This is a genomic window from Bacteroidota bacterium (assembly GCA_036522515.1).
In the GTDB taxonomy this organism is placed as follows: Bacteria; Bacteroidota; Ignavibacteria; order UBA10030; family SZUA-254; genus VBOC01.
On the sequence record DATDFQ010000053.1, the window covers coordinates 1 to 57,671 of the forward strand.

49 protein-coding genes and 1 tRNA gene (1 of these 50 running past the window's edge) are annotated in these 57,671 nt (G+C 59.9%); 19 read left to right on the forward strand and 31 right to left on the reverse strand.

Annotated elements, in window-relative coordinates:
• The 18 genes from VI215_09705 to VI215_09790 form a co-directional block, all read right to left on the reverse strand.
• A partial coding sequence (locus tag VI215_09705) for a sodium:solute symporter family protein (protein ID HEY6192581.1) occupies window positions 1-1,772 on the reverse strand: 1,772 nt, incomplete at its 3' end.
• A gap of 4 nt (window positions 1,773-1,776) precedes the next feature.
• On the reverse strand, window positions 1,777-3,273 hold the full coding sequence (locus VI215_09710; protein ID HEY6192582.1) for a sodium:solute symporter: 1,497 nt from the start codon (window positions 3,271-3,273) through the stop codon (window positions 1,777-1,779).
• 38 nt (window positions 3,274-3,311) lie between these two features.
• On the reverse strand, window positions 3,312-3,647 hold the full coding sequence (locus VI215_09715) for an STAS domain-containing protein (protein ID HEY6192583.1): 336 nt from the start codon (window positions 3,645-3,647) through the stop codon (window positions 3,312-3,314).
• Between the two features lie 20 nt (window positions 3,648-3,667).
• Entirely contained in the window at window positions 3,668-4,207 is a 540-nt protein-coding gene (locus VI215_09720) for a hypothetical protein (GenBank protein ID HEY6192584.1), read from the reverse strand.
• Between the two features lie 107 nt (window positions 4,208-4,314).
• Window positions 4,315-6,333, reverse strand: a complete 2,019-nt coding sequence (ligA, locus tag VI215_09725; protein HEY6192585.1) for an NAD-dependent DNA ligase LigA — start codon at window positions 6,331-6,333, stop codon at window positions 4,315-4,317.
• Window positions 6,334-6,343: 10 nt separating this feature from the next.
• Complete coding sequence (locus VI215_09730) at window positions 6,344-7,183, reverse strand: helix-turn-helix domain-containing protein (protein ID HEY6192586.1); 840 nt, start codon at window positions 7,181-7,183, stop codon at window positions 6,344-6,346.
• 167 nt (window positions 7,184-7,350) lie between these two features.
• Entirely contained in the window at window positions 7,351-9,579 is a 2,229-nt protein-coding gene (locus VI215_09735; GenBank protein ID HEY6192587.1) for a PAS domain S-box protein, read from the reverse strand.
• A gap of 286 nt (window positions 9,580-9,865) precedes the next feature.
• A complete protein-coding gene (locus VI215_09740; GenBank protein ID HEY6192588.1) occupies window positions 9,866-11,566 on the reverse strand; it encodes a M1 family metallopeptidase in 1,701 nt (566 codons plus the stop codon).
• Window positions 11,563-13,803 carry a tetratricopeptide repeat protein gene (locus VI215_09745; protein HEY6192589.1) on the reverse strand — a complete coding sequence of 747 codons (2,241 nt, stop codon included), beginning with the start codon at window positions 13,801-13,803 and terminating at the stop codon, window positions 11,563-11,565. The genes VI215_09740 and VI215_09745 overlap by 4 nt, the downstream gene beginning before the upstream one ends.
• A gap of 76 nt (window positions 13,804-13,879) precedes the next feature.
• Window positions 13,880-13,953 (reverse strand) — tRNA-Pro (locus VI215_09750).
• A gap of 165 nt (window positions 13,954-14,118) precedes the next feature.
• Window positions 14,119-14,529, reverse strand: coding sequence for a MerR family transcriptional regulator (locus VI215_09755; GenBank protein HEY6192590.1), 411 nt, complete (start codon window positions 14,527-14,529; stop codon window positions 14,119-14,121).
• A 73-nt stretch (window positions 14,530-14,602) separates the two neighbouring features.
• Window positions 14,603-14,992: a holo-ACP synthase gene (gene acpS, locus VI215_09760; GenBank protein ID HEY6192591.1), complete on the reverse strand. Its 390-nt coding sequence runs from the start codon at window positions 14,990-14,992 to the stop codon at window positions 14,603-14,605.
• Window positions 14,964-15,665: an HAD-IA family hydrolase gene (locus VI215_09765; GenBank protein HEY6192592.1), complete on the reverse strand. Its 702-nt coding sequence runs from the start codon at window positions 15,663-15,665 to the stop codon at window positions 14,964-14,966. The genes acpS and VI215_09765 overlap by 29 nt, the downstream gene beginning before the upstream one ends.
• Window positions 15,662-15,940 carry a hypothetical protein gene (locus tag VI215_09770; protein ID HEY6192593.1) on the reverse strand — a complete coding sequence of 93 codons (279 nt, stop codon included), beginning with the start codon at window positions 15,938-15,940 and terminating at the stop codon, window positions 15,662-15,664. Before VI215_09770 ends, VI215_09765 begins: the two co-directional genes overlap by 4 nt.
• A gap of 313 nt (window positions 15,941-16,253) precedes the next feature.
• The gene (locus tag VI215_09775) at window positions 16,254-18,743 is read right to left on the reverse strand and encodes a hypothetical protein (protein HEY6192594.1); all 2,490 of its coding nucleotides are present in this window, start codon (window positions 18,741-18,743) and stop codon (window positions 16,254-16,256) included.
• Between the two features lie 5 nt (window positions 18,744-18,748).
• Window positions 18,749-19,300 (reverse strand): hypothetical protein, encoded by a 552-nt coding sequence (locus tag VI215_09780; protein ID HEY6192595.1) that lies wholly within the window; start codon window positions 19,298-19,300, stop codon window positions 18,749-18,751.
• Between the two features lie 256 nt (window positions 19,301-19,556).
• Complete coding sequence (locus tag VI215_09785; protein ID HEY6192596.1) at window positions 19,557-19,985, reverse strand: hypothetical protein; 429 nt, start codon at window positions 19,983-19,985, stop codon at window positions 19,557-19,559.
• Between the two features lie 11 nt (window positions 19,986-19,996).
• The gene (locus VI215_09790) at window positions 19,997-21,484 is read right to left on the reverse strand and encodes a HAMP domain-containing sensor histidine kinase (protein ID HEY6192597.1); all 1,488 of its coding nucleotides are present in this window, start codon (window positions 21,482-21,484) and stop codon (window positions 19,997-19,999) included.
• Window positions 21,485-21,772: 288 nt separating this feature from the next.
• On the opposite strand from VI215_09790, the gene VI215_09795 reads away from it, so the two are divergent.
• The 3 genes from VI215_09795 to VI215_09805 are packed head-to-tail and all read left to right on the forward strand — an operon-like array spanning window position 21,773 to window position 24,754.
• Window positions 21,773-22,747: a chromate resistance protein ChrB domain-containing protein gene (locus tag VI215_09795; GenBank protein HEY6192598.1), complete on the forward strand. Its 975-nt coding sequence runs from the start codon at window positions 21,773-21,775 to the stop codon at window positions 22,745-22,747.
• Entirely contained in the window at window positions 22,744-23,760 is a 1,017-nt protein-coding gene (locus tag VI215_09800) for an ornithine cyclodeaminase family protein (GenBank protein HEY6192599.1), read from the forward strand. Before VI215_09795 ends, VI215_09800 begins: the two co-directional genes overlap by 4 nt.
• Window positions 23,761-23,791: 31 nt before the next feature.
• Window positions 23,792-24,754 carry an aminopeptidase gene (locus tag VI215_09805; GenBank protein HEY6192600.1) on the forward strand — a complete coding sequence of 321 codons (963 nt, stop codon included), beginning with the start codon at window positions 23,792-23,794 and terminating at the stop codon, window positions 24,752-24,754.
• A gap of 8 nt (window positions 24,755-24,762) precedes the next feature.
• Here the strand turns inward: VI215_09805 and VI215_09810 are convergent, their stop codons facing one another.
• A complete protein-coding gene (locus VI215_09810) occupies window positions 24,763-27,570 on the reverse strand; it encodes a carboxypeptidase regulatory-like domain-containing protein (GenBank protein HEY6192601.1) in 2,808 nt (935 codons plus the stop codon).
• A gap of 425 nt (window positions 27,571-27,995) precedes the next feature.
• Between VI215_09810 and VI215_09815 the strand changes: the two genes are divergently transcribed.
• Genes VI215_09815 through VI215_09825 form a run of 3 tightly spaced genes read left to right on the forward strand, consistent with a single transcriptional unit; the run spans window position 27,996 to window position 30,829 of the window.
• Window positions 27,996-29,162, forward strand: a complete 1,167-nt coding sequence (locus VI215_09815) for a hypothetical protein (protein HEY6192602.1) — start codon at window positions 27,996-27,998, stop codon at window positions 29,160-29,162.
• A 28-nt stretch (window positions 29,163-29,190) separates the two neighbouring features.
• Window positions 29,191-29,598, forward strand: a complete 408-nt coding sequence (locus VI215_09820) for a c-type cytochrome domain-containing protein (GenBank protein ID HEY6192603.1) — start codon at window positions 29,191-29,193, stop codon at window positions 29,596-29,598.
• A 28-nt stretch (window positions 29,599-29,626) separates the two neighbouring features.
• Window positions 29,627-30,829 carry a response regulator gene (locus VI215_09825; protein ID HEY6192604.1) on the forward strand — a complete coding sequence of 401 codons (1,203 nt, stop codon included), beginning with the start codon at window positions 29,627-29,629 and terminating at the stop codon, window positions 30,827-30,829.
• Window positions 30,830-31,046: 217 nt separating this feature from the next.
• On the opposite strand, the gene VI215_09830 is transcribed toward VI215_09825, so the two are convergent.
• The gene (locus tag VI215_09830; GenBank protein ID HEY6192605.1) at window positions 31,047-31,568 is read right to left on the reverse strand and encodes a YetF domain-containing protein; all 522 of its coding nucleotides are present in this window, start codon (window positions 31,566-31,568) and stop codon (window positions 31,047-31,049) included.
• 228 nt (window positions 31,569-31,796) lie between these two features.
• On the opposite strand from VI215_09830, the gene VI215_09835 reads away from it, so the two are divergent.
• Window positions 31,797-32,543, forward strand: coding sequence for a hypothetical protein (locus VI215_09835; GenBank protein HEY6192606.1), 747 nt, complete (start codon window positions 31,797-31,799; stop codon window positions 32,541-32,543).
• 12 nt (window positions 32,544-32,555) lie between these two features.
• On the opposite strand, the gene VI215_09840 is transcribed toward VI215_09835, so the two are convergent.
• The 9 genes from VI215_09840 to VI215_09880 all read right to left on the reverse strand — a co-directional run bounded on the left by VI215_09840 (window position 32,556) and on the right by VI215_09880 (window position 44,083).
• Complete coding sequence (locus VI215_09840) at window positions 32,556-33,296, reverse strand: succinate dehydrogenase/fumarate reductase iron-sulfur subunit (GenBank protein ID HEY6192607.1); 741 nt, start codon at window positions 33,294-33,296, stop codon at window positions 32,556-32,558.
• Between the two features lie 26 nt (window positions 33,297-33,322).
• Complete coding sequence (locus tag VI215_09845) at window positions 33,323-35,239, reverse strand: fumarate reductase/succinate dehydrogenase flavoprotein subunit (protein ID HEY6192608.1); 1,917 nt, start codon at window positions 35,237-35,239, stop codon at window positions 33,323-33,325.
• Window positions 35,239-35,901, reverse strand: a complete 663-nt coding sequence (locus VI215_09850) for a succinate dehydrogenase cytochrome b subunit (GenBank protein ID HEY6192609.1) — start codon at window positions 35,899-35,901, stop codon at window positions 35,239-35,241. Before VI215_09850 ends, VI215_09845 begins: the two co-directional genes overlap by 1 nt.
• 311 nt (window positions 35,902-36,212) lie before the next feature.
• Window positions 36,213-37,091 (reverse strand): permease-like cell division protein FtsX, encoded by an 879-nt coding sequence (locus tag VI215_09855; GenBank protein ID HEY6192610.1) that lies wholly within the window; start codon window positions 37,089-37,091, stop codon window positions 36,213-36,215.
• A gap of 6 nt (window positions 37,092-37,097) precedes the next feature.
• The gene (locus VI215_09860; GenBank protein ID HEY6192611.1) at window positions 37,098-37,601 is read right to left on the reverse strand and encodes a hypothetical protein; all 504 of its coding nucleotides are present in this window, start codon (window positions 37,599-37,601) and stop codon (window positions 37,098-37,100) included.
• A gap of 83 nt (window positions 37,602-37,684) precedes the next feature.
• Window positions 37,685-38,269, reverse strand: coding sequence for a hypothetical protein (locus VI215_09865; protein ID HEY6192612.1), 585 nt, complete (start codon window positions 38,267-38,269; stop codon window positions 37,685-37,687).
• Window positions 38,266-38,862 carry a recombination mediator RecR gene (recR, locus tag VI215_09870; GenBank protein ID HEY6192613.1) on the reverse strand — a complete coding sequence of 199 codons (597 nt, stop codon included), beginning with the start codon at window positions 38,860-38,862 and terminating at the stop codon, window positions 38,266-38,268. Before recR ends, VI215_09865 begins: the two co-directional genes overlap by 4 nt.
• A 72-nt stretch (window positions 38,863-38,934) precedes the next feature.
• Complete coding sequence (locus VI215_09875; GenBank protein ID HEY6192614.1) at window positions 38,935-39,264, reverse strand: YbaB/EbfC family nucleoid-associated protein; 330 nt, start codon at window positions 39,262-39,264, stop codon at window positions 38,935-38,937.
• A gap of 160 nt (window positions 39,265-39,424) precedes the next feature.
• Complete coding sequence (locus tag VI215_09880) at window positions 39,425-44,083, reverse strand: S8 family serine peptidase (GenBank protein HEY6192615.1); 4,659 nt, start codon at window positions 44,081-44,083, stop codon at window positions 39,425-39,427.
• 438 nt (window positions 44,084-44,521) lie between these two features.
• On the opposite strand from VI215_09880, the gene VI215_09885 reads away from it, so the two are divergent.
• The 10 genes from VI215_09885 to surE all read left to right on the forward strand — a co-directional run bounded on the left by VI215_09885 (window position 44,522) and on the right by surE (window position 54,758).
• Window positions 44,522-45,382: an isoprenyl transferase gene (locus VI215_09885; protein ID HEY6192616.1), complete on the forward strand. Its 861-nt coding sequence runs from the start codon at window positions 44,522-44,524 to the stop codon at window positions 45,380-45,382.
• Complete coding sequence (locus VI215_09890; protein ID HEY6192617.1) at window positions 45,369-47,855, forward strand: POTRA domain-containing protein; 2,487 nt, start codon at window positions 45,369-45,371, stop codon at window positions 47,853-47,855. Before VI215_09885 ends, VI215_09890 begins: the two co-directional genes overlap by 14 nt.
• A 49-nt stretch (window positions 47,856-47,904) precedes the next feature.
• A complete protein-coding gene (locus tag VI215_09895) occupies window positions 47,905-48,450 on the forward strand; it encodes an OmpH family outer membrane protein (GenBank protein HEY6192618.1) in 546 nt (181 codons plus the stop codon).
• A gap of 25 nt (window positions 48,451-48,475) precedes the next feature.
• Window positions 48,476-49,003, forward strand: coding sequence for an OmpH family outer membrane protein (locus VI215_09900; protein ID HEY6192619.1), 528 nt, complete (start codon window positions 48,476-48,478; stop codon window positions 49,001-49,003).
• Window positions 49,000-50,082 carry a UDP-3-O-(3-hydroxymyristoyl)glucosamine N-acyltransferase gene (gene lpxD, locus VI215_09905; GenBank protein HEY6192620.1) on the forward strand — a complete coding sequence of 361 codons (1,083 nt, stop codon included), beginning with the start codon at window positions 49,000-49,002 and terminating at the stop codon, window positions 50,080-50,082. The genes VI215_09900 and lpxD overlap by 4 nt, the downstream gene beginning before the upstream one ends.
• Before the next feature lie 14 nt (window positions 50,083-50,096).
• Window positions 50,097-51,512 (forward strand): bifunctional UDP-3-O-[3-hydroxymyristoyl] N-acetylglucosamine deacetylase/3-hydroxyacyl-ACP dehydratase, encoded by a 1,416-nt coding sequence (locus tag VI215_09910; protein ID HEY6192621.1) that lies wholly within the window; start codon window positions 50,097-50,099, stop codon window positions 51,510-51,512.
• A gap of 65 nt (window positions 51,513-51,577) precedes the next feature.
• Complete coding sequence (lpxA, locus tag VI215_09915; GenBank protein ID HEY6192622.1) at window positions 51,578-52,363, forward strand: acyl-ACP--UDP-N-acetylglucosamine O-acyltransferase; 786 nt, start codon at window positions 51,578-51,580, stop codon at window positions 52,361-52,363.
• Window positions 52,360-53,118, forward strand: a complete 759-nt coding sequence (locus VI215_09920; protein ID HEY6192623.1) for a lipoate--protein ligase family protein — start codon at window positions 52,360-52,362, stop codon at window positions 53,116-53,118. Before lpxA ends, VI215_09920 begins: the two co-directional genes overlap by 4 nt.
• A 15-nt stretch (window positions 53,119-53,133) precedes the next feature.
• Window positions 53,134-53,961, forward strand: a complete 828-nt coding sequence (gene panB, locus VI215_09925; GenBank protein HEY6192624.1) for a 3-methyl-2-oxobutanoate hydroxymethyltransferase — start codon at window positions 53,134-53,136, stop codon at window positions 53,959-53,961.
• Between the two features lie 17 nt (window positions 53,962-53,978).
• On the forward strand, window positions 53,979-54,758 hold the full coding sequence (gene surE, locus VI215_09930; GenBank protein HEY6192625.1) for a 5'/3'-nucleotidase SurE: 780 nt from the start codon (window positions 53,979-53,981) through the stop codon (window positions 54,756-54,758).
• 190 nt (window positions 54,759-54,948) lie between these two features.
• Here surE and VI215_09935 read toward each other — a convergent pair whose 3' ends face one another.
• The gene (locus tag VI215_09935; GenBank protein HEY6192626.1) at window positions 54,949-56,100 is read right to left on the reverse strand and encodes a heparan-alpha-glucosaminide N-acetyltransferase domain-containing protein; all 1,152 of its coding nucleotides are present in this window, start codon (window positions 56,098-56,100) and stop codon (window positions 54,949-54,951) included.
• A gap of 21 nt (window positions 56,101-56,121) precedes the next feature.
• Entirely contained in the window at window positions 56,122-56,496 is a 375-nt protein-coding gene (locus tag VI215_09940; protein HEY6192627.1) for a response regulator, read from the reverse strand.
• A gap of 344 nt (window positions 56,497-56,840) precedes the next feature.
• Here VI215_09940 and VI215_09945 point away from each other — a divergent pair, with 344 nt between their 5' ends.
• A complete protein-coding gene (locus tag VI215_09945) occupies window positions 56,841-57,155 on the forward strand; it encodes a hypothetical protein (protein HEY6192628.1) in 315 nt (104 codons plus the stop codon).
• Window positions 57,156-57,165: 10 nt separating this feature from the next.
• Window positions 57,166-57,671, forward strand: the 5' portion of a protein-coding gene (locus VI215_09950; GenBank protein HEY6192629.1) for a DNRLRE domain-containing protein. Its footprint extends 487 nt past the window's final position; the window shows 506 of its 993 coding nt (coding positions 1-506); it begins with the start codon at window positions 57,166-57,168; its stop codon lies off the right edge, out of view.

Below are 57,671 nucleotides of genomic sequence, written 5' to 3' on the forward strand. Positions count from 1 at the left end.
AGCGTCTCCCACCCTCTTCGGTTGAGATCGTAATAGATCACGCCGCCGAACACCGCTCCCCCGGCCAGGAATGCCAGCCCCGTGGCGGTATCTCCGAGGATCAGCTGTCCCGAGCCGTAGAGGAATGAATAGACCATGGCGACACCGCTCAGCCAGTCGATCAGGTTGAAGAGCCCGTCCTTCTGCGGGATGATCTCCGGGGCAAGCGCGGCGATCGGCTTCCAGAGGGCCGCGTTCGGCCGGACCCGGCGGTAGAAGGAGAGAAGTTTCTCCTGCGGTTCCGGCTTCGTCAGAAAGGTGACCGTCAGCCATACCGCGCTGGTGATCAGGGTCGTGAAGATCAGAATCCAGGCGAAGTCGGAGGGTATCGACTCGTCGAGGTGAAAGACATACTGCATCGCGCTCGAAGTCACCAGAGCCGCCGCCATCGCGGAGATTTCGCTCCATGCGTTAATCCGCCACCAGAACCACCGGAGGATATACACAAGCCCCGTCCCTGCGCCGATCGCCAGCAGGAACTTCCACGCCCCCTCGATCGACCCCATGTAATAGGTCACCACCGCCGAAAGAACCATCAGGAGAATGGTCGCAACCTGCGCGACGTTCACGTAATGCTTCTCGGCCTTGTCTTTCGCCATGAAACGCCGGTAGACGTCGTTGACCAGGTAGCTCGCGCCCCAGTTGAGCTGCGTTCCGATCGTCGACATGTAGGCTGCCGCGAACGCGGCAAGCATGAGCCCCCGCAACGTGACCGGGAAGTCGCTGATGAGGATCCTGATATATCCTGTTTCGGGGTCGGCGGCGAACGACGGATCGTCCTTGAAGCGGACCACCGCCACGAGCGCCACGAGGATCCAGGGCCAGGGGCGCAGCGCGTAATGCGCGACGTTGAACCAAAGCGTGGCCAGGACCGAATGCTTCTCGTTCTTCGCGGAGAATATTCGCTGGGCGACATACCCCCCTCCCCCCGGCTCCGCCCCGGGGTACCACGACGCCCACCAGTTCACGGCGATATAGACGAAGAACGTGATGAACGGCATCCAGGTCGAATGGAGGTCAGGCAGGAACGACAATACCGAGCCGGTCGAGTGCCGGCTCTGCTCCACCGAGACCAGCCCGGCTTTCAACGAGGACAATCCCCCGCTCGCCTCGACGGCGAAGACCGCGAGCAGAATCACCATGCTCATTTTCAACACGAACTGGAACAGGTCGGTCCAGAGCACTCCCCATAACCCGGAGAGCGTCGAGATCGACGCGGTGATCGCCATGATTCCCAGCGCGATGGCGAGCGCCTCGACTTTCGAAACGCCGAGCACGAGGATCATGATCTTCACGATCGCCAGGTTCACCCAGCCCATGATGATCAGGTTGACCGGGAGCCCGAGGTAGATCGCGCGGAACCCGCGGAGAAATGTCGCCGGTTTCCCGCTGTACCTGATCTCCGCAAACTCGACGTCCGTCAGGACCCCCGCCCGGCGCCAGAGGCGGGCATAGAAGAACACCGTCAGCATCCCGCTGAAGGCCATGCTCCACCAGAGCCAGTTCCCCGCGATGCCGTAGCGCGCGACGAGCCCGGTGACCACAAGCGGCGTGTCCGCCGCGAACGTCGTCGCGACCATCGACGTCCCGACAAGCCACCAGCTCGCATTCCGGCCCGAGAGGAAAAAATCGCTCACGCTCTTCGTGGCGCGCTTCCTGAAGTAGAGCCCGATCAAGAGATTGAACCCGAAATAGAGGGCGATCACGATCCAGTCTGTGCTTGTCAGCTGCATGGCGTTACCCTTGAATGGTGGATGGAAGGACTGCGGGCTTCCGGCCGGTGAACATCCGGCTTGTCAACCCCGCGGCGATTGTCGCGGCGCATCCGATCAGCGTGTGCCAGGTGAAATCGATCTTCGTGTACTGCAGCACCGCGACCATCGTGAGGAGCCCCGTAATGAATCCGACGTACGCGTCGAACTGGCCGGTCCGCTTGAAGAAAAGGCCGAGGAAAAAGGTCCCCAGCAAACCGCCGTAGGTGACGGACACGATCTTCAGCCCGATCTCGACGACAGGGTTGCGGGTGTCGGTGAAGAGCATCGCTCCCCCGATCAGCACGAACCCCCAGAAGAGGGTGAATATGCGGGACCACCGAAGCTCCCCGGGCCCTCCTCCCGCCGTCCCCTTCGACGACATCCGGAAGAGGTCGAGATAGGTCGAAGAGGCGAGGGAACTGATCGCAGAGGAGAGCGTTCCCATCGCGGAGGCGAGCACGCTCGCGATCACCAGCCCCGCGATCCCCGAGGGAAGGCTCTCGACGATGAACTTCGGAAACACTTCATCCGAGGATTTGAGGCCGAGCTGCTGCACCGAAACGCCCCCGTAGTACGCGAAGAGACAGAGTCCGAGAACCAGAAAAAACGCAAACTGGATGACGATAAACGTCGCGTCGAGCATCAGGGCCCTCTGGCTGTCCCATCTCGTCTTGCACCCCAGCAATCGCTGCACCAGGAGCTGGTCCGTTCCGTGCGACGCCATCGTGAGAAACGTTCCGCCGAGGAGCGCTCCCACCAGCGTGTAGGGAGAGGCGAAAAACTCCTTCAGGCTCGAGCCCCACGACCCGTTCACGATTTCGAACTTGTTTCCCCCGCCGGCGGTTGCGAAGCGAACCACGTCGCTCCAGCCTCCCGGGAGATGGTTGAGGATGATGAGAACCGCGGCGGCCGCTCCCGCGAGGTAGATGAAGAGCTGCACGACGTCCATCGCGACGACCGCCTTCAGCCCGCCCAGATAGGTGTAGGCGAGGGTGAAGACCCCGACCACCAGAATGCTCGTCGCATAATCGAAGCCCGTGATCAGGTGGATCGGAATCGCCGTCGCGAAGAGCCGCACGCCCGAGGCGAGCACCCTGGTGACCACGAAGACGGAAGAGGTGAATTTTCTCAGCGACTGCCCGAACCGGTGGCCGAGGAAGTCGTAGGCGGTTTCAAGGTCGCCCTTGTAGTACGCGGGGATGAAGATGACGCTCACGAGGAGCCGGCCCGCGAAATAGCCGAACGCGAGCTGGAGAAAGTGCATGTTGCTTGAGTAGGCGATCCCGGGGACGCTGATGAAGGTGAGGGTGCTTGTTTCGCTGGCGACGATCGAGAAGCCGACCGCCCACCAGGGCATCGCCTTGCCGCCGAGGAAATAGTCTCGCGAGTCTTTCTGTTTGCCGGAGATGAGGACCCCGAGCACCGTTACCCCGAGGAGATAAACCGTTACGATCAGGTAATCGACGGTGGAAAAACCCATCAGGGAGGTTAGGGGAGAGGGAAGGGCACCGGAACCGGTCAGTTCGCGATGGCGTCCGCGATCTTGTCGCTGATCGCGAAGACACGGTCGAGCTGGGAGATTTTCATCAAGTCGATGATTTTCTTGTTCACCCCGACGAGGTGGACCCGCCCCCCGTGCTCGCGCATGGTGCGGTCGGCGATCAGGAGCGCGCTCAGGCCGCTGCTGTCGCAAAAGGTCACCTCCGACATCTCGACGATGAGGACCTGCGTGACCTTGGGTTTGCAGAGCACGAGGAACTCCGCCTTCAATTCCGGGCAGACCGTCGCGTCGAGCTTGCGCCCCCGGAGCTTGAGGACCGTCGCTTTGCCGTTTTTCGTTACTTCAAACTTCATGCGTTCTCCGATAGATCCGATCAAAACATCGCCAGCGCCGCCGCAAAGTTCTCGTACAGTGCCTGGGAGGATCGTTGCGGGTTCAACTTCAACTGCACGTTGTAAAACATGTCGGCGGCCGAGTGAGCGAACCCGACGCGCACTCTTGCTCTCGACACTTTGCAAATATACGCAGTATGCAGGACGAAGTCAAGATTCATGTCGATGGCGACGTCGAACGGGCGCGTCATGATCCGCTTCAGGAGGTGCCGCGTCGGGAGCGAGAACCTGTTGATGTCGGAGGAATCGATCCGCACCACTTCGCTCCGGGGGAATTCGGAAAGCGGCGTCGCCCTCGTGCTGTTGTGCACCACCGTCAGGTGAAGATGCATCAGGCGGTCGCGGTACGCGCGTATCGCCGTGCCCGCGAGAACCGAGTTGTCGTACCCCGTCGGCAGCACGATCAGGACGTTCCGCGCATCTTTGAGGAATTCCGTCATGGGCTGAACCACGTCCAGGTCGGTCCGGAACTGCAGCTTTGCGACCTGGAGCCCCACGAATGCGAACGCTTCTTCGAGCATTGGTTTATTTACGCCTCGTTGAACAACACGTTATGCGCGTCTATCTGAGTCACCGGAAGCCGCAGCCTTTAGGCTGCGACCGGCCACCCGCGACCTGAAGGTCGCGGCTACCGACTCTTAATCTGCGCAAGCAACTTTTTTTCGTCCCACAATTCTATCCCGAGTTCCTTCGCCTTGTCGAGCTTCGAGCCCGCCTCCTCGCCGACGATGACGGCGTCGACTTTCCCGGAGACGCTCCCGGCGACCCGCCCCCCGTTTTCCTCGATCAGCTCTTTCGCCCGTCCCCGGCTCATCGAGGCGAGCGCGCCGGTCAGCACGAATGTCTTGCCCTTCAACGCCCCCCCGTTCCTCCCGGACGGACGCGAGGCGAAATGGAGCCCGGCTTCACGCAGGCGCTCGACCATCCGGAGATTTTCCTTATTTCTGAACCAGGCACGGATGCTTTCGGCGATTTTAGGCCCCACATCCTCCGCCCCTTCGAGCTCCTCCTGCGTCGCTTTCTGGAGGTCACCGATCGAGGGAAAGGCGCCGGCGAGCACCGACGCCACGGTCTCGCCGACGTGCCGGATTCCGAGCGCATAGAGAACGCGCCCGTACGGCTTTTCCTTGCTCCGCTCGATTCCGTCGAGGAGATTCTGAACGCTCTTTTCGCCCCACCGCTCCAGGTCGATCAACTCCTGCCTGCGCGATTCGAGGCCGTAGAGGCCGGCGACATCCCCGATAAACCCGTGACTCACAAGCTGATCGACCACCGCCTCGCCCAGCCTGCTGATATCCATCGCCCCTCGCGACGCCCAGTGCTCGATGCGGCCCCGGACCTGCCGGGGGCAATCCACATTCTCGCAATAGTAGCTCACCTCGCCTTTCGGGCGGGAGATCTTTGACCCGCACTCCGGGCATTTCTTCGGAAACGTGAACGGCTTCGAGTTTTTCGGGCGCTTCGCGAGGATGACGGAAGAGACTTTCGGAATGACGTCCCCTCCCCGCTCCACGACGACGGTATCTCCCTTCCGGATGTCGAGCTCGCGGATGTAGTCCTCATTATAGAGGGAGGCGCGGCTCACCGTCGTTCCTCCGATGAAGACGGGCTTCAGCAAAGCCACGGGAGTGACCGTCCCCAGGCGTCCCACCTGGAGGCGGAGTCCTTCGAGGACCGTCTCGGCCTGCCGTGAGGTGAACTTGCACGCGATCGACCATCTCGGACTCTTCGCGATCGCCCCCAGCCGTTCCTGCTGCGCAAGGGAATCGACCTTGACGACGATCCCGTCGATGTCGAACGGAACGCTGTCCCGCTTCTCCTCCCATTTCTTCCAGTGCGCGATCACCTCGTCCACGCCGTCGTACCGGCGGGCGCCCTCGTCCGTCAGGAATCCGAGTTTGGCGAGGCCCTTCAGGCTGTCGAAATGGCTCTCGAGGCCCCCGCGTTTCGACCGGACGTAGTAGGCGAAGAATTTCAGCGGCCTCGTCGCCACGATCTTCGGGTCCTGGAGCTTGAGCGTCCCGGCGACGGAATTCCGCGGATTGATGAACACTTTCTCCCCGGCGAGCTCGCGCTCCTCGTTCATCTTTTGAAAGTCCTTCCTGAGCATGACCACCTCGCCCCGCACTTCCGAGTCGAGAAGCGCCGGGTCGCGCGTGTCGAGCCGGAGGGGAATAGAGCGTATCGTCCTGGTGTTGTTCGTGATGTCATCCCCCTGCGTCCCGTCTCCGCGGGTGGCGCCCCGGACCAGGACCCCCTTCTCGTAGATCAGGCTGAGCGAAACGCCGTCGAACTTCAGCTCGCACGCATACCGGTATTTTTCCCCGCCGAGAAGGCCCCGCACCCGCCGGTCGAACTCGCGAATCTCCTCCTCCGAATAGGTGTTCTGAAGGCTCAACATCTGGACGCCGTGGCTGACGGTCCGGAACTCCTTCGTGGGCTGGCCGCCGACGCGCTGCGAAGGCGAATCGGGGGTGAGGAGTTCGGGATGCCGGGATTCTAGATCCTGGAGCTCGCGCATGAGCTTGTCGTACTCCTCGTCGCCGATGGTGGGTTGCGCCAGGACGTAGTAACGGTAATCGTGGGCGCGCAATTCCTTCCGCAACTGTTCGATCCTCTGAAGTACCGGGCGTGGGGCGCGTGCCATCAGGTCGCCGTCAATTGTGCTTTGGCTGAAATTTCTCGATGGTGGCCCGGCTCAGGAAGACGTTCTTGACGGGTTTGTCCGGCCGGGAGAGCGAGGACAACCTGATCCCGTTGAGCGTGAACCCGGCCGCGGCCGGATTACTGAGGGTCAGGAGAAACGACTTTTCGGCCCTCCACTGCATCGCGCGCATGGGAGGAAGAAGGAACTGGCGGGGCATCGCGTGATCGATCGCTATCGTGACGAGGACGCTGTCCGAGGCCCTCCCTTCGAGCAGGAGGCTGTCGCCCCGCGCAACCTGAGCCGCGGTATCCTGCGAGTGAGCCACTGAATCCGTCTTCCGCACCTGGGCCGCGTATTTCTCCTCCTGCTCCTTGACTGCATCGTTGAAGGAGAGCTCCTGCACGGGCCCGGTATTCTTATCGCGGCTCATCCAGAAAATGAAAATTCCAAGAATCCCGATGGTGAGCATTCCAAATCCGGCAATGAGAGCGCGCCTATAGCTTCTGGGCGTTTCGGGAGCCCCGGCCTCCGTCGCGAAGGTCCGGCCGGCCGCGGGAAGCTTCCAGCCCGGCGGAATTTTGGATTGAACGGCGGGAGGCTCAGGTTCCGGCATTTCGGGCGGGGGCTGCTCCGGAATCTGATCAAGGTCGAGGCCCACTTTCCGGGCATAGGACTGGAGAATTCCCCGCACGTACGGCTCGGGCACGGCGGGCGGGATTCCCTGCTCGAGCTGTTCGAGGAAGGCGGGGTTCACGTTGATCCCGGAGGCGATCTCCTCGATCGAATATCCCCGCCGGAGGCGTTCCTCGCGAAGCCTCACCCCAATCGAAACCAGCCGGGACGCTTTCATCGGAGCTTGCTGAGATTCATCTCGTCGTTATCGTGAGAACGGGTCGATCATTCGGGAGGACCTCCGGCTCTGCCGGCAAACATACGAAGAACGGTTTTGATTTGCAACTGACGGTTTCACCGTCATCCTGAGCGAAGCGAAGGATCCCCCTTCGCCGTCCGGCATCCTCACTTCCCCGGGGCGGCTTCGCTCCTGGCCCGCAAGGGCACAGCCGGCGAATCGAGGATCGACCTGATCTTCCGGGCAAAGTCGGAAAGCTCGTATGGTTTTTGGATGAACCCGTCGATCGACTGCGCGAACTCCGCGTCGTCCAGCATCGAGGCGCTGTAGCCGCTGCAGACGAGGACCCTCATCGAAGGGCAAATCGTCTTGATTTGCTTGAACGTCGCCCGGCCCCCCATCCGCGGCATGTTCATGTCGAGGATGGCAAGATCGAACCACTGGCCGGCCGAGAGCCGGTCGACGGCTTCGCGACCGTTTTCCGCCATCTCAATGGCGTATCCGAGCTCCGTCAGGATGTCCGCGCCCACCGTTCCCACCGAAATCTCGTCTTCGATCAGCAGGATCCGCTCGGAACCCCCCACCACATCGCCGGACCCCCTGAGGTCGGCCACCGCCGCCCGGGCGCTCTTCGACCTGGGGAGATAGATCGAAAAAATCGTGCCGCTGTCGACCTCGCTCTCGACGCCGATGTATCCGTTGTGGCTCCGGACGATCCCGTAGGCGACGGAGAGGCCGAGCCCCGTCCCTTTCCCCGGTTCCTTCGTGGTGAACAGCGGCTCGAACACCTTGTGAAGGATCTCCGCGGGAATGCCGAACCCGGAATCGGTCACCTTCAGCATCACGTACTCTCCCGGTTTCCCGTCCGCAAACTGGCTCGCCTGCTCCTCGTCGAGCGACGCGATGCCGCAATCGATCACCAGGACGCCTCCGTTCGGCATGGCGTCCCGCGCGTTGAGACAAAGATTCAGGAGAGCCTGCTGGAGCTGGCCGTCGTCGCCGTCCACCACGACGGGTTCGGGGGAAGGGGTGAACTTGATGTGAATGGTCTTCGGCGTCGTGGCTTCGAACAGCCTGAGGGTCTGGTCGATGATCGTGTTCACGTCCACCGGGGTCGTATGGGGAGTGTCCTTCCGGGCGAACGTGTTGAGCTGTTTCGTCATCGCCGCGCCCCGCCGCGAAGTCGTCTCTATCAGCTCGATGTATTTTTCCAGGCGCGCGTCCGGGGAGAGCTTGCGCTTCATGATGGACGCCGAACCGAGGATCGCCGTGAGGATGTTGTTGAAATTGTGCGCGATGCCGGCGGTCAGATTCCCGATGCTGTCGATCTTCTGCGCCTGGAGGATCTTCTCGTCCATCTTTTTCTTGAGCGTGATGTCGCGGAGCACCATCCTCACCACCGACGGTTTCCCCTCCTGGTCGTACACGAGCGAGGTGTTCACGCTGACGTCGAGGAGCGTCCCGTCTTTTTTCTGAATCTGCTCTTCCACACCCTTCAGCTCCTGTCCGAGCTCGAACATCTTATTCAGGTGCGACCTGATCTGCTGGTGGCCCTCCGGGGGATAGAGATGAAGGACCGGATGGCCGATGATTTCCTCTTTTGCATACCCGAGCACCTGGCTCTCGGTCAGGTTGCAGCTGATCACGACGCCGTGCCGGTTGATGCTGTGGTACATGTCGGGGGAATACTCGAAAAGATCGGCATAGAGCCGTTCCGATTTGCGGAGCTGGTCGAAGAGGAACGCGTTCTGTAAGGCATTGCTGATCTGGTTGCCGAACGCCTGGATCAGCCCGATATTCTTCTCCTCGAACCTCCGCTCATCCGAGCCCGCGATGATCAACACGCCCGCGAACGCCCCCTGGCGGACCAGCGGAATCGAGGCGAGGATATTGAAATCCTGATTGCGGAACTCCTCCGAAGCGGAAGCCATGATGCGAGGATCGCCCGCGTGCAGGACATTCGGTTCCGTAATCCAGCGCAGGAGGCCGTCCCGGCCGAAATCGGTCCAGGCGAAGAATTTGGAAACCGTCCCGGCGCTTTGCTTCAGGATCAGCCCCTCGTTTTCAAGCAGATAGATCCAGCCGCACCCGGCGTACATCAGCTCCATCACCTTGGCGAGGGCGGACTGGAGCACATAATCCAGCTCCACCGAGTGGTTCACCGCCTCGGCGATCGTGTTGAGCTCGAGGAGCTCCCGCCGCTGTTCTTCCAGGATCCTGCCGTACCGGAGCGAGAAGTAGACGCTCACGAATCCGATCACGCCGACCGTAAGGATGCTGATAAAATCGAGCCAGGTAAAGCTGCTCCTGGTGACGAAGTGGACCGTCACGATGGTTCCCATTGCGACGATCACCGCCGTGGACGCCACGACCTGGGACTGTTCAACGAGTCCCATTTTGGACGCCGGTTTTCGGAACGGTTTAGCGGTTTTTTCAGCCATATCTCTCGAAAAAGGTACTAAGATTGGGGGTGAGTATCAACTAGGTGAGTTTCGTTGACTTCTCGATCCGCAACCCGAAGGTCGCGCCTCCCGATGCCTCGGGCTTGGTAGGCGCAGGCTTTAGCCTGCGTTAAGTTGCACGCGACCTGAAGGTCGCGCCTACCCATGCCTTGGGTTTGGTAGGCGCAGGCTTTAGCCTGCGTCTCAGGCGCCCACAAGGGGGGCGATGATCGGAAGGAGACTATTCTTTCAAGCGCGGGTCGATATACCCCGAGTTCAGTCTGAGGTCGAAGTAGAAGAGTTTGTCTGCCACCCGGAATTGATCCGGCCTTTCGGCCGGGATCTCCATCGTCTGCCAGACCGGCGTGGGGTAGATCCAATTCAACGCCTTTTCCGACACTCCGGCTTTGACGGGCATGCGGAAATCCGGGACGTCGGCGGCCCAGCGGTACTTCGCGGTTACCTTGCTCCCCTTCTTCCTTGTGACGACTTCGAGGTGGGGGGGCGCAGGATGCTTCAGGTACTGGTCGAAGAAATAGGTAAAATCCTTACCCGTCTTCCTGTTGACGAACCCGACGATGGTGTCCGTCGTGACGGTGCTGTACGCATACGCCGATTGAATGCCGCGGAGGATCGAGAACCAGAGAGAGTCGTCGTCGATCACGCTCCGGAGCGTGTTCAAAACGAGTTGCCCCTTGTCGTACATGTCGCCCGAGCCCTCCTTCTGAACGTTGTAGGTTCCGATGATCGGCTCGGTGTTGTGGACATTTTGCTTTTTCCCGTTGATGTAGGCGAGCGACTCGTCGCGGCCGAAATGGTCCTCCACATAGAGGGCCTCTGCGTAGGCGCCGAAGCCCTCGTGGATCCACATGTCGGCGACGTCTTTGGAGGTGACGCTGTTCCCCCACCATTCGTGCGCGCTCTCGTGCACGATGATGAAATCGAACTTGAGCCCCACCTCGGACGACGCCCTACCGACATACCCCCGGAGGAAGCGGTTGCCGTAGGCGATCCCGCTCTGGTGCTCCATCCCGTTGTGCGGCGACTCGATGAGCTTGTAGCCGTCGCGATAGAAGGGATACTTCCCGAAGTATTTCTCGAACGTTGCGAGCATGAGTTTCGCCTGCTCGAACTGGACTTTGGCCTCCTGCAGGTGATACGGAAGAACATAGTAGTCGAGGGTGAGCGCGTCTTTTCCGCTTCCGTAGAGATCGGAGAAGTGGGCATACTTGCCGACATTGACGGTCACGTTGTAGTTGTTGATCGGATAACTCACGAACCAGTCCCAGCGCGTCCACCCGCCGGGGAGCTTCGTTTCGGCGCGGAGGCGGCCGTTCGATACGTCCATCAGTCCGGCGGGAACCGTGACGCTGATCAGCACGCTGTCGGGTTTGTCCGATTGATGGTCCTTGTTCGGCCACCAGAGGCTCGCGCCCGTCCCCTGGCAGGTGACCACAACCCACGGGTTCCCCGACGAATCCTTTTTCCAGGTGAACCCTCCGTCCCAGGGGGGATTCTTCGCGACCTGCGGATATCCCGAATAGGAGACCTTCACCTCGTGATCGGAGCCTTTGGCGAGCGGGTGTGGAAGCCGTATGAAGATCGCATTCGAGTCGCGATCAAACGGGACTTCCGCTCCGCCGTCGAGCGTAATCTTATCGACGGACATGTTGTGAAAGAGATCGACCTGCATGCGGTCGAAGGTGGAGTCGGCCGTGAACCGGATGGTGTTCGATCCCTCCAGATATTGCCGCCCGGGGTCGATCTTCACGTCGAGATGATAATACCGCAGATCGTAGCATCTCCGTTCCGGTGTGAGCATGCCTCGGAGCGTGTCTCCATGAGTGAAGACAGGCTCGGGGCGGGGAACGAAGAGCGCCTGGCCGGCGGCCGCGGAGAAGAGGAGCCAGGATGCGAACAACGGAGTCAGGAGTTTTCTCATCGTTTTTCCAATCCCCGGAGCCGGCGGAGGGCCGCCCGGACCGGTTCGAGATCGGGGGCGATCCGGAGGGCCTGCTGGTACTGCGATTCCGCCTCGCGGAACCTGCCCTGGAGGGCCAGCACGTCGCCATAGTTGAAGTGGGCCTGGACGTTGTTCGAATCGATGCGAATGGCTCCGGCAAATTGCTCCCCCGCTTCGTCGAACTTCTTTTGAACGGCATAGAGCTTTCCCAGGTTCAGCCGCGCGTCGATCGCAGAGGGGTTCAGCTCCACGCTCTTCGACCAGCGTCCGGCCGCTTCGGGATACCGTCCCCGCCGCGCGAGCGCCGTGCCGAGGTTGAATTGCGCGTTCCAATTTCCCGAATCGTTGCGGACGGCTGCTTCATACATCGCGAGCGATTCGCTCCCCCTCCCCATCCGGTCGTAGAGAATTCCAAGGCTGTTGTACGCCTCCGCGCTGGCGGAGTCCAGCCTGATCGCTTCCGCAAACTCACGGAGCGCCTCCTCGTTCTTCAGCTGTCCGCCGGCGATCATTCCGAGGACCGTGTGTGCCGCGGAATAGCCCGGCCGAAGCCTGAGGGCGGCCAGGCATTCGGCCCTTGCGGAATCCGCCTTTCCTTCGCGAAGATAGACGCGCGCCAGAGCGCAATGTGCGGCCGGGTCGCCCGGTTCGAGGGCTGTTGCGGCCGCGAATTCCGCCGCCGCCTCCCGGAGTTGACCTTTCTCGGCAAGATCGCTCCCGAGCGACGCGCGTAATTCGGCGTCGCCGGCGCCGTGGCCGGCGACCCACCGGTATTCCGCGAGGGCGCTATCCCGCTGGCCGAGCGCCATCAGCGACACGGCGAGATTGTGATGAGCCTCGATGTACTCCGGCTTGATGCGGATGGCTTCCCGGAGATGGACAATCGCGCCGGCATGATCGCCCGAATCGGCAAGGTCCGCTCCCAGATTGTTGTGAGCCACATAGTTTCCGGTCGTGACGGAGAGGGCGCGTTCGAAAAGCGTGCGGCTGTTTTTCCAGTACGACGCCTGGGCGCGGCTCGCCGGAAGCATCGCAAGGAGCGCAAGAACGAAAAGGGCCGGAAGAGCGAAGCGCGCGAGCCGGATCCGGCTCAGCGCCTCTGGAATTCCCCAGGCGGCCATGATGGCAAGGCCGATCAAGGGTAGATACATGTAGCGGTCGGCCCATCCCTGGAGTCCGACCTGGACGAGCCCGAGCACGGGGACAAGCATGCCGAGGAACCAGAGCCAACCGGTGATCAGGTACGGGAAGCGCGCCCGCTCCCTCCAGAGCCAGAATGTGACCGCTCCGAGGAGAAGCGCCGATCCCGCCGCTTCCCACACGGGTATGTTTTCGCCGGTATGGGGATAGAAAACCGCCAGCCCTGACGGAAAGATCGACTCCCGGAGGTATGTGAAATAGGAGAGGGCGGCGTTTGCAGCGCGATAGGGAAATGGGAGGGAAGAGATTATATCCATCGCCCCGCCCGTGCGCTGAACCCAGAATGTGATTGCGCTCGAAGCGACGGAGAGGATGAAGAAGGGTAGTTTCTCGAGGATTGCCTGTTTGAATGAAACGACTCCTCCCCCGCTCTTCCCTGATCCCTGAGCGGCGAAGAGGCGCCCGAGCGGCCAGTAGTCGAGCAACAGGAAGACGAACGGAAGCGTCACAAGCGCCGGTTTCGACATGAGTCCGAGAGCAAAGAGCCCCGCGGCGGAGAGATACCAGGCGCGGCCTCCCGAACGGGCATACCGCAGGTATGCGGCAATGGAGAGCATCGCGAAGCAACCGCTCAGGACATCCTTCCGTTCCGCGATCCACCCCACCGACTCCACATGGAGCGGGTGGAGGGCGAAGACGAACGCGACGAACGCGCTCTTCCAGAGAGACCGCGTGGCGCGCTCCAGGGAGAAGAAGAGGACCAGGGAGCTTACGATGTGGAGGAGCAGATTCGTGGCATGATGGTACGCCGGGTCGGGGCCGAACAGCGAATAGTCGAGGGCGTGCGAAAGCCAGGTGACGGGATGCCAGTTCGCCTCTTCCGTCGATGTGAACGCCCATCCGACGGTCTGCATCGAGATACCCGAGCGGACATGCGGGTTGTCGAGGACGTAGGAAGGGTCGTCGAAGTTGACGAATCCGCAACTGAGAAGGGGCCAGAGTCCGGCGAGCGTCGCGATGACGAGACATGCGGCGATCGCGAACCTCCGCCATCGCGCATCAGACATGAGTTTCATTCCGGAGCTGACCGCATCCATCGCTTGCCGTTACACCGGGAATCTCTTATTCGGGAAGGAAAAACCTGACTAGAAGTCGGAACGGCGGGATTTGAACCCGCGACCCCTTGCACCCCAAGCAAGTGCGCTACCGGGCTGCGCTACGTTCCGTAACGGTGGAGCAAAAAACTCTACTTTCCATCTGTCATTCTGAGGAGCGAAGCGACGAAGAATCTTGCCCTTCTATGAAGAGAACCGGGGAGATCCTTCGCGGAGTTTACACTGAGCGAAGCGAATGTGCTCAGGATGACAATCAAGACCGGGGGAAGTGTACCGTCAGGTCAGGCGAACCAGAAGCTCCTCGAAAAACTTTTTGATTTCGATCATATCCCCACGGAGGCGATTCTCGGTGGCCCTCACGGGCTGGCCGGAGCCCGCGCCCGCCGCTGCCGCCGGAGGCTCCGACAGAAGCTCGAGTTGTTCCCCGCTCTCGTTTTCCGAGACATAATTGATCAGCACCTGCTTCGCCCCCTCGATCGTGTAGCGCTCCTCCCGCAGCAGTTTCTTGATGTAGAGAATCAGCTTGATATCGCGGTTCGTATAGATCCGGTTCCCCGCGCGGTTCTTCGAAGGGTTCAACGTTTCGAACTCCGATTCCCAGTAGCGGAGCACGTATTGCTCAAGGTCGGTGATCTTGCTGACCTCGCTGATGGAGTAATAGAGCTTCTTTATGCCTATTTGCTTCATGCGATTATTCCCTTCTGTTGCCGGATGACGGATCTGATAGTGCAAACATACGGAATTTGCGGTCGAAAGGCAATCATCGCTCGATGATCGCGCAGGCGACGACGACATTCTCCGAGTGGGAGATCGAGACGAGCACCCGGCTGTCTTTCAAAAGGTCCTTCAGACGGCCATAGAGGACGACCGACGGTTTTCCGACCGCGTTGTTCTCCACCTCCACGTCCTTCCACCGGAAACCGCTCGTCCAACCCGTGGAAAGCGCTTTCGCGACGGCCTCCTTCACGGCGAACCGGGCCGCGAAGTGCGGTGTGGGGTTTTTTCTGGCGTTTGAGTAGGAGAGCTCCCTCGGGGTAAAGACCTTCTCCAGGAACGCCTCTCCCCACTCCCCGATCGTTCGCGCCATCCGCGGAATCTCCACGACGTCTATCCCGACTCCTTCAACCATGGGAGACGAGCGCTCCCGCATTTTCCTTCTCCACGATCGGGATCAGGTCTTTCACGTCGTTGATCTCATAATCCGCATGGGTTTCGACGGTCCCGAACGTGTCGCCGTAGCGGGCGAAGACCGTCTTCATGCCGAGGTTTCCCGCGCCGACCATGTCTCGCTCCGCCCAATCTCCGACCATCAGCGCCTCTTCCGCCGGAACTCCGAGCAGCTCCAGCGCCTTCCGGAAGGGTCCCGGTGCGGGTTTTCGCTCTCTCGTGTCGTCGAATGTCACGACCGCGTGAAAGATGTGATGGAAGTTCAGGTAAGAGAGCCGGAGCCACGCTTCGCGCCCCGGGGCGTCGGAGACGACGGCCAGGAGCAGGCCGCGTTTCAGAAGCTCCATCAGGGTCATGTAGACATGCGGGTAGGGAACCAGCGCCGCTTCGCGGGCCCGCCGGTATGAAATGATCCCGGCGGAAAGGATCTTATAATTGACCTTGTTGAAGAGATCGTAAAGGAGCTCGTCGAACACGCTCTGAAACTCGATGCCGCGTTCCTTGTAGATCGAGTCGATCCTGGTTTTCACTTCCTCCGGTGTGAGGTTGAGGCCCGCGTCGATCATCGCACGGATCGCCGCGTCGATCGCCTGCCGCTTCATCCCCATGAAATCGACGAGCGTGTTATCCAAATCGAAGATGACGGCCCGGATCATGAGTAGAGTTTGGGCTTCGAGCTCCTGGTCACCTCATCCTCGATGAATTCCCGCAGGCTCGGTTTGACGAACGCGGTTTCGATGCCGAATTCCGCGAGCGCCTGCGCGAGGCACGACGCCTTCCGCGGGTCGGAAAGCCGCTTGTTCACGACGAGCACTTTCTGGCTTTTCAAAATGCAGTAGCCTCCGTCGAAGTCGCCTTTTTCGAACCTCACCTCGAGGGCAAGCTGCTTTGCGAGCTCGGTGAGTTCATTCAACATCAGGAGATAGTTCATGCCTGGATCATATTGCGTTTGATTTTGGGCTCAAGGCGCAGCCTGAAGGCTGCGGCTACCGACGCCTCTTGTTTCCCGGTAGGCGCGACCTTTAGGTCGCGTCTCGTCGGTTGATGCCCTTCTTCAGTCAAGAATAGCGATTTCCCGGTCGAAAATCAACATCTCATTAATGGCGGCACAGTCGGGGTTTCGTCAATTCTCCCTCCAACTCGTCATGCTGACACGCTTTAGGTCAGCATCTTTCAACTCTTTTAGAAAGATCCCGACCAAAAACATGTCGGGATGACGGATAAGAAGAAACTGCAAGACTGCGTTACTGCCGGGAGACGAACGTGCGGAGGGAATCGAGGCGCGCGACGGCGAAGACGTTATGCGCGTCGCGCCTGAGGACTTCCTGATACATTTCGATCGACCGCCTCGGAAGAGCGCGCTGCTCGAACGCCCTGGCGAGGAACAGGAGAGCGTCCACGTTGTCGCGGCGTTCCCCGAGGGCCCGTTCGGCTTCGTCGAGCGACTCGTCGTAGAGCTGCATCGCCTTGCAAATGCGCGCGGCCGAGAGGTGAAGGTTGCTTCGCTCCCCGGCGGTCCCGGATTTGGCCGCCTGGAGAGAATCCCGGATAGCGGTCAGATGCTCGAAGGCCAACACCACCGGATTCGTGGAGTCGATCCTCTCGAGGATGGTAAGAAACTTTTGAGCCGTTGCGCTGTCGCCGAGCTGGAAATCAAAATGGAACCCCCAGAGGAGCCCCACAAAATAGGAAGTGTCGGTATCCATCAACGTGTTCATCAGATCGGCGGCGCGGCGGTAGTAACCCGATTTCCAGTAGATCGACGCGGATTTGAACGTCTTCACGGCCTGCTCCGTATAGAGCTTCGAGGATCGGGCCTTCGCGAGCAGGTCGGCGGCCTCGAACTGGTTGCGGGCGAGCTCGGCGTAGGATAAGGCCTGCGGCTGGCCGAGGAGAGTCTGGTACGCTTTCCGCGCCCCCGTCGAGTCGCCGAGGATCAGGTCCGCGACCATTACCTGGTAGAGCACGTCTCCCGATACCGGCGCAATCCGGAGCGCTCGCTGCAACGCCGCGGCGCCTTCGGTATAACGGCCCGCCATCAGTTCGCTTCTCCCCGTCCTGAGCAATTCGGTGACGCTCACGGTGTCGAAGACGGTGTGCGGGGGCGAAAGCACGTTCGGCTCGAGGAACGTCGAATGGACCCGCATGAGGTTCGGCGCATCGGGAACCGGTTCGAACCAGAACCTCCGCGATTCGCGCATCAGAAATTCAAACTCCCGGAGGTCGAGCCACCGGTTGGGCGCAAGGAGATATTCCACGTGATGATCGCGCAGGAGAGACTCGAACAGGGGAAGGGTCACGCCGGGATCGATCTCGAGCACCTTCCTCCCGCCCGAAACGACCGCGACATCCTTGATCGGGCTTCCGATCACCGCGTCGGCGGACATGTTCCCGTCGATCCAGCCCCTCAGGCGGTCCCATTTGAACCTGAACATCTCGGGGAGGGTCGGGTGACCGGAGATCGCGTCGGGCGAACGCCTGTACTCGAGATTCGTCCGCAAAAATGCCTGCATCGCGACGACATTCGGGACCAGCAGGATCAGCAGCGCGGCCACGGCCGTCGAGGGCCGCCGGAGAAACTGAGGCGCCCGTTCCATCCCGGCGAGTGAGAGCGTTCCTCCCGCGAGATAAAAGTAGACAAGCGGGCAGAGCGGGAGCAGGAATCTGATGTCGTGGACGGGATAGGCGCAAATGGCCAGGAGATAAAGAGCCGCGAAGAGCGCCCGCAACGATGCGTTCGGCGAGCTCCGGAAATCCCGCACCAATCCAGCCGCGGCGATCGGTACCGCCGCCCCAAGGACCACATACCTTCCCGCCCCGAGGAGATCGGCAAGAAACCGGTACGCTCCCGAGGGCTCGACCACCAGCTCGTTGAGCTGGCGCGTGAACATCGGATAGAAAAAGAGCCCTCCGATCTGTCCCGCGTACGCCTTGAAGGAAATCCAGATCCGCAGGGCGAATTCGTTGGCGATCGGGGCGTCGTCGGGAGTGACGAAGTGACGGCCGATAAGGGAGAAATTGCTCACCTGCGATCCCGCCTTCGGCGTGACGAGGACGTGGTTCCTGAAATACCAGAGCGCGAAGAGCGCCGCTGCCGCGCCGAGCGCCATGAGCGCGCGCTTCCTCTGAGACCGCGAAAGAGAGACGAGGACGACCGCGGCGACGAGGGCGGCTCCTGTCTCCCGCAACAGCGGAAGAAACGCGAGGAGGGGAATCAGGTACAGGAGGATCTTCCCTTCCCGGGCATCCGGCTCTTCCAGCTTGTCGATCAGAATGAAGATGAGAAGGACGAACGCGATGAACGGCGCCTCGGAGAGAACTTCCGTGCTGAAAAAGAGCATCGCGGGATTGAGCGCGAAGACGAGCGCGCAACAGGCCGCCGCCGCCCTTCCGAACGTCGGGAGAATCCAGCGATAGAGGAGAATCAGCGATAGCACCCCCCAGAGAAGCGTCCAGACTTTCACCGCCATGAGGGACATTGGAAAAAAGAGCTCGGCCGGGACAATGAGGAGCGCATACAAGGGGGCATGGACGACGAACCGGTCCGGAACCGGCTGCGTGCCGTCGACGTACCCTGCCCCGTGCGCCAGCGAATTGCCCCAGATCAGGTAGCGGCAACTGTCGGGCGTGTAGGCGGAGAGGTCATTCAGCCGGAGCAAGCCCCCTGCAAAAAACACCGCGCAGATCCCCGCGAGAAGCGCGTGTTTCTTGAGCGAATCGATAAGAGACGCCACCGGGCTCAATCGAGACCGGGGGCGCCAGTGGAGGAAAGCCGCCCGGGAGAGGCGCTGAGAATCATCGGGCGGAAGACCGTGAGTCCGATGATCGTGTAGTAGGATAGAAGCGCGATCATCGGGACCCCGGCGAGCGCCGCGAGGCGGTGGATGAAAATCTTCCGGAATTCAACAAGATCATTCGAGCCGATGTGATCGAGGTACCACATCTTCCCGTCCAGCACCGCGGTGTACACCTCGACCGGGGTAAAGAGAAAAAAGAGGATCACGCTCATCATCAGCCAGCCGTGCTCGCGAAGAACCAGCGACGTCGACCTGAGGTACGCGATGCCCGACACGACCACGACGAGATAGGCGATATCGACGACGAGGGAGCTCTGGGCGATGAGAGCGAAAACCGCGCGCTCCACATAGGGGTGGATATTCGTCTTGAAGTCGAGGGTGCCGGTCTCCAGCAGGTCGAAGCCGATGATCGCCCTGATGTTGACGCCCCCGAGCCAGATCGACCCGGCGATGCAGAGGGCCGCGAGAGAAATTTTTGCGATGACCGGTTTCATGACCGGAGAAACATATATCTTTTCAAAGAGAGTTGCAAGAGAGGGGGGCGAGGGTGGTGAGAGGAGTCACATGCGAAAAACGCAGCCTGACGACCTGCCCTCCCACCGCATCTCGCTCCCACGGTCTCCGTGGGAGCGTCGAACTGGGACGCTCCGCGTCCCCGGCCGCAGAGCGGCCGAATATCCCGTTCCCACGCAGAGCGTGGGAACGAGGCATCTTGGGGAAGGGGTAGCCGCAAGCTTTAGCTTGCGGGAATCAGGTCCGCGATCGCCTGCTTTCGATCTCGTAGTTCTTCAACCAGCTTAATTCGGCGAGGAGGGAAAGGAGGTTCTCCAGGCCCTCCGCGGAGGGAGTGAGGTAACGAACGGCAAAAGCCCGTCCGGCTTCGCCCGGAGATCCTTCCACGAGAGACCGGAGAAGCGCCAGGGTCTTCTCCATCTTTTCGGCAAACTCGGCCTCAAGGCGTGAGACATCCTCGCCGCGTGTTCTCTTGAGAAGGGCGTACGACTTCGTGAGGAACTTGGCGTAAAAAGCTGCCTCGTTGAGAAGAGCCTCCCTTCCGCGCGCAAGTCCGAGGAGCAGGGCGATGTCGCCGCGGTGCGAAAACTTCCACCCCGCAAGATTCTCCAGCCGGTCAAGAAACGAATCGATCTCCGGGTGGCTCTCCCCCGACGGTTGCTCCATGGGACCGGCGCTCAGAGCGGCAGGATCACGGTGAACTTCGACCCGACCCCCACCCGGCTTTCGACGCGCACCCTCCCTCCGTGCGCCTCCGAAACGTGCTTGACGAGCGCGAGGCCCAGTCCCGATCCTTTTTCGTTCGTGAGCGAGGTGTTCTTCGCCTGAAAGAATTTGCCGAACAACTTGTCAATGTCCGCCTCGGGTATGCCCACGCCCGAGTCCTGGACGTCGACCCGCACGCAACCCTTGCCGTTCTTGTTCGCCTCGCCGCAGTTCGCCTCCCGCCCGAGGACGACTTCGATCGTCCCGTTGTCGGGCGTGAACTTCAGCGCGTTCGAGAGGAGGTTGCTGAAGACCTGCGTCATCCGCTCCCGGTCGAGGAGCATCGGCGGCGCCTCTTCCGACCGGAACCCGACCTTGATCTGGCGGCTCTGGGCGATCAACTGCGCCTCCTGCACGAGAGGGTTGAGCACGTCGTGGAGGCTCGACTCCTCGAACTTGAATTTCATCAGGCCCGCCTCCATCTTGGCGACGTCGAGAAAAAGGTTCACGAACTGGTTGATCCGGTTGGTCGATTGGTGGATCATTCCGACGGCGTCTTTCTGGCGGTCGGTCAGCTCCGGCCCGTTCTTCGCGTGCATGATGGAATAGCAGCCCGCCTTGATCACCTGGAGCGGCGTCCGCATTTCATGGGAGATCTCGGACATCATCTGCATCCGCATTTCGTCGAGCTGCTTCAGCTTGTCGCTCATGAGGTTGAACGCGCGGGTGAGGTCCGCGAGTTCGTCGTTCGAGGTGACGAGGACGGTTTCGTACTGGCCCTCCCCCACTTTTTCGGTCCCCGCCATCAATGCCTCGAGCGGCTTGGTGACGGTGCGGCCGAACATAATGGCGATCGCCAGGGCGATCGCGAGGGCGAGCGCCAGGATGATATACGCGCCGCTCATCGCGTCGGAGGTCCGCTCGGGCATTTTACCCAGCGACTTGCTCAGGGCGGGCAGGTAGGCCTCGGTGATCGACCGGAGCGTCTGCCGGATCGAATCCCCCAGGGGCGCGGCCTGCTGGAGCGCGGCCGTCGCGTCGTACGAATAATCCTTCGCGATCAGGGAGCGCTGGCGGGCGAGGTAGTCCCGGTAGCGGCCGTGCTGCGCGATCGCCTTGTCGGCGAGCAGGCGCACGTCGTCGCGGTCGATCAGCCCGCGGAGAGAATCGAGCTCCTGGCTGAACTCATGCCCGATGAGCGCCAGCGTCTGGTCCGTGAATGCGTCCCTCGTCTCAAAATACTTCTTTGCGGCGTCGTGTTCCGACATGTAGAGCCGTTCCGCGTACTGGGCCAGGGGGATGATGCGGAACTCCGCCGCCTCGGAGGAATACGCGGTCTTCAGCATCTGGAGGATGATGATGCTGGCGCCCACCATGAACAGGATGATCACGATGAGCCAGCCGATAATCTTTCTAAAGAGGGAGCCGCGGGGTTGCGCTATGGAAGGTTTGGGATTCAACGTTTCGGGACGACTCAAGATAGAGCAACAGGGCGAGAAAGTCAATACAGGGGCAGGAAGGGTTTCGTAGCCGTCGCCCCTGCCGATGCCACGGGTTTGGTACCCGCAGGCTTTAGCACGGTGCCGACGTAGGGGCGGGGCATGCCCCGCCCGGACCGACAAATTTTTCGTAATCACACCGGGCGACGCATGCGTCGCCCCTACAAAAACGACGCGCACCGATCGGGCGCTTGACTTTCATGTAACAATCATTTACCATTGTAATAATCATTACTGAAGATATTCCCCATGCGATGGCTCTTCCTCGTGCACCAGGTCAGGACGCCGAACTCCCGCGAGCGGGTGAGGGTCTGGCGGCTCACCAGGAAAGCCGGCGCCCTCCTCTACCGGAACTCCGTGTACGTCCTGCCTTACGGCAAGGAACGCCTCGAAGATTTCCAATGGCTCTGCCAGCAGATCAGGGACTCGCTTGGCGAAGCCTCGGTCTTCGTCTCCGAATCGACCGATGAGCGGGAGAACCAGGCGTTGCTCGGCCTCTTCAGGAAAGCGAGAGAATCGGATTTCAACCGCCTGATCGATTCGGCCGGGAAGCTCTCGTCGAGGATCCGGGGCGCCGGCGAGGAGCAGCGCTTGCCGGGCGAAACGCTGAAGTCGCTTGCAAAGGAAGTCGCGGAGCTTGAAGAGTCCTTCCTCGAAACTGAAAAGATCGATTTCTTCGGACACCCCCTGAAGAGAAAAGCTAAGACCGCCGTCGACGGCGCAAGGAGAGAATTGGATTCTGCCGTTCCTTCCGCCGCCGCGGGGGCGCGTCTCAGGCCCGGCGACCGCAAGTCGTTCCGGGGAAAGACATGGGCCACGAGAAAGCAGATCCATATCGACCGGCTCTGCTCGGCGTGGCTCATCCGGAGGTTTATCGACCCGAAGGCGAAGTTCATCTTCGCGCAAGAGTCGGCAATGCCGGCCCATGCGATCCCCTTCGACGTTTTCGGCGCCGAGTTCAGCCACCACGGCGAGGAGTGCACGTTCGAGACGCTGCTCCGGTCGTTTCGCATCAAGGAGAAGGCGCTCGATTCGCTCGCGCAGATCGTTCACGACATCGACATGAAAGACGGCAAATTCAACCGGCCTGAAGCCGCCGGTCTCGACCTTGTCGTCCGCTCGCTTTCCGACGCCATCGGGGACGATCATGAGGTGCTGCGGCTGGGCTCCGTGATACTCGATTCGCTCTATAGCAGATTCTCTGCCAGACGGCCGGCCAGATGACGACCGCAGCCACGCAAGAGCAGATTCGCCCCCATACGCTCATCCTCACGCGGCCCCAGGTCGCCTCTCTCCTGACGATCGAAGAGTGCATTCCTGCGGTTGAACGAATTTTCCGGATGCATGGAGAGGGAAAGACCTCCCCCCCGGGGATCCTGGGAGTCCGGGCCGCCGAGGGGGGATTTCACATCAAAGCGGGGGTCGCAGGACTCGGAAGAAATTATTTCGTCGCCAAGATCAACGCCAACTTCCCTGAGAACGGCAGGCGGTTCGGCTTGCCCTCGATCCAGGGGCTCATCATCCTCGCAGACGCCGACCGGGGCGACCCGCTTGCCGTCATGGATTCGATCGAGATTACGATCCAGCGGACCGGCGCAGCCACCGCAGTGGCGGCGAAGCATCTCTCGCGGGGCGATTCGAGGGTGGCGACGATCTGCGGGTGCGGAAACCAGGGAAGGATACAGCTTCAATCGCTTCTCAGTGTGCGCCCTCTCGAACGGGCGTTCCTGTATGATGTCGACCCGGAGCGCGCCCGTTCGCTCGCCGCCGAATTTACCGGACCTCTGAAAGTCCAGCCGGTCACGCTCGGGGATCTTCCTTCAGCGGTGAGGCAGAGCGACATCTGCGTGACCTGCACTCCGTCGAGGCGGTTCTTCCTCGAGCGTGAGTGGATTTCCCCCGGAACATTTATCGCCGCGGTGGGGGCCGACAGCGAGGAGAAGCAGGAGCTGGATCCCCTCCTCTTCCGGGGGACAAGAATCGTCGCGGATATCCTCGATCAATCGGCGACGATCGGAGACCTTCACCACGCGCTCGAGAGCGGAGTTCTCCGGCGGAGCGATGTCCACGCCGAGCTCGGTGAAATTGTGGCTGGCAGGAAAGAGGGGAGAATTTCGAACGATGAAATCACTATATTCGACAGCACCGGAATGGCGCTTCAGGATGCGGCCGCCGCGGCTCTTGTCTACGAGAAGGCCTCCCGGAGCGGAGCCGGCCAGTTCGTCACCTTCAACTGATTCGGAATTTTTCGTTCGGAGAATCGAAGAGATGAATCCAGATCTTCGTAAGGCGGCTCTGATAGCCGCGCGCGATTGCATGGGGCTCAAACCCGGCGAGCGGGTGCTCATCGTTACCGACGAGCCCCTCAGATCGATCGGGTATGCGATCTGGGAAGCCGTCAAGGAAATGGGGAATGAACTCACGCTCGTCGAAATGCTCCCCAGAAAAAGTAACGGCGAAGAACCTCCGCAGGAGGTCGCCGGCCTGATGCTGACGGCGGATGTGGTCTTCTGCCCGACCTCCCTCTCCCTCACTCACACCGACGCCCGGCGCGCTGCAAGCGCAAGCGGCGTGAGGGTCTGCACCCTTCCCGGGGTCACCGAGGAGATCATGGTCCGTTGCATGAATGCGGACTATATCAGGATCGCGGAGCGGACGACGAACCTTGCGCGGCTGATGGAGACAGCCGGCGTGGTGAGGGTGAAAGCTCCGGCCGGAACGGATCTCACGCTCGGGACCAGGGGGAGGAAAGCCCTCGCGAGCACAGGCCTCTTCCGGAATAAGGGTGAATGGGGGAATCTTCCGACCGGCGAAGCCTACCTGGCACCGGTCGAGGGAACAGCGAACGGGGTGGTCGTCGTCGACGGGTCGATGGCGTCGATCGGCCTCGTCACGGAACCGATACGGATTGAAGTCGATAAGGGATTCGCCGCCGGGATCACAGGCGGAAAAGAGGCGAAAAGGCTCATCGAGCTTCTCGAGCCGCATGGCCGGGATGGCAGAACCGTCGCGGAATTCGGCATCGGCACGAACGACCGGGCGATACTCTCCGGCCGGATCCTCGAGGACGAAAAAGTGATGGGGACGATCCACGTCGCGTTCGGCGACAACAAGTCGATGGGGGGTTCCGTGCGCGTCGCGAGCCACCTCGACGGCCTCGTCAAGGTGCCGTCCGTCTGGTTCGACGACCGTCTTATCATGAGAGACGGGAAGTTCGCGGTACAGATATAGCCGGCGCCTCAGATGAAGACCCTCAAGCCAAGCTGGATCTGCCGGCCCGGGAGGGCGTTGTTGGGGGTCCCCCCGAGGAGGTTCCCTTTCGAGTCCTTCTGATTAAGGCGTGTAAAGAAGCTTGTGTAGTTGGTCCAGTTGAAAAGGTTGAAGGCCTCCGCGATGACTCCGATCCGGTTGCCGTTCAAGATCTCGAAGTACTTCGTGACGCGGAGGTCCACATTCTTGAGCCAGTACACGATCTTTCCCGCGTCGGGCCGGAGCGAATTCCTTCCCGCAGCCGGAAAATCGTCTCCGAGCACCCCGTCGTGATTGTCGTCGGTGCCGGTAATGACGCTGGTGGGGCCGAATGGCCGGGGTGAGGCGAGCGTGATGACACCGCTCAGCTGAAAATCGACCGGCAGGTTCACCATGCCGCTCACCACGAACCGGTGCCGCTCATCCTGCAGGCTCGCCGCGCGCACGATGCTCGATTGGAACACGTAGCCCTGAAACGGATCGTCGAACGTGTTGTCCGCCCAGGAGAGCGTGTACGAAACCTGCATTTGCCAGTCGCCCCGGTAGGGCCGCGAGAGGCTGAGCTGCAGAGCGTCGTACCAGGAACGACCCCCCGAGGTCAGGAGCGTGATCGCGCCGTAGCGGGGGGTGGCGATCCGCGGGCCGCCGATCCCATTCTGGTAGTTCACGTTGAAGAACGTGTATTCGTTATAACCCCGCACGGAGACGTAATCGAGCGACGCCGCGAGCGCAGGACCGATCTGCCGCGTCGCGCCCACCGTCCACTGCCGCGTGTAGGGGGTGGGAACCGTCGAGGGAAGGAGCGTGACGCCCGGAGCCGCGGTACCGAGGTTCCGCTCGACGTACGATGCCAGCACGTCGCGGCTCACCGTTGCCGGCGCCGCCGCTCCGAACCGGATCGTGTAGATGCTGTACAGGCCGTCTTGCTGCTCGTTGCTCGCCACGTTGTAGATGATCCGGTCGTAAAACACGCCGAAACCCCCGTGCACGATCGTCGAGCGGTCGCCGAAGAGGTCCAGGGCCGCGCCCAGGCGGGGCGCGATCTGGCCGTAATCGATGTCGCGGTGCCCCGTGCCGATATAGGTTGCCGGAACGTGGTTCGTCAGCGCGGTGTCGCCCGCCAGCGGGTTCACATAGTCGTTGTTGATCATGTTGGTCTCGACGTCCCAGCGCAGACCGAGGTTCAGCGTGAGGTTCTGGAACATCGTCCAATCGTCCTGGACGTACACGCCATACTTGTAGTTCAGCGATCTGGTCTGGGCGTCTCCGAGCCCGATGCTCCCTTGAAACGGAAGCGCGCTGGTGTCGGTGCGGAAGGTGAAGACTCCGCCGCTGCTGAACTCCGCTTTGGAGGCAAGGGGTTCGCGCTCGAAGTTGACACCGCCTTTGAAGATGTGGTCTCCGCCCAGGCCGGACACCGAACGGGAGAGATCATCGCGGATCTGCAGCCGCACATACTCCTCGTTCTGCGGCTGGTTCGGGTTCCAGCCGGTGGTGATGCCGGAGGAGAGGTAGACGCGTTCGGGATCGGTGCTGGTGGGCGCGGCCTCCTTGACGTAGCGCTGGTAGTGCACCCGCAGCTCGTTCACCGTGTTGTCCCCCAACGCCCACCGGTCTTCGGCCAGCAGCGAGTTGAGCCGGAAGCCGAGGTTGAATCCGTTGTTCAGGGCGGCAAGGCCGCCGAAGTTCCCCGGATTGTTATCGGTATCGACATGGATCCACCGGGCATCGAGCGAGTTGTTGTCGCTCACGCGGTGCGTGACCCGCGCCAGAAAGAGGTTCTGAATGACGGGGCTTTTGAACGTTCCCTCAAGCGCCGGCTGCACGCCGCCGGTGTTGACGGTCGTGTAGTTGTTGATGTTGTCCCGTTCGAACGACACGAAGAAGTGCGTCTGGTCCGGGACGATCGGTCCCCCGAGCGAGAAGCCCGCCTGCTGGCGGTTGAAATCGGGCTTCGTCTTCTCAAACGCCCCCTGGGCGTTCAGACCGGATGAACGGAAGAACCCGAAAGCGGTCCCGCTCATGTTGTTGCCGCCGGTCTTGGTCACGGCGTTGATGACGCCGTTCGACGCCTGCGAGAATTCGGCCTTGTAGAGCCCGGTGATCACCTGAAATTCCTGGATCGCGTCTTCGGGGACGATGTTGGTCGTGACTCCGAACGAGGTCCCGAGCACGCCCCCCAGGCCGTCGCTCTTGAACTCTCCCCCGTCGACGTAGGCCGAGATGAACCGGGAATTGACCGCGCCCGTCGTCACCGGTCCGCGGCCGCCCGACGAAATTTTCGCCCCCGGGGCGACGGTGGCGAGCTCCAGAAAATTCCTGCTGTTGAGCGGAAGAGCGAGAATCTGCTCCGGCCGGACCGAAACCGAAAGGTCGGTTTTCCGGGGGTCCACCACGGGGGCCGGGGCTTCGACGACGACCTCCTTCGCCTGGATGTCTTTTCCCGTCAAAGAAAAATCAACGATGACGGTTTGCCCCACCGGCAATTGCACGCCCCTGTTCGTCACCGGGTTGAAGCTGATATGGCTCGCCCGGACCTCGTACATACCGGGCGTCAGCGCCGAAATCGAATAGGTCCCCTTCTCGGAGCTGTACACGATGCGGTAGAATCCCGTCTCCTGATTGCGCGCGACAACCTCGACGTCGGGCGCGGGGTTCGCCTTATCGTCGCGAACGGTCCCTTCGATGTTCGCTGTGGTGACCTGGCCGGCCGCCCGGTCCGGAATGAACGATTCGGCTGCCGCACCCAGGATGGACCAGATAAGCAGGGGGAAAAGGGTATTTCTCGCGGTGTGCATACTCACCTCCGGTTGTATGTGGGATTTGCCTTCGTTGCATCTGCCTCCGGTTCGGGGAGCTGACCGGGATACTTCGTGCGGAGGGCCCCGGTCCGTGCCGGTCGGGAAATGAGTGTGGAACAGGAAGGAGTGGCTCCCGACGGGAATCGCGCAGATCTACGCCCCTTCCTGCACGGCCGGGACTCATGCAGGTATATATAGAGATGCAGCCGCCAAATCGCAATCAGGTATGTCATGTAAATTGAAAAATGCACAAAACACCCGAGCCGGTACGTGAAATATGCTAATGGAACATGGGGACGGGATCTTCCCCCCCGCTGACCCAAGTTGCAATACTGCCCGCTAATTCTTAAATTCATCGACTTCGCGTGACGAGCGACAACAATTCATATTCGAACAATTCTTATATATTGAAAGGATCGGTCATGAGGGGACGAATTCTGCTTCTTGCGCTGCTCGCCGGCGCCACTGCTCAAAGCACCATCGCTCTTCCCAGGTTTGCGCTGATGACCGGCGCCAAGTGTTCCTCCTGCCACGTCAATCCGACAGGGGGACAGATGAGAACGGAATACGGGACCTCTTTCAGCGCCGATAAGGTCCCGATCGAAGCCCTCATGGACAGCTCGTTTACGTTTAGTGCGAAAGTTACCGACAATATCTCTCTCGGGGCGGACTACAGATCGCAGTTCATCTATGACCGCCTCTCCGAATCCACGACCTTCCAGGCGATGACGACCTCCATCTACGGCGCGGCTCAGCTCTCCAAGAAAGTCTTGTTCTACTTCAAACAGGATATTGTGAACGGAACCTACGGAGATGGCGCCCTGTATGGCGGTCTCTACAACGGGACCGAAGTGTACGGGCTCGCGAAGGTCCTCCCCCTCGACGGCTATATCAAAGGAGGAGCGTTCGCTCCGAACTACGGGTGGCGCATCGACGATCATACCTCCTACACCCGGGGCGGCGACCTCGGCTTCACCGGGGCGGGCTATCATCCCGGATTGTTGTTCGTTCCGAACTACCACGACATCGGCGTTGAAGCGGGTGTTTATATCGAGAACCTCATGCTGACCGCGGGCCTCTTCAACGGGACCGGGCACCAGCAACCGATAGACTTCTCGAAGAAGAAGGCGTATGCCGTGAAAGCCGAGTATGCGGGCGGGGCGGGACTTTCCTCGTTCAACTACCGGATCGGCGGATCGGCGTACGGATATGACAATTTCACGATGGGAGGAATCAACGCAGGAATCGGCGCCGGCGATTTCGTCTTATTCGGTGAGGCCGATTGGACAAAAAATTACATGGTCGACCCCTCCAATCCCGGAGGGAATTCAATGATGGGATTCGCCGAGATCGATTACAGGGCTATCCAGGGACTCTGGCTTACCGGCAGGTTCGACGTGATCGACCCCGTTGAGGGCGTTTCCGACGACGACGCGACACCGGCGACGAACACCATCGAGCGCGTCACCCTGGGGGTGGAACTCTTCCCGTTCTCCTTCGTGGAGATCAGGCCCCAGTATCGAATCGTGATCGAAAAGCCGAGCGTGAGCAACGACGTTGCTCTTGTCCAAATGCATCTTTGGTTCTAGAGGAGCGGCCATGCGAGGATACGCAGAAATGAAACGTCTCATTGTGCCGGTGATCGGGTTGGCGCTCCTTCTGGCCCTCCCCCTCCAGAGCCAGCATAAATCGAAAAAGCGAACGAAGGCTCCGCCGAAGGCGGCCGCGATCTCATTCAAGAAGAATGTCGTCCCGGTCTTCAGAACATACTGCCTCCCCTGTCACACGGAGGACCAGATGAACCCGAGCGAGCTCTACATGGACAGCTACGAAAATCTGATGAAAGGGGGCAAGCACGGTTCGCCGGTCATCCCCCTGCACGCCGATTCGAGCCTCCTGATCATGAAGCTCGGACCCAAGCCCCCGTTCGGGGACCCGATGCCTCTCAAGAGGAAGACCCCGATACCGCAGGACACGATCGACATCCTCAAGAAATGGATCGGACAGGGTGGAAAAAACAATTGACACTCCATTGAGCGATCGGGAATAAGAGATGCCCAATACGCCTGAATCCTCGCCGGATCAAAGCCAGAAGAACAAGATCATCAACTGGCTGCGCGAAGCGGACCTGCTCATCCGTTCCGGCCGCTACCTCGTCGCCGATGACCTTCTCCAGGAGGTCCTCCGCCTCGACCCCGGGAACGACAACGCACGCTCCTTCCAGGACAGGATCGCATTCCTGATCAAACAGCTCTCGCAACGGCCCAACCTCACCAAAGAGGTTCAGGACGAAGTCAAGAAATACTCCGATCTGATGGTGAAGCGGAGGGTAAGCAAGTCGAGCTCGCTGGTGGAGCTGGCGCAAAAATTTCTCGAAGACGGCGACCTGAAACAAACGTCGGACTATATCGCGCGCGCCCTCGCGCTCGATCCGGGGAATACCTACGCGAAGGCGCTCATGGGCCGCCTGACGGAGCTCCAGAAGAAGCATTCCGGATCCGCGCAGGATCCCGATAATGTGTTCAAATACCGCTCCTTCATCTGGGAGACGTGGCACAAGGGCCAACCCTCTGAGGCGCAGCTCGGCATCCTGAAAAGCATGCAGCGGGCGCTCGGCATCAACGACGAGACCGCGGCGCAGATCGAGAAGGAGGTCCGGAACCGGCTCTACCGCGATTCGCTCGCGGAGATCTGGCGAACGGGGGGCATCTCGGCGTTCACCGAACCGGCAATCGAGGAGCTAAGGAAGAGGCTGGAGGTGTCGAAGACCGATCATCTGAGCGTAGAAGCGGCTCTACTGCGGGAGATGCCGAAAGTCAGGGTCCGGGGAACAATCCTGATTGTCGATGAGGATGAAAACAGTCTTCTCGAAATCGCACAGCACGTGCGCGCCCAGGCGTTCGCGGTGATCGCCGCAGCGAGCGTCGAAGAAGCTCTCTCGTCGCTCAAGAAGGCGTCGCCGGACATCATCCTCTCGGAGCTGCATTTCCGGGCCAAGCCGCTGGGGTTGGAGCTGTTCGAGTTTATCCGCACCACGCCGGCGACAAGGCATTCGCCGTTTATATTTATTGCTCCGGCATTCGACCGGACGACCCTCCTCATCGGAAAACGTCTCGGCGTGGATGAATTCATACTGAAACCGATCGACTACGAGATGCTCCTCGGCACGCTGGTGGGAAAGCTCCACCGGGAAGGGGGCCATAGGACGCCGGCGCAGCACCTCTCCGCCCGCATTCAGAACCAATTGCTCCGGTAACAGCAGCACTCTCTCTAATATTGTCATCCTGGGCGTATAATTGTCATCCTGAGCACGTTCGCTTCGCTCAGTGTAAACTCCGCGAAGGATCTCCGTCCATTCGAACGCCAAAAAGCTAGATCCTTCGGTCGCTACGCTCCCTCAGGATGACAACCAACGGCAAACCGAGCCATACCTCCCCGGGCACGCGCCCGCGCGCAACTCGACTCGTTCCGGCCTATTCCTTCCTCAACCGATACTTCATCCGGCGTTGCTTGAACGACTCGATGCGGTGCTCCACCGCCCCGCTCTTCTGAATGACGCTGATCGTCCCGTCGGATTCCATGATTGCGGTCTTGACGTCGGCAATGCTCTCGATCCCGTGTTCCCTGATGGCCCGTTCCAGCTCTTCCCTCGTGATGCTCTCGGCTTGAAGATGGCTTTCGATGACGGAGCCGGCGTGGATCAGGAGCGTCGGGACTCCCTCGAGCAACTCCTCCGCCTTCTTGTAGCGGAAAAAGACCCTCGTGAGGATGAGGTTCAACACCAGGAGGGTTGACGCGGCGACGATCCCCCCGAGAAGGGAAGAATCGTTTCCAACCATGGCATTCTGCACGCTGTTGCTGATGAGGAGAATGAGGACGAGATCGATGGTCGAGAGTTGCGCGACGTGCTTCTTGCCGATCAAGCGCAGACCGAGGAGGATCACGACATAGACGACCGCGGAGCGGAGCACGATATCGAGATATGTGTTGGTCATGGCGGGCAGGTTCCTTGTTGGGGATTGGTTCTCAATTCGTACTTTTGACCTCCCGTACCGTAATAATTACCGATTCCGGGTTGTTTTCGCCGGGCCCGGTCAACCGGGCAACATGCCCAACGAACCCTACCGGGGCTGCATTTGTTCCTATCAGAGAGAGGTGTCCGATTTTGGTACATTTCTTGAACCAAATTCCCTCGTAGCAACAAGATAAAGGCAGGGAAGGGTATGTATTTCAAGACTCGGGCACTTCTTACGCCCGGCGATCAGGAATTCATCGCAAGCTCCCTCGGAGAGACGGAGGAAGAGCAATCCGCGATTCTGCGGCTCACCACCGATCCGGAATCGGTGACGGAGCTCCTGCACGACAGGCGGCTCTTCCAGCGGTCGGTCACGGTGCCGCCGGTATTCCTCTCCGTGTCACCCGCCCTGTTTTTCTACGTTTTTGTCTATCAGGCCCTCGACCAGAAGCACATGGCAGACGACGATGTCGTGGACTATGTGGCTGGGGTCTGCGTCGAGTTCCGTTCCGCCGAATCGTTCTGGCAGCTCTCCTCTTCGGGAGACAAGGCCATCTACGCGGTGGACTTGCTCAATCTCCTGGCGGATGTCGACCGGCACCAGCAATACCACCTCCGCCGGTTCATCGGAAACGTCTCGCTCTTCATGACCGGCTTCTTCCCGGATTTCATTTTCCAGAGGAACAGAAAGAAAGGTGCGCCTCCCATCCAGTATTACGATGCCATCGGGCGGGCGCAGTATGGGACGGCGGCGGCCGATTCCCAATCCTACGAGGCGAGCGCGACGCCGGTGCTCAACACGTTATCGGAGCGCTTCGTGGAGATTCGTTCGGCGATCAATGTTTACACCGACGCCTACTTTAAGCTGAAGAACCCGGTGAGGTCTCTCGACGTCATCGAGCGGCAGGCAGCCACGCTGGACGAGGAATCCTTCAGGCAGTCGCTGCAGCTCTAACCCGGGCGCGACTTACTCCACCGTCGCCCGGAGAAACTCCCTGTTCAACCTCGCAATGTTGGTCACGGAGATTTCCTTGGGGCACTCCGCCTCGCACGCATAGGTGTTCGAGCAATTCCCGAACCCTTCCTCATCCATCCGCGTAACCATCCTCCTGACACGTTCATTGCGCTCGGGATCCCCCTGCGGCAGAAGCGCAAGATGTGAGATCTTTGCGCTGACGAAGAGCATGGCCGAAGAATTCTTGCAGGCCGCCACGCAGGCGCCGCATCCGATGCACGCAGCGGCGTCGAACGCCGCGTCCGCGGCCGGTTTGGGAACGAGGATCGCATTGCCGTCCGGCACGCCGCCGGTATCAACCGAGACATACCCTCCAGCCTGCATGATCCGGTCGAAGGCGGAGCGGTCGACGACGAGATCCTTGATCACCGGGAACGGCTTCGCCCGCCACGGCTCGATCGTAATCGTTTCCCCGTCCTTGAACGAACGCATGTAGAGCTGGCAGGTCGCGACTCCGGTGAGGGGTCCGTGCGCGCGCCCGTTGATATACATCCCGCAGCTCCCGCAAATCCCTTCCCGGCAATCGTGATCGAACGCGATCGTGTCCTCGCCTTTCGCGGCGAGTCCCAGGTTGACCAGGTCGAGCATTTCCAGGAACGACATGTCGGGGGCGATGCCGTCCGCCGCATATTCGACGAACTTCCCCTTGTCTTTCTGATCGTGCTGCCGCCAGACGTTGAGTTTGATTTTCATGGTCGGTTCAGATGGAACGTGATCGCCTACTTGTAACTGCGTTGGGACGTTTTCACATACTCGAACGACAGCGGCTCCTTATGGAGCGCTGGCGGTTGCGCGGCGCCTGCGAACTCCCAGGCTGCGACGTACGAAAAACGCTCGTCATCCCGTTTCGCCTCGCCCTCTTCCGTTTGATATTCTTCCCTGAAGTGGCCGCCGCACGATTCTTCCCTGTGAAGGGCGTCGCGGACCATGAGCTCGGCCAGCTCCATGAAGTCTGCGACCCGTCCCGCCTTTTCGATTTCCGGGTTGAAATTGTCCGCGCTTCCCGGGATCACGACATTCTTCCAAAACTCCTCGCGGAGGGCGGGGATCTGGGCGAGCGCCTTCTTCAGCCCCGCCTCGTTCCTGGCCATCCCGCAGAGGTCCCACATGAGCTTCCCCAGATCCTTGTGGAACTCATCGACGGTCCGTTTTCCCCTGATGGCGAAGAGACGCTTTGTGGTTTCCTCCACGCTCGTCACCGCCGCTTTCACCGAGGGCTCGTCCTTCCCGACCGGGTTCAGTTTCGATGTCGCAAGATAGTCGCCGATCGTGTACGGAATGATGAAATAGCCGTCGGCGAGCCCCTGCATCAGCGCGCTCGCGCCGAGGCGGTTCGCCCCGTGATCCGAGAAGTTCGCCTCGCCGAGGACATAGAGCCCGGGTACGGTGCTCATCAGGTTGTAATCCACCCATAATCCTCCCATCGTGTAATGGACGGCGGGATAAATCCTCATAGGGACTTCGTACCCGTTCTCGGATGTGATCTCGTGGTACATATCGAACAGGTTTCCGTACTGGGCGGCGACGCGTTCCTTGCCGTCGCGCTTGATGGCGTCCTGGAAATCGAGGTAGACAGCGTACCCGGTTGCACCGACTCCCAGGCCCTTATCGCACATCTCCTTCGCCCGCCGGGATGCGACGTCGCGGGGGACAAGATTGCCGAAGGAAGGATAGAGCCGCTCAAGGTAGTAGTCGCGCTCCGCTTCCGGGATGTCGCGCGGGTTGCGCGGATCGCGCGCCTTCTTGGGAACCCAGATCCGGCCGTCGTTCCGGAGGCTCTCGCTCATGAGCGTGAGCTTCGATTGATGCTCGCTCGAGACCGGAATGCAGGTCGGATGGATTTGCGTGAAGCAGGGGTTGCCGAAGAACGCGCCCCGCTTGTACGCGCGCCAGATCGCCGTCGCGTTCGACTGTTTTGCGTTGGTCGAGAGATAGAAGACGTTGCCGTATCCGCCCGTCGCGAGGATCACGGCGTCGCCGAAATAGGTTTCCGTTTCGCCGGTGACAAGATTCCGCGCCACGACGCCTCTCGCCCGCCCGTCGATCACGATCAGATCGAGCATCTCCCGGCGGGAATAGAAATTCACCTGTCCCTGATCGATCTGCCTGCAGAGAGCCGAATAGGCTCCAAGCAAAAGCTGTTGCCCGGTCTGACCCCGGGCGTAAAATGTGCGGCTCACCTGGGCGCCGCCGAACGACCGGTTATCGAGCAATCCGCCATACTCCCGCGCGAACGGGACGCCCTGCGCGACGCACTGGTCGATGATGTTGTTGCTGACTTCTGCCAGCCGGTAAACGTTCGCCTCGCGTGCCCGGTAGTCCCCGCCCTTGACGGTGTCGTAGAATAACCGCCAGATGCTGTCGCCGTCGTTCTTGTAGTTTTTGGGGGCGTTGATTCCCCCCTGCGCCGCGATGCTGTGAGCCCTGCGAGGCGACTCATGATAGCAGAGCGAGGTGACGTGGTAGCCCAGCTCGGCAAGGGATGCGGCAGCCGATGCGCCTGCGAGGCCGGTGCCGACCACCACGATGTGGTACTTACGCTTGTTCGCCGGATTGACCAGCTTCAGCCCGAAGCGGTGTTCGCTCCACTTTTTTTCGACGGGGCCGCCGGGTATTTTCGAATTCAGGGTCGCCATCAATGAAACCAGGGACAGGATTGATAGAATAGCCAGACGGGCATTGCCGCAAACGCCGCGGGAATGACAAACCAGAACAGGATGCCGATGCGGTCGATCAGCGGGGCATATTTGTGGTTCCGGAGCCCAAACGTCTGGAAGACCGATTGAAACCCGTGCCGGAGGTGGAAGGCAAGGAGGACCATCGCAACGACATAGAAGAAACTATAGAGGGGGCTCGAAAATGCCCCCGTCACCAGGGCGTACATCGAAGGGTTCTCCGCGGAAGCAAATCGCGACGGGTACCAGAACGACTTCATATGGATGACGAGGAAGATGAAGACGATGCTCCCCGAGAGGAACATTGTCCTGGAAAACAACGAGCTGCTCGCCGCCGGCTCGGTGACGAGGTACTTCTTCGGCCGTGCCCTCTTATTCACCACCCAGAGGTAGGTCCCGGTGATAATGTGAAGGGCGAAGATCGCATAGAGGACGTACTCGATGATCTGGATGATCAGAAGGCTCGGAAGCAGCTCGGCATATTTGTTAAACGCCTCGCCGCCGTCGCACTTGAAGAGCAGGAGATTTCCGGCGAGGTGAACAATCAGGTAGAGGCAGAGGCACAAGCCCGTCAACCCCGCAATGAACTTCCTTCCGATGGAGGAACGGTACAAACCTGTCACAATGCCCATCGTTCGGGGGTCGGATCTGGCGGGGGAAAATCAGCTTGAATTCCGTTCACGGGAGCAAAGTTAGCAAAAGCAGGGCAAACATGCAATAAGTAATTGAGCAACTGTATTCATTCGGCACCGGTAGGCGCGACCTTTAGGTCGCGTACCTTCGGGCGCAGCCTGCCGCGTGCGGCTACCCCCCATCTCGTCATGCTGACATGCTTTAGGTCAGCATCTTGAAACGCTTTTAGAAGATCCCGACCTGAAACATGTCGGGATGACGAGCAGAGATGACAAACCCCGAGTTCCCCGATGACGCCATTCTATGATGCGACCGACTCCCCAATAAACTTCCGTATCGAAATCGTGCTCCCGAGGAACCCGAGGACGATTCCCACAATCACAACCTGCAGATAAAACTGCGGATCGATCCGGATGAACTGCGCCAGCTCCGCCGAGACGAGACCCTCCGCGATGGAGTGCATCTCGTAGATGATCCCGGACGCAACCGCCCCTCCCAACAGCCCCTGCAGGATGCCCTCGATGAGAAACGGCGCGCGGACAAACCAGCGGGATGCCCCGACGAGCTTCATCGTCTGCAGCGCTTTTCTCTTCGCGTAGATCGTCAGCCGGATGGTGTTTGAAACCAGAAATATCGCCGAGATCGCGATAACGATCCCCAGCCCGAGGCCCACCGCATAGAGCGTCCTGGTCTGGCGATCGATGAACTCCATCAGCTCTTTCTTGTAGGCGATCTCTCCGATACCCGTGATCGCGGAGATCTTCGCATGCACCTGGTCCGCCCGGAATGTGGTCCGATACTCCTCCTTCAGAAAGACTTTGAACGAAGGAGGAAGCGGATTGAATTCGAGAACCTTCCCGATATCTTCCCCGAATTCCTGCCGGAAGATTTTCGCGGCATCTTCCTTCGATATGAATTGCACCCGCTCAACCCCCTCCGTCGCCAGAAGGGCCGTCTGAATTTCCTGGATCCGCTGCTGGGTGACCGGCTCGAGGAGAAACGCCTCCATCTCAACGCGCCCCCGTATGCTCTCAACGATGCGGGAAGTATTGGTGGAGATCACGTAGAAGAGGCCGAGAAGCAGGAGAGCGATCGCGATGGTGAGGACCGATCCGGCCGCGGAGAGCTTCGCCCTCCTGAAACCCGAAAACCCCTCTTTGACGATGTAGATAAGGCTCATAATAATTTAGAAATTCGATCTGTCACGCCAGCGGACAATTTTCCACGGCTGCCCCGTGCCGGAACGAACGAAGGTCAGGTCGGCATATCCGTCGACTCTCACCACGTCGCTCGGGTTAAAGGTCACCGTCAGGTTGTACCCCCGCTCGATCGTTTGCGAGGTGTCGCTCGAGCTCAGGGGAACCTCCGCGTTCCAGATGAGCGTAAGCGATTGAACGCCCTGAAACAACCCGTAGGTCACTCTCATGTCGTCGTCTCTCCCCCAGCTCACGTCGACCGCCCGGTCGTAATCGGTGTAAATGAAGGTAAAGTCGGGCGAGAGCAATGTTCCGTAAAGCGTCGTGTCTTTGAACGAATAGGCGTTCCGGAACGAGCAAAAGAGATTGTCGATGTTCGTGAAATCACTGCACGTCTCAGACGCCAGGCCCGTATCCAACCGGGGTGCGAACGGATTCAAGCAGCTCAACGAAATCGTGCACAATCCCACCGATATGAGTAAGGTTGACTTCATTCATTCGGTACCGGTAGGCACGACCTTTAGGTCGCGTCCCGTCAATCGCAGCCTGAAGTCTGCGGCTAATTCTCGGCCCACGCTCAACTCCCGCTGAAGACCGCCTTCCAGTAGCTCCACGTCGAGTCGGTCGTCGTTTTCGAATCCTGCCACCGGTAGATCGACCAGAGGTTTCTCGGATCGACGCCGAGGTAGAGCTGCATGTTCCCCTGAACGGCATGGGGAACTCCTTCCTTGGTATGAGGGAAGAAGAGTGTATAGTTCAGGTTGTACACGACCGAGTCCGTGCTCGCATAGACGGGGGGCTCGTTCGGAATCGTCAGCGAGGGGGCCCCGTTCGAGGGGGTTCCCAGGTTCTGGAAGTACCGCCGCTCCGATTCGAGGCTCCACTGGCTGAACACGCTCGCGTAACGCGCCCGGGCCTCCGGAGTTGCGATGAATTCATACCGCCGGTAGGTGGAATCGGCGAAGCAGCGGATATAGTTGTCGACGTTATCCTCTGCGACCGCGAACTGGAGGTTTCTCAGGACGATGTCGTAGCTGGTCGGCGGCGTAAACGTGGAAATGTTCTGCGTCGGCGGCTGGGGGTCCCTCGTCTGAAACAGGTCGCAGGCAGGCTGGCACAATAGGAACGCCGTGATGATGGCAGCTTGTGCCCACAGCCTCACACCGTCACTCTCCCCTCAAGTGCCCTGATCAGTGTAGCCTGGTCCGTCATCTCGAGATCGCCACCGATGGATAAGCCCCTGGCAAGCCGGGTGATCTTCGGCCCGAGGGGCCTCAGGAGGCGCGTCAGGTAGATGGTCGTCGCCTCTCCTTCCACGTTCGGATTTAGCGCAAGAATGATTTCCTTCACCGCGGGCGTCATGCGCTGAAGCAGTTCCTTGACCTTGAGGTCTTCCGGGCCTACCCCCTCCAGTGGAGAAAGCGAGCCGCCGAGTACATGGTAAAGTCCGCGGTACTCGTTCGTTCTCTCGAGCGCCAGGACGTCGCTCGGCTCCTCGACGACGCAGATGATGCTCCCGTCCCGCTTCGGACTGGAACAAATCGCGCAAGGGTCTGTCTCGGTGAATGTCCAGCATGTGGTGCAGTACCGCATTTTCTCTTTGACGCTGACGAGCGCGTGCGCAAGCTCGAGCACCTCGTCCTTCGAGACTTTCAGGAAATGAAGGGCGAGGCGCTGGGCAGACTTGTGCCCGATGCCGGGGAGCTTCGACAATTCTTCCGTGAGTTGCTTGAGCGAATCAGATGGCTGGGGCATGCGGTTGGGGCTGTTTCTGGAACGGACGAATGAATTTCGGAATGCGAACGGCGGGTGATCTTCTTCTCACCCTCAAAAGCCGGGCAAGTTGAGACCCGGAATGTTTGGCAGGAGTCCCGAAGTCGCCTTGCTCATCTCCTCCTGCGCCATTTTCTGAGAATCCTCGAGCGCCTTGTTGACCGCCGCGACGATGAGATCCTCGAGCATCTCGGCATCGTCGGGATTGATCACTTCCTTCTCGATCTGAATTTGCGTGAGCTGCTGCCTTCCGTTCGCGGTGACCTTGACCATCCCTCCCCCGGATTCGGCGACGACGCTCTTCCGCTCGAGTTCGGCCTGTACCTGCGCCATTTTCTCCTGCATTTTCTGCACCTGCTTCATCATCCCGCTCATGTTCGGCAATCCCATCGTACGGCTCCGATCGATTATCGTGAAACGCAGGGCGACGGTCCTTGAACGACAGGATCGATCGCAGTTATCTTCACCAATATATTGCTTTTATTGAGGAGAATCAACCGAAGGGGAATGTCGCGCGGGCACGAAATGAAGTTGGAGCCTTACCTTACTTCATAAGCACCATCTTCCTGACGTCCGAGAATGCGCCCGCCTGAATCTTCACGAAATAGACTCCGCTCGGAAGATCGTTGCCGTTAAATCTGACCGTCCGGATTCCGGCTTCCTGGTCTTCATCGACAAGAGTTGCGACCCGCTGCCCCAGGCCGTTGTACACGTTCAGATGGACGCGGCTCTGCACCGGAAGCGAATACCGAATCTCCGTGCTCGGATTGAACGGGTTGGGAAAGTTCTGCTCGAGAGAGAATTGCGCGGGAAGCCGCTCAACATCGCCTGGTCCTGTCTCCAATGCAATCGGGGAATCGGCGTCGGTGAAATCTACGCTCCCGGTTCCCCGCATTGAAACCGTGCGGCCCCCGACACGGAGCGACGATACGAATCCCGGGTCATAGGAAACGTTCCATCTGGCTGTCAGGGGCCCTACGGGGGAAGAAACAAGGATCTGAAATTGCCTTTTTGCACTCCCGTCAATGCGCTCCACCATCCGGCCGGACGCAAAACGCACGTCGAACACGCCCCCCGGGGGCACCGGAGGAAGATCATAGCCCGCATACTGCGTCAACTCGTCATTCGCGCGGCCAAAATAGAGCTTCGTCGCGCGACCGGATGAATCCGCAATCGAAATCCAGTTGATTTGAGGAAGCGGGGCTTTGAGAGCGGTCCTCTTTTGAACAATTTGATTCGCGTTCATCACGAGCTCGCCCGCTCCGCTCACCTTCACCCAATACCCCCTGCCCGGAACGATCGTGTCGGCGACGGAATAGCCTGCGTCGAAGCCGTAGAAGTGCGAGACAATCGATGTGCCCACCGGAAGCACGGAAGCAGCCGGGATTGCCCCGGAAACCGATCCGACGATGTTCCATCCCCTGGAAACCGGAACGGCATTCGCCATCGAGGGCGTCCCCGAGAGCGAGGCGCTCTCATCCTGCTCAAATTTTAGCCAGTAGCCGGAAGAGCTGGAGAGTTCTTCCGAGTGTACATATGATCCGTTGAACGCAAACGCGCTGGAGATTGCAGTCGGGAACAGATCTTTTTTCTTCCTGCTCTGCATCGCTCCGAACGGGACTGATACAAGGTTCCAACCTTTTGTCAGCGCAAGTCCGAGCTGCACGCTCGTCGTGCTCAACTGCCACGGCTCCGACCACCCGCCCGTACCCATCAGATTCGTCGATTGCACGCGCCAATAGTAAAGCGCGCTGTCCTGCAATTGTCCGGCGACTTCGAATGAATCCCTGTCTGTCCATGCGTCCACGACCGTTGCCCCGAATGCAGGATCCTGTGAAATTTGGAACCGGTCAGATGTAACAACGGTATCCCCCCGCCATTTGAACATGAACGAAGAAGAATTGGCGGTGACACCGAGTAATTGTGGCCTCCCGGGTGTTGACAAGCGCGGCCCATTCACTTCAAACGCGGGTTCGATGGCGTAGTCGACAGAGTTGCCTCCCAGGTCCATAGCCTCGATCCGCATGGAATAGTAACCGCCCCAGAGATGGGCGGGAAGTTGCGCCCGGACGGATCCCGCGTCGCCCGAAGCCGTAAGGGGAGTCCAGACAGTGTCGCCGAGCAGACGAAGGGAGAGATGAATAAAACTAAGGGGGGACTGATCCCTGACCGCTACGTCAACCGTATTGAGCGCCGCGGGATCGATCGTGCCGGAAATCTTTCCGTCGGAGAGCACCTGCAAGTCTTCAATCCACGGAGGATTCGGGTCGGAGGCGGTCGTCGTGAAAGCCACCTGCGCGGTGGCGTTCCCCGGGATTCCATCGATGTAGTACTCTCCGAAGTTGAAATGCAGCCGGTTCGCGCCGGGAACGACAGAGAGCGTGATGGCCGGGGAATCGGCTCGCAGGTTGATGAGTGAATCCCTGGAGCGGCAGGTGCCGTTCGAGTATGCCTCATAGGGCACATTCGCCGTCACAAGATCGCCCGCGGAACTGAGGAAGAGGCCGGGATAGGATGGAACGCCGGCCGTGACGGAAACGGTCGAACTGTTGATGACGGACACTCTTCCATTCCAGCGCGGCGATTCGGAATCGAGCCTGAGATCGCACGTCCTCGCACCCGTCCTATAGATCGGCTGCTCGGGCTGTCCCACCACCAGCGTATCCGTGGGGAGAACCGTCAAGGGCGCCGTGCTGTACAGCAGTTTCGCCCCGGCAGTCACGTCGTAGACATCCTGGCAGCTGTATCCGACATGGAAATCGGAAACCGGATTCGGCATCAGGTACGAGACGAGTTTGAAGGGAGCGCGGATCTTGTATGGAGAAGTCTGGAACGGGAAATAGGTGTTGTACCGGAATCCCCAATCGGACGGCGAGGGGGGACGGTAAAAGTACGGGACGAAGCAGATCTCCGTCGTTGCGCAGGGGTGTGCGTACGAGTAGGTGACCCGTTTGAATCTGGAAACGTCGTTCTGCATGATCATCGAATTCCGGATTCCACCGTCGACGCTGAACGGAAACTCATAGTAATCGCCGTGCGAGGCGGCCGAAAACGAGGATGTCTTCAGCTCGTACTTGTAGTTCGGGCTGATGTCGGAAAAGTAAAACTTCGAATGATCGGTCGAGTCCGAGATCGATCCGGCGGTGGTGATGCCCATGCTTGAACTCTTGTTCACGAGGAGCGTGAGGCCGACGTTGTCGAACATGACGGGCGCTCCTCCGGAATCGAGGGTCGAGAAAAACACCTGATGGCGGGCCTCCGACTTGCTGATGTTGAGAGTCGTCGTCGCAGCGACCGCGACGCTTTCGCGAACGATCTGGCGCGAGGCTCCGGAATAGCGGACGATGACATCATAGACCCCCCGGGGGGGAAAGAGCGACACGGCATTCCCAGGATAGGGAAGGAAGAAATACTGATCTTCGTTATTGTGAACGATCGCAACCCACGGCGCGGCATCGAAATGAAGATCCAGCCGGGCCGACTTGGTGAACACAAAGGGAAGGCTGATGCTTTCCCCCGGGGTTCCCGGGCTGGCGAGTATCGTGCCGGAATAGGAAGGCGGAGCCTGGGGAAACGGCACCATCCCATTATCGACGGTCAACTGGACACTGAACGTCTTGCTTCCTCCGGAAGGGACCGTAAGTTTTGACGGCTTGAATGCGACCGTGATGCCCGGCGGAAGCGGATTGGCCGAAAAGTCATACGTTGCCGTCGCCGCCGAATAATTGTACAGCGTGAGCGTGGCAGACGGCGACCATTGGGTTTGGGTCAAATCATCAAGACCGAAGTTCAAAGTTGAAGGAGTGATGATTCCGCTCATTTGTGCGGCGCGTCCGAGGTCCACCCTCCCCGCCCCCTCCGTCCAGACGTCATATCCGTCTGTGCGGGCGCTTTCCATCAGGAGGGCCTTGACCTGATCAGGCGTCCAGCCGCGATGGAGCTGAAGAATCAACGCGGAAGCTCCGGCGACGTGAGGCGTCGCCATCGAAGTCCCGCTGTATTGTATATAACCGCCCCCCCGCTTCGCGGAGGTGATGCCGACACCGGGCGCGACAACTTCCGGCTTCATATCAAAAATCAATGAAGAGGGACCGCGAGAGCTGAACCCCGCAATCACATCCGAATTATCGACCGCTCCCACGGTCAGCGCCGCCGTCGCATTCCCCGGCGCGGCGACGGTCATCGATCCCGGGCCGGAATTGCCTGCGGCGACGACACACACCACGCCTGAAGCGACCGCATTGTTCACTGCCTGCGAGATCGGGCTGTCGGGACCGCCGGTGCCTCCGAGACTCAGGTTGATGACATCCACATGATCGGGAGTCGTCGGATCTCCGTCCGGGTCGAGCGCGCGTTCGATCCCGGCGATGACCTGGGAGAAGGTCCCCGATCCTGACGCGCCCAGCACCTTGAACGCCATCAGCTTCGCGTTCGGCGCGACCCCGCGGAGCGAGACCGGCTCCGGCCCGTTGCCTGCCGCTATCGCCGCAACATGCGTTCCATGCCCGTTGTCGTCCATGGGATCCGGGTCGTTATTCACGAGATCGAATCCTCCGATCACCTTCGCGTTGGGGAATCCCCCTCCGCCGAGGGCCTCATGGAAATAGTCGATTCCCGAATCGATGATCCCGATGACGATGCTGTCACCCTTGACGCCTGTTTCCGTCCAGAACGTGTCGGCCCCGATCACGGCATTGCTGCCGTCATCGAATGCGCGAACCTGCCCGTCCTCCGAGATCCCCTTTACATACGAAAAGTCCCGAATCTGCTCGAGCATCCATCTCTTCGTCCTGATCGCGACTCCGTTGATCGCCGTTGTATAATCGAACGCTACCTGGGTGTTTGCCGCCGTTGAGATGGATGGATATTTCTTGGACCGGCCGGTCTCAAGGCTCGCAATGTCCGCCCGGAACCGGGTGTGTTCCGCGCTGATCTGGGATAGCTCCGTAGAAATCGATGTCGTGCCGGATTTGGAACTTGAAGGTCCGGCGAGACTGAGCGCTTCAGTTTTGAACTGGACAATCGCCGCCACCTCCTCGTTTACATCGAACACCCGGCTCGCGAGAATACTGTCGCCTTTCACGACGGAAATCACGCTCATGCCCGAGGGAAGTTGCCGGGCATGGCTCTCGTGCGAAAATGTGACGATCAAGAGGAAGAGGCAGACACCGGGAATGACCTTATTTCGACAATTCTCTTTCATACCTGATCCTTATTAGCTCAACTCTGGTGCCAACCCCGGACCCCTGGAAAAGTCACGATGAAATCGTTCAATACGGCTCCTGCTGCGGGAAATCCTCAGCACCCTCCAATTGCCTGCGGGAAAAAACTGTTCCGATTCGGAACAGTGTCCCGAAATGGAACATTGACAGGCCGTTGACGTCCGCACCATAAGAAGCGATCGGGGGTCCAGTGCGAGACAAATCATCGATCATCCGAAAAGCGATCTCTCTCGCCGGCATCGGGTTTCTTCGAAGATTTTCATCCTCGCGGGGGAACCGGGCTGCTAAAAGGTTTGTATCATCTTAAGGGGGGAGGTGCGCTCTTCCCGTTCCGTTCTGACACCTGATGGAACAATGCGAATTTCTTGACTTTCTATGCAAAATAAGCTAACTTTTAGGCAATACTCTATCCATTTCTCTTGAATTCGAAGAACACCCCACATTCGCGCCCGCGCTATCAGAAAGTTGCGGGAGGCGCCGACAAAAAATCCCAGGATGAACTGAAAGAAAGCGGTAACATCCCCGTCCACATCGCCGTCATTATGGACGGGAACGGCCGCTGGGCGAAAAAACGCGGGCTTCCGCGGATCGCAGGACATAAGGAAGGCGTGGAATCGGTCCGGGACACGGTCGAGGCGTGCGGCCAGCTGGGCGTGAAATACCTCACCCTCTACGCATTCTCCACCGAAAACTGGAAGCGCCCGCGCGAAGAGGTCTCGATGCTGATGCGCCTCCTGATGCGCGCGCTCCGGGATCAGACCGATAAGCTCCACAAGAACAACGTTTCCGTTCACGCGATCGGAGACCTTTCCTCACTTCCTTCCGAAGTGCAGGAGGAGCTCCTCGACGCGATCGAAAAAACGAAGACGAACACCGGCCTCCATCTCTGCCTCGCGCTGAGCTACAGCGGGAGGTGGGACCTCACCGGGGCCATGCGTTCGATCGCGCTCGCGATCCAGCAAGGCAAGCTTGATCCCGGACAAATCGATGAGCGCCTGATCTCGCAGCATCTTTCCACCAAGAACGTTCCCGATCCCGACCTGCTTATCCGGACGAGCGGGGAACTACGGATAAGCAATTTTCTCCTCTGGCAACTCGCATATTCCGAGATCGTCATCAGCGAAAGTTTTTGGCCCGACTTTCGCCGCAAAGAGCTCTATCAGGCAATCGCCGATTACCAGGGAAGGGAACGGCGGTTCGGTATGGTGAGCGAGCAGCTTCAGAAGAGACGACCACAAGGGACCTTCCTGGAACGGCTTCTAAAAAATGTTTCGGGATAACAGACCCACCCATACCATTCTTCTCTGTTTCATCTTCTGCGCCCTGCTCCACCAGCCAAAGCTGTACGGCCAGCGGCAGAATCCGGAGACCTTCAAAATCCTCGGGATCTCCGTCGAGGGTAACAACCCGGCGAGCGGGACCGAATCGGGCGCCATCATCGCGAACTCGGGCCTCAAGGTCGGTGACGAAATCACGATCCCCGGCGAAGGCGCGCACGCCGCCGTTCTGAAGCTCTGGGCCCTCAGGATCTTTTCCGACATCCAGGTGCTGGTGGACCATAAGGCGCAGGGCGGGGTCTACCTCCTCATCCGGGTGAAGGAATACCCGCGGTTCGAGAACCTGACGATCAAGGGCTCCGACGACGTGAGCGAGGACGACATCCGGAAGAAGGTGAACCTTACCAAAGGCCAGATCCTCACCCCGCAGGACACGAGCAAGGCCGTCAGTTCCATCAAGCAGCTCTACGAGGAAGAGGGTCACCTTCTCGCGGACATCCGGTCGCAACTGGTCTCGGCGGACTCCGGCAAATCGAACAGGGTCACGCTGAACCTCACGATCGACGAGGGTCCGAGCGTCACGATCGACCAGGTCCATGTCCTGGGCAGCTCCGCTTTCAGCGAGGACGACCTGAAGGGCCAGATGGACGACACGAAGGAGAAAACCTGGTGGCATTTCTGGTCGCACCCGAAATTCGACAAGAAGAAGTTCGAGGCGGACAAGGACCGCGTCATCAAGTTCTACCGGAAGAACGGGTACCTCGACGCCGACCTGGTCTCCGACTCGACCTGGTACAGCGAGGACAAGAAGAAGATCGACGTCCTCCTCAACGTCCGCGACGGGCCCCAGTACAAGATCCGGAGCATCACCTGGGAGGGGAACACCGTCTACAAGCCCGAGGTGCTCAACGAGCGGCTGCAATTCGTTCCGGGGCAGGTCTATGACGAGGAGAAATTCGAGCAGAACCTCCGCGGAAACCAGGATCAAACGGACGTCGCCTCCCTTTACCTTGACAACGGCTACCTGAAATTCTACCTTCTCCCGGACGTGAAGCGGATGCGATGCGACACGCAAGCCGTCAAAACTCCCGGAGCCAAAGCTTCCGACACTCTCGCGAGCGCGGCCGCCCCCTCCAACCACGGGCAGTGCGACAGCCTCGATATCACGGTCCGTGTCTATGAACGGAACCAGTTCCACATCGGGCAGGTCGACATCCGCGGGAACAAGAAGACGCACGACAATGTCATCCGGAGGGAGCTCTTCACGCGTCCCGGAGACTTCTTCAACCGGTCGGCGATCATCCGGAGCCTCAGGCAGCTTTCGCAGCTCAACTACTTCAACCCTGAAAAGCTCAAGCCCGACACTCGGATCGTGGACGACCAGACCGTGGACCTGATCTACGAGGTCGAGGAAAAATCGAGCGACAACATCAACGCGTCCGTCGGGTACAGCGGCGCGTTCGGAGTGACCGGAGCGCTCGGCTTCACGATCAACAACTTTTCCCTCTCCGAACCTCTCTCCGGCGGCAGCGGCCAGGTCCTGAACTTCGACTGGCAGTTCGGAGAAGGGTCGCGGTTCCGCACGTTCTCATTGAGCTTCACCGAGCCGTGGCTCTACGATACACCGACCACGCTCGGAGTGAGCCTCTTCGACACGCGCCAGATCTATATCTACGATTTGCAGCAGACCGGCGTATCGGTGCGCGTCGGCAGGGGGCGTCTGAGCTGGCTCGACGTCTATTCCCGGCTCGACTACACGGCGCGCTTCCAGCGGAACGACGTGCACGACAACGGGGGAAACCCCCTCTACCGGGTCGGACGGACCAACCAGGTGAGCCTCACCCAAACCATTTCGAGGAACAGCACCGACAGCCCGGTATTCCCGACGACCGGATCGAGCGTTTCGCTCACCACGGAAATCTCCGGCGGGCCGGTTCTCCCCGGAAATGTCAGCTACCACAAATGGCTCTTCAATGCCGAGTGGTACTCGCCCCTCTTCAGCTCCGGCCGGCTCGTGCTTTATTCCTCCACCTCCCTCGGATACGTCGATGCGTTCACGAACGATCTGGAGATTCCCCCCATCGACTACTTTTACATGGGCGGGACGGGACTCGGCTTCGCAGCCACCACCGCGCTCCGCGGATATGACGACCAGAGCGTAGGGCCCCGGAACAACGCCGGGCCGACGGGCGGGCGCGTCATGGAAAAACAGACCTTCGAAGTCCGCCTTGCGGTAACGCTCAATCCGATCCCGATCTACCTCCTGGGCTTCGCCGAAGGCGGAAACGTCTTTACCGATTTCCACCACGCGAATTTCTCCGACGTGAAACGGTCGTACGGCTTCGGGGCGCGATTGTTGATCAATCCGATCGGGTTGATCGGGTTCGATTACGGCTTCGGCGCCGACCACGTCCTCTCCACCGACGGGGGCCCGGACGGGTGGCGATTCCATTTTCAGTTCGGCCGGGGCTTTTGACCCCGACAACCTTTTGTCAACCATTACTTCATAACAACCAGAGGCAACCGTGAAACGAAATCTCGCATACATCTCTCTCTTCTCACTTCTCCTCTGCCTGGCGGGCAGCGGAGCGCGCGCCCAGGGGTTGAAGATCGGCTACGTCAACTCCGCGAAGGTGCTCCAGGAATTCCCCGAAGCCATGGAGGCCCAGAAAACCCTCGACCAGATGGGGAAACAGTGGCAGGGCGAGCTCGAGAAGATGGATAAGGACTTCCAGGCGAAGTATCAGGAATTCCAGAAGAAGGAAGGCCTCCTGAACGACGTCGAGAAGCGCACGCAGAGGGACGACCTCCTTCAGCTTCAGCAAAAAGGGGTGCAGTTCCGCCAGGAAAAGTTCGGCAACGACGGCGAGCTTGCGCTCGCGACCGACTCGCTCCTCCGCCCGATCAAGCAGAAAGTAATGAAGGTGATCGAGCGCGTTGCGAAGGATCAAAAACTTAACTTCATGTTCGACCGCAACGAACAGATCCTCGTTCTGCTCTACGGCGAAACGAAATATGACTACACGAATCTCGTGATCGACCAGCTCAAGCGCGGCGCGACAGGGAAGTGAATAACATACGCATAAGGTGACCAGAATGAAAACGACAATTCTCCTCCTCTCCCTCCTGCTGGCGGGAGCAACCTTCCAGGCCTCGAACGGCCAGGCCAAGATCGGGTGGATCAATTCCGCCGCGATCATGGACAAGCTCCCCGAAGCGCAGGACGCGCAGCGCCAGATCGACAACACCGTCGGCCAGTGGCAGGCCGAGCTCACGAAAATGCAGAACGACTGGCAGCTCAAGTACGAGGAGTACGACAAGAAGAAGCTCATCCTGACCGATCAGCTCCGGGCGCAGACGGAAAAGGAGCTGCAGGACCTGGACAAGAAGATCGCCGATTACCGGAACAAGAAGTTCGGGCAGAACGGCGAGCTCTTCCAGAAACAGAACGAGCTGATGAAGCCCGTGCAGAACAAGATCTTCAAAGTGCTCGAGGATATCGCAAAAGAGGACAACTACGATTATGTCTTCGACAAGAGCGGCGACATCCTCCTGATGTACACGAACGACAAGTACGATCTGACGGGGAAAGTCTTCGACCGCATGACGAACTTCAATAAATGACCATGAAGTTGTCGGACATCGCGAAAGCCGTCGATGGGGAGGTTGTGGGGAATGGCGATGCGGCTATCGAGCGTGTCGCCAAGATAGAAGAGGCGGGGCGGGGAGACATCTCGTTTCTCGCCAACTTGAAGTACAAGAAGCACGTCGCAGGCACGTCCGCTTCGGCGCTCCTCGTCGCGAAAGATCTCCCCCTCGAGGAGTTCTCCCGCAGGCAACCGCCCCTGAACTTCGTCAAGGTAGCTGATCCCTACCGTTCATTCCTGAAACTGATCGATCTATTTAACCCGGCGCCTGCCGGCCTCCCGGAAGGCATCCATCCTACAGCCATTGTCGCGAAATCCGCGCGAGTCGCTCCGGACGCCGCCATCGGCGCGTTTGTTTCAATCGGCGATCGATGTACGATCGGCCCGGGCGTTTCCATCCGCGAAGGGGCGTTCATCGGAGACGGCGTCGAGATCGGAGATCATTCGCTCCTCTATCCCCGCGTGACCGTCCGGGAAGGTTGCCGCATCGGGAAACGGGCGATCATCCATCCGGGCTGCGTGATCGGAAGCGACGGATTCGGGTTCGCGCCGACGCCCGACGGAAGTTATGAAAAAATCCCCCAGCGCGGGATCGTCGTGATCGAAGACGACGTGGAGATCGGCGCCAACTGCACAATCGACCGGGCGACGCTCGGAGAAACGAGAATCGGACGGGGCGTCAAGCTTGATAATCTCATCCAGGTCGGCCACAACGTCGTGATCGGCGACCACACCGCGATCGCCGCCCAATCGGGCATCTCCGGAAGCTCCAAGCTCGGCAAGAACTGCGCCCTCGGCGGCCAGGTCGGGCTCACCGGCCACATCGAGCTCGCCGACCGGACGACGATCGGCGCGCAGTCAGGCGTCCACAAGTCGATCCCCGAGCCCGGGAGCACCTATTTCGGTTATCCCGCCCGCGAGATCAAGGAGACTCTGAGAATCGAGGCGGCGCTGAGGCAACTCCCCGCGCTCGTCAGGGAGATCCGGGAATTGCAGAACCGCGTCCGCGAGCTTGAAGAGAGTCTTCGGGCTCTGAGTTCACATTCGATCCCCTAGAGCGAGGCCACCTCATGCTCGTCCACCAGAGAACAATCAAGCACCCCGTGACCATCTCGGGCGTCGGGTTACACACCGGCGTGGCGACAAAGCTGACGTTCATTCCGGCCCCGGTGGATAGCGGGATCAAATTTCGCAGGACCGACCTGCCGGGCCAGCCGGAGATTCCGGCGATCGTCGATCTCGTGGTCGAGGTCGCCCGCGGAACGACACTCCGCAAGGGGGACGCGAAAGTCCATACCGTCGAGCACGTCCTGGCGGCCAGCGTGGGGCTCCAGATCGACAACATGGTGATCGAGCTCGACAACATCGAGCCTCCCGCCTGCGACGGAAGCGCGCAGCCGTTTGTCGAAGCGCTCGTGAGCGCCGGCTTCGAAGAGCAGGGAGCGCCCAAGGACTACCTCATCATCGACGAGCCGATCCGCTACACCGACGAGAAGAACGGCGTCGACATCGTCGCGCTTCCCACCGACGACTACCGGATGACGGTCATGATCGACTACCAGAACCCCGTCCTGGGGAGCCAGCACACGGGCCTGTTCGATCTCGACAAGGAGTTTGTCAGCGAGTTCGCTCCGGCGCGAACGTTCTGCTTTCTCCACGAAGTGGAGATGCTTCACGATCAGGGCCTCATACGTGGCGGCAATTTCGACAATGCGATCGTGATCATCGATCAGGAGATGACACCGGAAAACGCGAAAAAGATCATGAAGAAACTCGGGCTCACCGAGTCCCCGATCATGGGGAAAAACGGGATCCTGAACGCGAAGAAGCTCCGTTTCAAGAACGAGCCGGCGCGCCACAAGCTCCTCGACCTGATGGGAGACCTCGCGCTGATCGGAGTCCCGTTCAAAGCCCAGATTCTGGCGGCCAGGCCCGGCCATGCGAGCAACGTCGAGTTCGCGAAGAAGATCCGAAAGGCCTACCAGCAGCAGAAATTTGTCAGAAAGTATCAGTTCGTGAAGAAGGAAGGAGTCGTGTTCGACAGCGACGCGCTCATGAAGATCCTGCCCCACCGCTATCCTTTCATCATGGTCGACAAGATCACCGAGTTCAAGCTCGACGAGCGGATTGTCGGCGTCAAGAACCTCTCGCTCGGGGACTGGTTCTTCCAGGGGCATTTTCCGGGAAGGCCCATCATGCCGGGCGTCCTGATCTGCGAGGCGATGGCCCAGACCGGAGGGGTTCTGCTCCTGAACGGCCTCGAAAACCTCGACGGAAAACTGGCGATGTTCACCAGCATCAACAACTGCAAATTCCGGAAGCCGGTCGTGCCGGGCGACCAGTTGCTGCTCGAGGTCACGATCCGCAACCGGCGCGCCAAGATCGCGCTGATGGAGGGAAAGGCGTACGTCGGCAAGGAGCTCGTCGCCGAGGCCGAATTCAGCGCCGCGATCGTCGACGGGAACGAGGTTAACCTGAAGGTCTGATTGCTATTCACCCCGGGGCCCGTCAGGTCTCCGGATCAACAGATTCAAGCGAGGCATACTTCTTCATGAGCACCACCGTTCACGCCACCGCAATCGTCAGCCCCAAAGCACAGCTCGGCGATACCGTCAGCATCGGACCCTACGCGATCGTCGAGGACGACGTCGTGATCGGCAACGGCACCACGGTGGCCTCCCACGCCCTGATCGCCAACGGCTCCCGCATCGGCAAGGAATGCCGGATCCACCACGGGGCCGTCATCGGCACTCAACCGCAGGACCTGAAGTTCCGGAACGAGGTGACCACGATGGAAATCGGTGATCACACCGTGATCAGGGAGTACGCGACGCTGAACAGGGGCACCCACGAGCGCTGGAAGACGACTGTCGGCGCCCACTGCTTCTTCATGGCCTATTCGCACGTCGCTCACGATTGCGCCATCGGGGACCATGTCATCCTCGCGAATTCCGTCAACATGGGCGGCCACGTCGTGATCGAAGACCATGCTGTCGTCGGCGGCATGGTGGGGATCCATCAGTTCTCCCACATCGGCTGCCATTCGATGATCGGAAGCGGATCACGGGTCACGAAGGACGTGCCCCCGTACGTCCTCGCCGGACAGGAGCCGCTCGCCTACAACGGGCTCAACCTCGTCGGTCTGAGACGACGGAATTTTGCCCCCGAGGCGATCGACAGCCTCGAGAAGGCCTACCGCATGATCTACCACAACCAGCTCAACATCTCCCAGGCGCTCGAGAAGATCAAGACAGACCTCTCATTAACGGACGAGATCCGCCGCGTCGTCGACTTCATCGAGAAGAGCAAGCGCGGGGTCATCTGGTCGCGCCGATGAGATGGAACTTTGTCGATACCGGGTTCCGGTCAGGCGCGTTCAACATGGAATTCGACGAGCTCCTCGCCTCCCGGCTTGAACAGAGCGACGAGGAGGGAACGCTGAGGGTCTATGGGTGGAACCCTCCCGCGATCTCCATCGGCCGCCACCAGCGCGTCGAGGATTTCGACGCCGACGCGTTGGAGCGCGCAGGCATCGACCTCGTCCGGAGGCCAACAGGCGGGCGCGCCATACTTCACTCGCGCGAATTGACCTACAGCATCGTGATGCGTTCCGGCGAGAGGAGCCCGCGCGAAGTCTACCGGTTCATCAGCGGCGGCCTTCTGCAAGCGTTCAAGCTCCTCGGGGTCGATGCGGCGTTAACCGAAAACGACCGGGGGCTCAAGGCCCCGGCTGCCGACCCGCACTCGCTCCCCTGTTTCTCAAGTTCCGCCAAAGATGAAATTCAGTACGAAGGCCGAAAGCTCGCCGGAAGCGCCCAGCGGCGTTACGGAAGGGTCGTTCTCCAGCACGGGTCCCTTCTTCTCGGACCGCAACACCGCCGGATCGTCGAGTATCTTGCCCCGGCAGTCGGACATGCCGCCCGGTTAATTGCAGATGATCTTGCTAACAGGACGATCGACGTCGAATCGATCCTCGGGAGGGAAGTCCCGTTCGAGGAATGTGCCCGGGCCATGAAGCAAGGGTTCGAGCTCTCCTGCGGGATCACGTTTGAAGAACACGATTTTGCCTTCACCGCCACTCAACCAGCATAACCCGGGACCACCGCGATGAAAAACAACCGAGCAGTTGCCGCCAAGCCGCGCGTCGTAACGACCAAGACGGTCCTGACCATGAAACAGACCGGCGAGAAGATCGCGATGCTCACCGCCTACGATTTCCTCGTGGCGAAATACCTCGACCAGGTCGGGACGGACATCATCCTCGTGGGAGACTCGCTCGGAAACGTCGTGCACGGCTACGACACGACCCTGCCGGTGACGGTTGACGACATGATCTACCATGCGAAGGCGGTGAAACGGGCCGTCAAGAACGCGCTGATCGTCGTGGACATGCCCTTCATGTCGTTCCAGGCGAGCGTCGACGACGCCATCAGGAATGCGGGCCGGATCATGAAGGAGGTGGGAGTCGGAGCCGTGAAGCTCGAAGGGGGCGCGTACATCGCGGAGATCGTCAAGCACCTTGTGAAGATCGGGATCCCCGTGATGGGTCACCTGGGGCTCACACCGCAGGCGATCAACAAGTTCGGTACGTACGAAGTGCGCGCTCAATCCAAGATGGAAGCCGACGAGCTCCTGAAAGACGCGAAAGTGCTCGCGGAGGCCGGGGTCTTCGCGATCGTGCTCGAAAAAATCCCGGCGTCGCTCGCAAAAAAGGTCACCGCGGCGGTCGATGTCCCCACGATCGGCATCGGAGCGGGCCCCCACTGCGACGGGCAGGTGCTCGTCGTCTACGATATGCTCGGGCTGACCGAAGAGTTCAAGCCTCGATTCGTGCGGCGATACACCGAAATGGCGGAAATCATGAGGAAGGCGTTCCGCGAGTATATCGGGGACGTGAAATCGGAGCGGTTCCCGACCGGGAAGGAGAGTTACTAGAGCGGATGGGCATGCCCATGAAGCGACGGCTCAGGATACTGGTTTCGAACGACGACGGCATCGACGCCCCCGGGATCGAGGCGGTCGTAAAGGAATTGAAGAAGCTCGGGGATGTCGACGTCGTCGCCCCCGACAAGCAGCGGAGCGCGGTCGGGCACGCGATCACGATGAACTACCCCTTGCGCGCGACGAAGTTTTACAAGAACGGCGGATTTTTCGGCTACGCCGTCGAGGGCACGCCGGCCGATTCGGTCAAGCTCGCCATCAGCTCGCTTTTGAAAGAAAAGCCGGACCTCCTCGTTTCGGGGATCAACCATGGTTCGAACACGGCGATCAGCATCATCTATTCGGGCACCGTCTCCGCGGCGACCGAGGGGACCGTGCTTGGGATTCCTTCGATTGCCGTTTCCCTGACGACCTTTGGAGATCCCGATTTCCGGTACGCCGCCAAATTCACGAAGACGCTTGCGGCGTTCGTCGTCAAGAAGGGTCTCCCCCACGGAACCTTGCTTAACGTCAATATTCCTGCCGTGAAGAAGAAAGAGATCCGTGGCGTCGTGATCACGCGGCAAGGAAAAACCCGTTGGGATGACACGTTCGAAGTGCGCCGCGATCCGAACAACAAGGAATATTACTGGCTTACGGGCGACCTGGAGGTGATGGACCACTCTGAAGACACCGATGAAATCGCGATCAGGAATCGTCTGATTTCAATAACACCGATTCACTACGATCTCACCGACTACGAGACGCTCACGAAGATCCGTAAATGGCCCGTCGGCCAGCTCTTAAAATGACGCGAAGGAATCCAGGCGCGACCTTCAGGTCGCGCACCGCAGCCTAAAGGCTGCGGCTACCGACTCTCCGTCATCATGACGTCGCCCGAGGAAACGGTAGGCGCGACCTTTAGGTCGCGTATCTATCGGCGCAGCCTAAAGGCTGCGGCTACCAACCCACTGTCATCCTGAGCGAAGCGAAGGATCTCCCCTACTTCAGCACAAACTCCGCCACAATCCCCCCGAGTATGCACACCTCAATCCCGTATGCCACACGCATATTCCATTTCTTGATGCTGTGCCAGACGAACGCCAGCAGATACATCACGATCGTCAACCCCGCGAAGAGGCCCAACGCCTGCACATAGCCCAGCGTCTGCCCGAACATTCTCACGAAACTGAAATCGTAGTCGTGGCCGTAGACGATAAGCAAGTGCACGACATAAACAAGAAGCGATTCCTGCCCGAATAAGGAGAGGAGAGACGGGCCCGAGGACTGCCGTTTCCTGCCGAGAAGCCAGAGCCCGGCGAGCGCCATCACCACACACCCAACCCTCACAAAAAAGAACTCCGGGCTTGCCCGAAAGAAATCATGATTCGGGTAGACACCGAACGGCGCGAATTCCGCCGCCACCGATAGCACCATCCCGCCCACGGCGAGAATCCCGAACCACTTCATGCACTCTGCGTCCTTCTTCTCCTCCGCGGCACGAACGTACCAGAATCCGAGTATCAGGCCTACCATCAGGAAAGCCGCCCACGGGAACATCGGGAATTGCGACTGAAACTGGAGGGAGAGATACGGACGGAACCAGATCGGAAGCCCGGACAGATCCATCGCGCGGACCACCGGCGCCGCGAAGATCACGGCCAGGGCAAGAATGGAGACGATCGTACGGAAAATGTCCGGCTTCCGCGTCACGGAAGCGAGAAGGACCAGCAAGAGGAGCGTGACGGCGATGACCTGCAGGATATCCACCTGAAAGAACGATATCCAGAGATGCTCGTCCGTGATTCCCGCCATCCTCCGGAGCGAAAAGAACGGCAAATGGAGCGAGTACGCGACGACCAGAATAAACACCATCCGGACGACCGTGCGCCAGAACGGGCGCTCGAACCGCATGAACTTGTCCCACCGGCGCCGCAGGCTGATCGCGAGACCGAATCCCGCGCAGAAAAGGAATGAAGGGGCCACGAGCCCGTTGACGAATGTGAGAATCTTGAACGGAGCCTGGTCCTTCAGCGATTGGGCGAGGAGCGCGTTCAGCACGTGCGTCTCGATCATGACGAGGACGGCCCATCCCCGCAAGAGATCGACGAAGAGGAATCGGTCTGAAGCGGCCGGCTTTTCGGGAGCGTTCAACGGGAGGGATACGCGGCGGGACTACCTGAGTCCCAGCCTGCCCCGGATGATGTTATCGAGATGGTCGATGTCGACAGGTTTGGTGAGGTAGGCGTCAACCCCCAGGGATTCGCCGTACTTTTGGGCGAGGGGGTCGTCCACCGCGGTGAGGAAAAACACCGGCGTCTTCAGGAATCTCGGGTTCTTCTTGATCGCCTGAAACAATTCGAATCCATTGACGGGCTGCATCCGGAGATCGGCGAGTATGATGTCCGGGGTTTTCGTCTTGAGGAGGGCCAGCGCTTCGGCGCCATTGGTCGCCTGGAGCACGTCGTAACCCTTTTCCACCAAAGCATCCTTCATCGTCTCGAGCGCTCCCGGCTCGTCGTCCACATACAGAATCAGAGCTTTATCCATATGCTTTCCCCGTCAACAAGTTTAAACTGCGGCTCCTGTACCCGTTGCCGAGGTAGATAATAGCCTGATTTCCCCACAAAGTCAATAGTCCTCCCTCTCCGGTGTGATCCAGATTCGCGAGGCCCTTATGCCAGCGTTTCCAGGGAAGGAAGAGGTATGGTGAGTGATCGTGCCCCAGTTTCTTCTTTTCTCGTCATCCCGACATGTTTTAGGTCGGGATCTTCATTGGGTTTGCCTCGTTCCCCTCTTGACCCTTGCCATGAAGGTTAGTATCTTGGGTGCGGACAGCTAAATCCGCCTAACGTGAACGAACAAATCGCTCGGTCCAGATGATTTTCAATGCCATGAGTTTCCTTCCCGGCATGCTCCTGAGTCTCGCACTCAAGACGTGGATGTACCGGGCCGTCTTCCGTTGGCAAAAGATCACCGCCAATCTCATGAATTGCGTCGTGATCGCCGGGAGCGGGATCGTGGTTTCCCTGATTCCGTTGTTTTTTATCCCGCAGTTGCTCGTGGTGGTCGCACTCGCAACATACCTCTGTTCCAGATACACAAACATCCCGCTCTTCCCAAATTCGGTGGCCATCGCCGCCAGCGTCGAAATCGTCGCGGAGGTCGTTCTCTCCTCCATCGTTTGGCCGATCATCCACGCCTTCTAGGAAACCGGTAATGACTCTTCGAAACGCCCTCTACGGTCTCGCTCTTCTTCTAGCGCTGCTTTTCATTGGAACCCGGGATTCCCTCCTCCACGCGCAGATCCAGGTCACAATCGGAGCGAGCAAGGATAACACCCTCTACCAGGACACTACAGGCTCCCTGAGCGATGGCGCGGGACAGCACTTCTTTACGGGCCGGACGAACGCGGGCTTCCGGAGACGGGCCCTCGTTGCCTTTAATCTCGCGGGCAATATTCCCCAGCACGCTGTGATTCAGAGCGCAAGACTCACGCTCAATATGTCGCGGACCTCCTCCTTCGGAGAGCGGGTCGATCTTCATCGGGTGCTCGCAGATTGGGGCGAGGGCACTTCAGTTGCGGCGGGAGATGAGGGAAGCGGAACGGGGGCAACCACCGGCGACGCGACGTGGATCCACCGGTTCTTTAATACGCAGACATGGTCAACCCCGGGCGGGGATTTCGACGCCACGCCGAGCGAAACACTCCACGTGTCGGGAGT

Bases quoted from the DNA above. Each gene is read 5' to 3' on its own strand.
- VI215_09845 (HEY6192608.1), bottom strand. From the start codon at position 35,239: ATGGCGACCCTGAATTCGAAAATACCCGGCGGCCCCGTCGAAAAAAAG.
- recR (HEY6192613.1), bottom strand. From the start codon at position 38,862: ATGCCCCAGCCATCTGATTCGCTCAAGCAACTCACGGAAGAATTGTCG.
- VI215_09730 (HEY6192586.1), bottom strand. From the start codon at position 7,183: ATGAAAGCGTCCCGGCTGGTTTCGATTGGGGTGAGGCTTCGCGAGGAA.
- VI215_09710 (HEY6192582.1), bottom strand. From the start codon at position 3,273: ATGGGTTTTTCCACCGTCGATTACCTGATCGTAACGGTTTATCTCCTC.
- VI215_09855 (HEY6192610.1), bottom strand. From the start codon at position 37,091: ATGAGCCTTATCTACATCGTCAAAGAGGGGTTTTCGGGTTTCAGGAGG.
- VI215_09735 (HEY6192587.1), bottom strand. From the start codon at position 9,579: ATGGGACTCGTTGAACAGTCCCAGGTCGTGGCGTCCACGGCGGTGATC.
- VI215_09715 (HEY6192583.1), bottom strand. From the start codon at position 3,647: ATGAAGTTTGAAGTAACGAAAAACGGCAAAGCGACGGTCCTCAAGCTC.
- VI215_09745 (HEY6192589.1), bottom strand. From the start codon at position 13,803: ATGAAACTCATGTCTGATGCGCGATGGCGGAGGTTCGCGATCGCCGCA.
- VI215_09805 (HEY6192600.1), top strand. From the start codon at position 23,792: ATGAATCCAGATCTTCGTAAGGCGGCTCTGATAGCCGCGCGCGATTGC.
- VI215_09880 (HEY6192615.1), bottom strand. From the start codon at position 44,083: ATGAAAGAGAATTGTCGAAATAAGGTCATTCCCGGTGTCTGCCTCTTC.
- VI215_09755 (HEY6192590.1), bottom strand. From the start codon at position 14,529: ATGAAGCAAATAGGCATAAAGAAGCTCTATTACTCCATCAGCGAGGTC.
- VI215_09900 (HEY6192619.1), top strand. From the start codon at position 48,476: ATGAAAACGACAATTCTCCTCCTCTCCCTCCTGCTGGCGGGAGCAACC.
- VI215_09780 (HEY6192595.1), bottom strand. From the start codon at position 19,300: ATGAAACCGGTCATCGCAAAAATTTCTCTCGCGGCCCTCTGCATCGCC.
- VI215_09815 (HEY6192602.1), top strand. From the start codon at position 27,996: ATGAGGGGACGAATTCTGCTTCTTGCGCTGCTCGCCGGCGCCACTGCT.
- VI215_09940 (HEY6192627.1), bottom strand. From the start codon at position 56,496: ATGGATAAAGCTCTGATTCTGTATGTGGACGACGAGCCGGGAGCGCTC.
- VI215_09820 (HEY6192603.1), top strand. From the start codon at position 29,191: ATGAAACGTCTCATTGTGCCGGTGATCGGGTTGGCGCTCCTTCTGGCC.
- acpS (HEY6192591.1), bottom strand. From the start codon at position 14,992: ATGCGGGAGCGCTCGTCTCCCATGGTTGAAGGAGTCGGGATAGACGTC.
- VI215_09830 (HEY6192605.1), bottom strand. From the start codon at position 31,568: ATGACCAACACATATCTCGATATCGTGCTCCGCTCCGCGGTCGTCTAT.
- VI215_09910 (HEY6192621.1), top strand. From the start codon at position 50,097: ATGCTCGTCCACCAGAGAACAATCAAGCACCCCGTGACCATCTCGGGC.
- panB (HEY6192624.1), top strand. From the start codon at position 53,134: ATGAAAAACAACCGAGCAGTTGCCGCCAAGCCGCGCGTCGTAACGACC.
- VI215_09770 (HEY6192593.1), bottom strand. From the start codon at position 15,940: ATGAACTATCTCCTGATGTTGAATGAACTCACCGAGCTCGCAAAGCAG.
- VI215_09920 (HEY6192623.1), top strand. From the start codon at position 52,360: ATGAGATGGAACTTTGTCGATACCGGGTTCCGGTCAGGCGCGTTCAAC.
- VI215_09800 (HEY6192599.1), top strand. From the start codon at position 22,744: ATGACGACCGCAGCCACGCAAGAGCAGATTCGCCCCCATACGCTCATC.
- lpxA (HEY6192622.1), top strand. From the start codon at position 51,578: ATGAGCACCACCGTTCACGCCACCGCAATCGTCAGCCCCAAAGCACAG.
- VI215_09810 (HEY6192601.1), bottom strand. From the start codon at position 27,570: ATGCACACCGCGAGAAATACCCTTTTCCCCCTGCTTATCTGGTCCATC.
- VI215_09785 (HEY6192596.1), bottom strand. From the start codon at position 19,985: ATGGAGCAACCGTCGGGGGAGAGCCACCCGGAGATCGATTCGTTTCTT.
- VI215_09720 (HEY6192584.1), bottom strand. From the start codon at position 4,207: ATGCTCGAAGAAGCGTTCGCATTCGTGGGGCTCCAGGTCGCAAAGCTG.
- VI215_09840 (HEY6192607.1), bottom strand. From the start codon at position 33,296: ATGAAAATCAAACTCAACGTCTGGCGGCAGCACGATCAGAAAGACAAG.
- VI215_09795 (HEY6192598.1), top strand. From the start codon at position 21,773: ATGCGATGGCTCTTCCTCGTGCACCAGGTCAGGACGCCGAACTCCCGC.
- VI215_09825 (HEY6192604.1), top strand. From the start codon at position 29,627: ATGCCCAATACGCCTGAATCCTCGCCGGATCAAAGCCAGAAGAACAAG.
- lpxD (HEY6192620.1), top strand. From the start codon at position 49,000: ATGACCATGAAGTTGTCGGACATCGCGAAAGCCGTCGATGGGGAGGTT.
- VI215_09835 (HEY6192606.1), top strand. From the start codon at position 31,797: ATGTATTTCAAGACTCGGGCACTTCTTACGCCCGGCGATCAGGAATTC.
- VI215_09945 (HEY6192628.1), top strand. From the start codon at position 56,841: ATGAGTTTCCTTCCCGGCATGCTCCTGAGTCTCGCACTCAAGACGTGG.
- VI215_09860 (HEY6192611.1), bottom strand. From the start codon at position 37,601: ATGAAGTCAACCTTACTCATATCGGTGGGATTGTGCACGATTTCGTTG.
- ligA (HEY6192585.1), bottom strand. From the start codon at position 6,333: ATGGCACGCGCCCCACGCCCGGTACTTCAGAGGATCGAACAGTTGCGG.
- VI215_09890 (HEY6192617.1), top strand. From the start codon at position 45,369: ATGTTTCGGGATAACAGACCCACCCATACCATTCTTCTCTGTTTCATC.
- surE (HEY6192625.1), top strand. From the start codon at position 53,979: ATGAAGCGACGGCTCAGGATACTGGTTTCGAACGACGACGGCATCGAC.
- VI215_09740 (HEY6192588.1), bottom strand. From the start codon at position 11,566: ATGAGAAAACTCCTGACTCCGTTGTTCGCATCCTGGCTCCTCTTCTCC.
- VI215_09765 (HEY6192592.1), bottom strand. From the start codon at position 15,665: ATGATCCGGGCCGTCATCTTCGATTTGGATAACACGCTCGTCGATTTC.